This window comes from Cypionkella sp. TWP1-2-1b2 (genome assembly GCF_049896245.1).
In the GTDB taxonomy this organism is placed as follows: domain Bacteria; phylum Pseudomonadota; class Alphaproteobacteria; order Rhodobacterales; family Rhodobacteraceae; genus Cypionkella.
Genome location: NZ_JAFCTX010000028.1, coordinates 1 through 57,671, shown reverse-complemented (window position 1 = coordinate 57,671; position 57,671 = coordinate 1). Strand labels below are relative to the sequence as shown.

At 60.7% G+C, this 57,671-nt stretch carries 47 protein-coding genes (1 of these 47 running past the window's edge); 29 read left to right on the top strand and 18 right to left on the bottom strand.

Translation table 11 applies throughout. From position 1 onward, the window contains the following. Nucleotides 1–1,849 carry the end of a glutamate synthase large subunit gene (gene gltB, locus ACP7AP_RS17030; protein WP_426035944.1) on the top strand. The gene continues 2,690 nt to the left of window position 1, outside the view, so only the last 1,849 of its 4,539 coding nucleotides appear in the window; its start codon lies off the left edge, out of view; its stop codon occupies nt 1,847–1,849. 60 nt (nt 1,850–1,909) lie between these two features. Here the strand turns inward: gltB and ACP7AP_RS17025 are convergent, their stop codons facing one another. The 4 genes from ACP7AP_RS17025 to ACP7AP_RS17010 form a co-directional block, all read right to left on the bottom strand. Beyond that, the gene (locus ACP7AP_RS17025; protein WP_426035942.1) at nt 1,910–2,398 is read right to left on the bottom strand and encodes a hypothetical protein; all 489 of its coding nucleotides are present in this window, start codon (nt 2,396–2,398) and stop codon (nt 1,910–1,912) included. A 112-nt stretch (nt 2,399–2,510) separates the two neighbouring features. Then, nucleotides 2,511–3,614 (bottom strand): aminomethyltransferase family protein, encoded by a 1,104-nt coding sequence (locus ACP7AP_RS17020; RefSeq protein ID WP_426035940.1) that lies wholly within the window; start codon nt 3,612–3,614, stop codon nt 2,511–2,513. A gap of 93 nt (nt 3,615–3,707) precedes the next feature. Further along, nucleotides 3,708–4,019, bottom strand: coding sequence for a type II toxin-antitoxin system RelE/ParE family toxin (locus tag ACP7AP_RS17015; protein ID WP_426035938.1), 312 nt, complete (start codon nt 4,017–4,019; stop codon nt 3,708–3,710). Next, nucleotides 4,016–4,270 carry a ribbon-helix-helix domain-containing protein gene (locus tag ACP7AP_RS17010; RefSeq protein ID WP_426035936.1) on the bottom strand — a complete coding sequence of 85 codons (255 nt, stop codon included), beginning with the start codon at nt 4,268–4,270 and terminating at the stop codon, nt 4,016–4,018. The genes ACP7AP_RS17015 and ACP7AP_RS17010 overlap by 4 nt, the downstream gene beginning before the upstream one ends. Nucleotides 4,271–4,474: 204 nt before the next feature. Here ACP7AP_RS17010 and mtgA point away from each other — a divergent pair, with 204 nt between their 5' ends. The 3 genes from mtgA (at nt 4,475) to queG (ending at nt 7,058) form a co-directional block, all read left to right on the top strand. Next, a complete protein-coding gene (gene mtgA / locus ACP7AP_RS17005) occupies nt 4,475–5,212 on the top strand; it encodes a monofunctional biosynthetic peptidoglycan transglycosylase (RefSeq protein ID WP_426035934.1) in 738 nt (245 codons plus the stop codon). Between the two features lie 80 nt (nt 5,213–5,292). Then, nucleotides 5,293–5,958: a glutathione S-transferase family protein gene (locus ACP7AP_RS17000; protein WP_426035932.1), complete on the top strand. Its 666-nt coding sequence runs from the start codon at nt 5,293–5,295 to the stop codon at nt 5,956–5,958. Between the two features lie 65 nt (nt 5,959–6,023). After that, nucleotides 6,024–7,058, top strand: coding sequence for a tRNA epoxyqueuosine(34) reductase QueG (gene queG, locus ACP7AP_RS16995; protein ID WP_426035930.1), 1,035 nt, complete (start codon nt 6,024–6,026; stop codon nt 7,056–7,058). On the opposite strand, the gene ACP7AP_RS16990 is transcribed toward queG, so the two are convergent. From ACP7AP_RS16990 to ACP7AP_RS16960, 7 genes are all read right to left on the bottom strand, one after another. Next, nucleotides 7,052–7,975 (bottom strand): Csu type fimbrial protein, encoded by a 924-nt coding sequence (locus tag ACP7AP_RS16990; RefSeq protein WP_426035928.1) that lies wholly within the window; start codon nt 7,973–7,975, stop codon nt 7,052–7,054. The genes queG and ACP7AP_RS16990 overlap by 7 nt on opposite strands. Then, nucleotides 7,972–10,368, bottom strand: a complete 2,397-nt coding sequence (locus ACP7AP_RS16985) for a fimbria/pilus outer membrane usher protein (protein ID WP_426035926.1) — start codon at nt 10,366–10,368, stop codon at nt 7,972–7,974. The genes ACP7AP_RS16990 and ACP7AP_RS16985 overlap by 4 nt, the downstream gene beginning before the upstream one ends. 82 nt (nt 10,369–10,450) lie before the next feature. Then, on the bottom strand, nt 10,451–10,822 hold the full coding sequence (locus ACP7AP_RS16980; RefSeq protein WP_426035924.1) for a fimbrial biogenesis chaperone: 372 nt from the start codon (nt 10,820–10,822) through the stop codon (nt 10,451–10,453). Between the two features lie 115 nt (nt 10,823–10,937). Continuing rightward, complete coding sequence (locus ACP7AP_RS16975; protein ID WP_426035922.1) at nt 10,938–11,438, bottom strand: Csu type fimbrial protein; 501 nt, start codon at nt 11,436–11,438, stop codon at nt 10,938–10,940. A 594-nt stretch (nt 11,439–12,032) separates the two neighbouring features. Next, nucleotides 12,033–13,925, bottom strand: coding sequence for a serine/threonine-protein kinase (locus ACP7AP_RS16970; RefSeq protein WP_426035920.1), 1,893 nt, complete (start codon nt 13,923–13,925; stop codon nt 12,033–12,035). Then, nucleotides 13,926–14,636, bottom strand: a complete 711-nt coding sequence (locus tag ACP7AP_RS16965; protein WP_426035918.1) for a hypothetical protein — start codon at nt 14,634–14,636, stop codon at nt 13,926–13,928. It abuts the gene before it with no gap. A 16-nt stretch (nt 14,637–14,652) separates the two neighbouring features. Beyond that, nucleotides 14,653–15,801 carry an OmpA family protein gene (locus tag ACP7AP_RS16960; protein ID WP_426035916.1) on the bottom strand — a complete coding sequence of 383 codons (1,149 nt, stop codon included), beginning with the start codon at nt 15,799–15,801 and terminating at the stop codon, nt 14,653–14,655. Between the two features lie 395 nt (nt 15,802–16,196). Here ACP7AP_RS16960 and ACP7AP_RS16955 point away from each other — a divergent pair, with 395 nt between their 5' ends. The 15 genes from ACP7AP_RS16955 (at nt 16,197) to pcaF (ending at nt 37,118) form a co-directional block, all read left to right on the top strand. Then, nucleotides 16,197–18,272 carry a hypothetical protein gene (locus ACP7AP_RS16955; protein WP_426035914.1) on the top strand — a complete coding sequence of 692 codons (2,076 nt, stop codon included), beginning with the start codon at nt 16,197–16,199 and terminating at the stop codon, nt 18,270–18,272. A 368-nt stretch (nt 18,273–18,640) separates the two neighbouring features. Next, nucleotides 18,641–19,324, top strand: a complete 684-nt coding sequence (locus ACP7AP_RS16950; protein WP_426035912.1) for a response regulator transcription factor — start codon at nt 18,641–18,643, stop codon at nt 19,322–19,324. A 263-nt stretch (nt 19,325–19,587) separates the two neighbouring features. Beyond that, complete coding sequence (locus tag ACP7AP_RS16945; protein WP_426035910.1) at nt 19,588–20,901, top strand: nucleotide sugar dehydrogenase; 1,314 nt, start codon at nt 19,588–19,590, stop codon at nt 20,899–20,901. A 5-nt stretch (nt 20,902–20,906) separates the two neighbouring features. Then, nucleotides 20,907–22,379 (top strand): glycosyltransferase, encoded by a 1,473-nt coding sequence (locus ACP7AP_RS16940; RefSeq protein ID WP_426035908.1) that lies wholly within the window; start codon nt 20,907–20,909, stop codon nt 22,377–22,379. Nucleotides 22,380–22,399: 20 nt separating this feature from the next. Then, nucleotides 22,400–23,434, top strand: a complete 1,035-nt coding sequence (locus ACP7AP_RS16935) for a hypothetical protein (RefSeq protein ID WP_426035906.1) — start codon at nt 22,400–22,402, stop codon at nt 23,432–23,434. Nucleotides 23,435–23,503: 69 nt separating this feature from the next. Beyond that, nucleotides 23,504–24,976 carry a mannose-1-phosphate guanylyltransferase gene (locus ACP7AP_RS16930; protein WP_426035904.1) on the top strand — a complete coding sequence of 491 codons (1,473 nt, stop codon included), beginning with the start codon at nt 23,504–23,506 and terminating at the stop codon, nt 24,974–24,976. A 1-nt stretch (nt 24,977) separates the two neighbouring features. Next, nucleotides 24,978–26,483: a right-handed parallel beta-helix repeat-containing protein gene (locus ACP7AP_RS16925; RefSeq protein WP_426035902.1), complete on the top strand. Its 1,506-nt coding sequence runs from the start codon at nt 24,978–24,980 to the stop codon at nt 26,481–26,483. Nucleotides 26,484–26,487: 4 nt separating this feature from the next. After that, nucleotides 26,488–27,930, top strand: a complete 1,443-nt coding sequence (locus ACP7AP_RS16920) for an MBOAT family O-acyltransferase (protein ID WP_426035900.1) — start codon at nt 26,488–26,490, stop codon at nt 27,928–27,930. A gap of 11 nt (nt 27,931–27,941) precedes the next feature. Further along, entirely contained in the window at nt 27,942–29,024 is a 1,083-nt protein-coding gene (locus ACP7AP_RS16915) for an alginate O-acetyltransferase AlgX-related protein (protein ID WP_426035898.1), read from the top strand. Continuing rightward, nucleotides 29,014–29,826, top strand: coding sequence for a hypothetical protein (locus ACP7AP_RS16910; RefSeq protein WP_426035896.1), 813 nt, complete (start codon nt 29,014–29,016; stop codon nt 29,824–29,826). The genes ACP7AP_RS16915 and ACP7AP_RS16910 overlap by 11 nt, the downstream gene beginning before the upstream one ends. Continuing rightward, nucleotides 29,823–31,154, top strand: a complete 1,332-nt coding sequence (locus ACP7AP_RS16905; protein ID WP_426035894.1) for an alginate O-acetyltransferase AlgX-related protein — start codon at nt 29,823–29,825, stop codon at nt 31,152–31,154. The genes ACP7AP_RS16910 and ACP7AP_RS16905 overlap by 4 nt, the downstream gene beginning before the upstream one ends. Further along, on the top strand, nt 31,151–31,789 hold the full coding sequence (locus ACP7AP_RS16900) for an alginate O-acetyltransferase AlgF (RefSeq protein WP_426035892.1): 639 nt from the start codon (nt 31,151–31,153) through the stop codon (nt 31,787–31,789). Before ACP7AP_RS16905 ends, ACP7AP_RS16900 begins: the two co-directional genes overlap by 4 nt. 64 nt (nt 31,790–31,853) lie before the next feature. Next, on the top strand, nt 31,854–34,622 hold the full coding sequence (locus ACP7AP_RS16895) for a tetratricopeptide repeat protein (RefSeq protein WP_426035890.1): 2,769 nt from the start codon (nt 31,854–31,856) through the stop codon (nt 34,620–34,622). Further along, the gene (locus ACP7AP_RS16890; protein WP_426035888.1) at nt 34,619–35,791 is read left to right on the top strand and encodes an alginate lyase family protein; all 1,173 of its coding nucleotides are present in this window, start codon (nt 34,619–34,621) and stop codon (nt 35,789–35,791) included. The genes ACP7AP_RS16895 and ACP7AP_RS16890 overlap by 4 nt, the downstream gene beginning before the upstream one ends. Nucleotides 35,792–35,921: 130 nt before the next feature. Beyond that, nucleotides 35,922–37,118 carry a 3-oxoadipyl-CoA thiolase gene (gene pcaF, locus ACP7AP_RS16885; RefSeq protein ID WP_426035886.1) on the top strand — a complete coding sequence of 399 codons (1,197 nt, stop codon included), beginning with the start codon at nt 35,922–35,924 and terminating at the stop codon, nt 37,116–37,118. A 123-nt stretch (nt 37,119–37,241) separates the two neighbouring features. Here the strand turns inward: pcaF and ACP7AP_RS16880 are convergent, their stop codons facing one another. The 3 genes from ACP7AP_RS16880 to hpaR all read right to left on the bottom strand — a co-directional run bounded on the left by ACP7AP_RS16880 (nt 37,242) and on the right by hpaR (nt 42,102). Beyond that, nucleotides 37,242–40,346: an efflux RND transporter permease subunit gene (locus ACP7AP_RS16880; protein WP_426035884.1), complete on the bottom strand. Its 3,105-nt coding sequence runs from the start codon at nt 40,344–40,346 to the stop codon at nt 37,242–37,244. Beyond that, entirely contained in the window at nt 40,343–41,491 is a 1,149-nt protein-coding gene (locus tag ACP7AP_RS16875; protein ID WP_426035882.1) for an efflux RND transporter periplasmic adaptor subunit, read from the bottom strand. Before ACP7AP_RS16875 ends, ACP7AP_RS16880 begins: the two co-directional genes overlap by 4 nt. A 155-nt stretch (nt 41,492–41,646) precedes the next feature. Then, nucleotides 41,647–42,102 carry a homoprotocatechuate degradation operon regulator HpaR gene (gene hpaR / locus ACP7AP_RS16870; protein ID WP_426035880.1) on the bottom strand — a complete coding sequence of 152 codons (456 nt, stop codon included), beginning with the start codon at nt 42,100–42,102 and terminating at the stop codon, nt 41,647–41,649. 129 nt (nt 42,103–42,231) lie between these two features. On the opposite strand from hpaR, the gene ACP7AP_RS16865 reads away from it, so the two are divergent. Beyond that, entirely contained in the window at nt 42,232–42,996 is a 765-nt protein-coding gene (locus ACP7AP_RS16865) for an HpcH/HpaI aldolase family protein (protein WP_426035878.1), read from the top strand. A 3-nt stretch (nt 42,997–42,999) separates the two neighbouring features. Here ACP7AP_RS16865 and ACP7AP_RS16860 read toward each other — a convergent pair whose 3' ends face one another. Beyond that, nucleotides 43,000–43,626 carry a TetR/AcrR family transcriptional regulator gene (locus tag ACP7AP_RS16860; protein WP_426035876.1) on the bottom strand — a complete coding sequence of 209 codons (627 nt, stop codon included), beginning with the start codon at nt 43,624–43,626 and terminating at the stop codon, nt 43,000–43,002. 125 nt (nt 43,627–43,751) lie between these two features. On the opposite strand from ACP7AP_RS16860, the gene ACP7AP_RS16855 reads away from it, so the two are divergent. Then, nucleotides 43,752–45,785, top strand: a complete 2,034-nt coding sequence (locus ACP7AP_RS16855) for an FAD-dependent oxidoreductase (RefSeq protein WP_426035874.1) — start codon at nt 43,752–43,754, stop codon at nt 45,783–45,785. A 36-nt stretch (nt 45,786–45,821) separates the two neighbouring features. Here the strand turns inward: ACP7AP_RS16855 and ACP7AP_RS16850 are convergent, their stop codons facing one another. Together ACP7AP_RS16850 and menC are read right to left on the bottom strand one after the other, a co-directional pair. After that, nucleotides 45,822–46,529, bottom strand: coding sequence for a GNAT family N-acetyltransferase (locus tag ACP7AP_RS16850; RefSeq protein WP_426035872.1), 708 nt, complete (start codon nt 46,527–46,529; stop codon nt 45,822–45,824). Further along, complete coding sequence (gene menC / locus ACP7AP_RS16845) at nt 46,526–47,650, bottom strand: o-succinylbenzoate synthase (protein WP_426035870.1); 1,125 nt, start codon at nt 47,648–47,650, stop codon at nt 46,526–46,528. The genes ACP7AP_RS16850 and menC overlap by 4 nt, the downstream gene beginning before the upstream one ends. 116 nt (nt 47,651–47,766) lie before the next feature. Here menC and ACP7AP_RS16840 point away from each other — a divergent pair, with 116 nt between their 5' ends. The 7 genes from ACP7AP_RS16840 to ACP7AP_RS16810 are packed head-to-tail and all read left to right on the top strand — an operon-like array spanning nt 47,767 to nt 55,522. Further along, a complete protein-coding gene (locus ACP7AP_RS16840) occupies nt 47,767–48,696 on the top strand; it encodes a MurR/RpiR family transcriptional regulator (protein WP_426035868.1) in 930 nt (309 codons plus the stop codon). 33 nt (nt 48,697–48,729) lie between these two features. Beyond that, nucleotides 48,730–50,307 (top strand): ABC transporter substrate-binding protein, encoded by a 1,578-nt coding sequence (locus ACP7AP_RS16835; RefSeq protein WP_426035866.1) that lies wholly within the window; start codon nt 48,730–48,732, stop codon nt 50,305–50,307. 24 nt (nt 50,308–50,331) lie between these two features. Beyond that, nucleotides 50,332–51,258 (top strand): ABC transporter permease, encoded by a 927-nt coding sequence (locus ACP7AP_RS16830; RefSeq protein WP_426035864.1) that lies wholly within the window; start codon nt 50,332–50,334, stop codon nt 51,256–51,258. Continuing rightward, nucleotides 51,255–52,100 carry an ABC transporter permease gene (locus ACP7AP_RS16825; protein ID WP_426035862.1) on the top strand — a complete coding sequence of 282 codons (846 nt, stop codon included), beginning with the start codon at nt 51,255–51,257 and terminating at the stop codon, nt 52,098–52,100. The genes ACP7AP_RS16830 and ACP7AP_RS16825 overlap by 4 nt, the downstream gene beginning before the upstream one ends. Beyond that, nucleotides 52,097–53,059, top strand: a complete 963-nt coding sequence (locus tag ACP7AP_RS16820) for an ABC transporter ATP-binding protein (RefSeq protein WP_426035860.1) — start codon at nt 52,097–52,099, stop codon at nt 53,057–53,059. The genes ACP7AP_RS16825 and ACP7AP_RS16820 overlap by 4 nt, the downstream gene beginning before the upstream one ends. Next, a complete protein-coding gene (locus tag ACP7AP_RS16815) occupies nt 53,056–54,000 on the top strand; it encodes an ABC transporter ATP-binding protein (protein ID WP_426035858.1) in 945 nt (314 codons plus the stop codon). The genes ACP7AP_RS16820 and ACP7AP_RS16815 overlap by 4 nt, the downstream gene beginning before the upstream one ends. Nucleotides 54,001–54,010: 10 nt before the next feature. After that, complete coding sequence (locus ACP7AP_RS16810) at nt 54,011–55,522, top strand: M81 family metallopeptidase (RefSeq protein WP_426035856.1); 1,512 nt, start codon at nt 54,011–54,013, stop codon at nt 55,520–55,522. Nucleotides 55,523–55,552: 30 nt separating this feature from the next. On the opposite strand, the gene ACP7AP_RS16805 is transcribed toward ACP7AP_RS16810, so the two are convergent. Next, on the bottom strand, nt 55,553–56,236 hold the full coding sequence (locus ACP7AP_RS16805) for a type 1 glutamine amidotransferase (protein ID WP_426035854.1): 684 nt from the start codon (nt 56,234–56,236) through the stop codon (nt 55,553–55,555). A gap of 72 nt (nt 56,237–56,308) precedes the next feature. Here ACP7AP_RS16805 and ACP7AP_RS16800 point away from each other — a divergent pair, with 72 nt between their 5' ends. Next, nucleotides 56,309–57,577: a cytochrome P450 gene (locus ACP7AP_RS16800; RefSeq protein WP_426035852.1), complete on the top strand. Its 1,269-nt coding sequence runs from the start codon at nt 56,309–56,311 to the stop codon at nt 57,575–57,577. The last annotated feature ends 94 nt before the right edge of the window (nt 57,578–57,671 follow it).

Sequence of the window (57,671 nt, the reverse complement as noted above, 5' to 3'; positions counted from 1 at the left end):
GGCGCATAAGACCCTCAACGTCGCAATGAATCGCATCGGCGCTAAGTCTGATAGCGGTGAAGGCGGTGAAGACCCCGCCCACTTCCTGCCCGAACCGAACGGCGACAACCCGTCGGCCAAGATCAAGCAGGTCGCGTCGGGCCGTTTCGGGGTCACCGCCGAATACCTGAACGCCTGCGAAGAGTTGGAAATCAAAGTTGCGCAGGGGGCCAAACCCGGCGAAGGCGGCCAGCTGCCCGGCATGAAAGTGACAGAACTGATCGCCCGCCTGCGCCATTCCACCAAAGGCGTGACGCTGATCTCGCCACCGCCGCACCACGACATCTATTCCATCGAAGACCTCGCCCAGCTGATCTACGACCTGAAACAGATCAATCCGCGCGCCAAAGTCACGGTGAAACTAGTTAGTGCCTCCGGCGTCGGCACCATCGCCGCAGGTGTCGCCAAAGCGAAGGCCGACATCATCCTGATCTCCGGCCACAACGGCGGCACTGGGGCATCTCCCGGCACCTCGATCAAATACGCCGGCCTGCCGTGGGAAATGGGCCTGACCGAAGCGCATCAGGTCCTGAGCATGAATAACCTGCGCGAACGCGTCACCCTGCGCACCGACGGCGGCCTGCGCACGGGCCGCGATGTGGTGATGGCCGCGATGCTCGGGGCCGAGGAATACGGCATCGGCACCGCCGCCCTGATCGCGATGGGCTGCATCATGGTGCGGCAGTGCCAATCCAACACCTGCCCGGTCGGCGTCTGCACCCAAGACACCGCCTTGCGGGCCAAATTCACCGGCACGGCGGATAAGGTTGTCAACCTGATCACCTTCTACGCGCAGGAAGTCCGTGAAATCCTTGCTCAGATCGGCGCGCGCAGCATGGATGAAATCATCGGGCGCGCTGACCTTCTGTCACAGGTCAGCCGTGGCTCTGCCCACCTCGACGATCTTGACCTCAACCCGTTGTTGATCACCGTCGATGGCGCGCAGAAAATCACCTATGACCGCTCGAAACCCCGCAACCACGTTCCCGATACTTTGGACGCCGAAATCGTCAAAGACGGCGCGCGGTTCTTTGAAGACGGCGAGAAGATGCAGCTGTCCTATGCCGTGCGCAACACCCTGCGCACCATCGGCACGCGGGCCTCGTCGCATATCGTCAAGAAATTCGGCATGCGCAACAACCTGCAACCCGATCATCTGACGGTGAAACTGCACGGCTCTTGTGGGCAATCGCTAGGTGCCTTCGCAGTCAACGGCCTGAAACTGGAAGTCCAAGGCGACGCCAACGACTACGTCGGCAAGGGCTTGTCGGGTGGCACCATCGTGGTGCGCCCGCAGATGTCGTCACCGCTGAAAGCCGAAGATAACACCATCATCGGCAACACCGTGCTTTACGGAGCAACGGCGGGCTATCTGTTCGCCTCCGGTCGCGCGGGCGAGCGGTTTGCCGTCCGCAACTCCGGTGCGTCAGTGGTGGTCGAAGGCTGCGGCTCCAACGGTTGTGAATACATGACCGGCGGCACAGCCGTGATCCTTGGCCGCATCGGTGCCAACTTCGGCGCGGGCATGACTGGCGGCATGGCCTATGTCTACGATCCGCACGCCATCGCGGAAGATTTCGTCAACGACGAAACCGTGTTGACCTGCGCCGTCGCCCATTCGCATTGGGAGGCGCAACTGCGCCACCTGATCGAGCGTCATGCCAAAGAAACCGGATCGCGCCTCGCCACCCGCATCCTCGCCGATTGGGAAACAGAGCGGGTGAATTTCCTGCAAATCTGCCCGAAAGAAATGCTACCCCATTTGGCGCATCCGCTGTCGGATGAAGTGCAGAAAGTCCCGGCCGAATAATTCACCTCTCAAAGCAAAAGGCCCCCGCAAGGGGGCCTTTTCCACACGAAACCGCCAAACTTACTTCAGGCGGGTCACTACACCGTCGGCGAAAGCGTTAACCATCGCGTTATAATACACCTTGGTATCCGCGTCCGCCGCATTAAAGTCATAGCCCTGCGGCAGCAGCGGCTTGGCCGCATTCACATCCACCGTCAGGTCATAGGCGTCGTCCCCAACGTGGTTCTTGTCGTCCTGCACCAGTACGTTGCCGGTCAAAGTGGTGTCGCCCAGCCCCAGCTTTTCCTGAAATCCATTGGCCAGCGCCACGTCATCAATACGGATCTTGATCACATAGGCCGCTTCGTCTTCAGAAGGCGCCACTTTGGTCAGGATCGCGGCTTTCAGATCGTCTTGCAGCGTGCCCCAATAGGCAGCGGCTTGTGCGTTGGCGATGCCTGCGGTGTCAACTTTGACCTCAACCTCACGGATAGGTTTCAGGTCTTGCGCGAAGGACGGGAATGCCACGGCAGTGGCCATCAGGAAGGCTGCGATAGAAGTGCGAAACATGATGATCTCCATTGTTACACAGCGGCCCGGTTCCCCAGGCCCTATGCACCAATAACCCCGAACATCGGATTTCGTTCCCGCGACCCGCTGCGATTTCCGCCGTGATGCCGCGTCAGGCCCGCAGCCGCAGCCCCTCGGGATCAATGAACGCCCGCCGAGAAACCCGCGCCGTAACGCCGCTCACCGTCACCTCTGCGCCCTCCACCGCATAAGCGGTGTCGATATGCGCTGAAGCTAAAACCGCACCCACCGAGTAACCATGATCGCTATAGGTCACATGGCCAATCTGTAGCCCCTCCGCCATCACTGCCGCCCCCTCAGCCGCCGGAACCTCACTCTGCATCAGCAACCCGACCCAAGCCGTAGGCACGCCCACATCGCGCAGCCGCAACAAAGCCTCGCGCCCGATGAAGTCGCCTTTGTCAAATTTGATGAACGCATCGGTGCCGACATGAAACGGCGTCAGCGTCTCGTCCATATCAATGCCATGCGCCGGATACAGTTTCTCTAACCCCAGCGTAAACATCGCCTGCACGCCGTAGGGGCGCAGCCCAAACGCCCCGCCCACCGCCATCAGACCGTTCCAAACCCCCGCCGCCTCATCCGAAGGCACGAACAGCTCAAACCCCAACTCACCTGTTACCCCGGTGCGCGAAATCATCACCCGCGTCTCGCCGAAATGTCCCCAAGTGAACTGCCACCGCTTCAACGCGCTCAAATCCACATCTGGGATCAGCCCCGCCAGCAACTCCCGTGCGCGTGGCCCCTGCACGGTCGGAAACGCAATCGCTGCCGTAATATCCGTCACATAAGCCCGCCGCCCCTGCGCGTGCGCCATCGCCCAATCGCGGATTTTCAGCCGATTGCGCGAACCAGACACGATCAGAAAATGCTCATCCCCCAGCCGGAACACCGTCAGATCATCCATAATCCCGCCATCAGCCGTACAGACCGAGGCATAGCGCGCAGCACCCACCCGCATCGCCGCCGCATCATTGACGATCAGATGATTGACCAAGGCTTCCGCCTCCGGCCCCTTCACATCAATCTTGCCCATGGTGGACAGATCCTGCACCCCCACATTCGCCCGCGTGTTCAGATGCTCCGCCTGCACATCCCCATAATGATGCGCGTTGATGAAGCCGCCGCCCACCGGCCCCATCTGCGCACCATAGGCCGACACAAGGGCATAAAACGGCGTGCGGCGTAGCGGCATGTGAGGCTCCGGGCTGAGGGCTCTGCGAAACCTAGCAAGCCAAGCCGCCTGCGCAGCAACGCCCGCGACATTATCTGTCGTGATCAGCTGGTTTCAGTCGCGCAGCGCAAACGGCAGATCACGCGCAGAATGCAGTACCCGCTGGATGGTGATGCCCAGCGGCGTCTCGAGATAAAGCGCAAGTTGCGGAAATCCCTTGATCGGCCAGACTCGCAGCCCGCCAATCGCCAGCTTTTCCGCCAGTCTCAGCGATCTGCTAGCGGGAAAGCCGCTCAGATGTTCCATGCAGCGGTCCCATGCCGTCAAAAAGGCCGATGCGATCTCGATGCCAGCCTCTGCCAGATAGAAATCGGTGATGGTAGCCAGATCGCCCTCAGCCACCGGACTGACAATGATGGCCGTCATTCAGCGGCTTTCACCCGATCACGCGCGGCCTCGATCCTTTCCCGAAGCCGGCCCATCACCTCATCCGCAGGCTGTCCGGGGCCCGATTCCATGCCCTCGATCACCAAGCCCCGCAGCCGCTCAATCGCGTCTTTCCGCTCGCGGATCAGCGCGCGCATATATTCGCTGGTGGTGGCAAAGCCATGGATGCGGACCTGTTCGTCCACAAAGGCTTTCATGTCGTCGGGCAAAGAGATGTTCATCGTACTCATAGCCATCGCAATAGCGCATTGACAAGATTTGGCAAGATTTGCCATCGGACAGTAGAGACCTGCGGCAATGTTTAACAAATTCTGAACAGACCCCTGCTAACCCATTGAAATCATATAAACGGCAAGCCTGTCCACGCGTGGACACAGCCAAAAGCCCCGCCAAACCCTTGACCAGACCGCAAGCTTGATGCCTAAGCTTGGGAAATGGTCGATACCCCGAAAAAACCGCGCAAAAAGGCCGAACCCGAGCCTGATCCGATCGCCCCCGAAACCAAGGGGCGGCGGATCAAACGCTGGCTTTTGCGGGGTCTGGCGGGCATCGCAGGATTCTACGGCGTCCTGATCCTGCTGTTCAGCTTCCTGCCCCCCCCGATCAACCTGTATCAGCTCTCCGAAAGCTGGCGATTGGGCGGCATCAGCAAAGATTGGGTCAACTGGGATGATATAGCCCCGGTGATGGCGCGTTCTGTCGTCGCCGCCGAGGATGCCAATTTCTGTCTGCACTGGGGCTTTGATATGGCGGCCATCCGCGCCGCAGCCGAGCAAGGCGGCAATCGCGGGGCCTCGACCCTGACCCAACAGGTCGCCAAGAACGTCTTCCTCTGGCAAGGCCGCAGCTGGCTGCGCAAGGCCATCGAGGCGGGCCTGACCCCGGTGGTCGAGCTGGTCTGGTCCAAGCAGCGCATCCTTGAAGTCTACCTCAACGTCGCCGAATTCGACGAGGGCGTGTTTGGCGTGCAAGCCGCCGCCCAGCACTATTTCGGCGTCGATGCCCGCGATCTGTCCGCCCTGCAAGCCGCCCGCCTCGCCGCCGTGCTGCCCGACCCAAAGGGTCGCTCTGCCAGCAAACCCAGCAGTTTCGTCCGCAAACGCACAGGTGGTATCATGTCCGGTGCCGAGACCATTCTGGCGGATGGCCGCGCGGATTGCTTTCAGGACTGAAAACCGCCGGGATTGTGGTTGAATTCCGCGCCCCTTCGCGGCATTGAAGATCAAAACCCGCATACAAAGATCCATCCCGCATGATCCGCCTCTATCACTTCCCGCTCTCGCCATTCTGCCGCAAGGTGCGCCTGACTTTGGCCGAAAAGCGGCTGGAGGTAGAGCTGATCGAAGAACGCTATTGGGAGCCCTCGCCCGATTTCCTGCGCCGTAATCCGGCGGGCAAAGTCCCGGTGTTGCGGATTGAGAACAAGGTGCTGTCGGAAAGCCAAGCCATCTGCGAATATCTGGAGGAAGCCTTCCCCAGCCCGGCGCTGATGCCGCGCGACATTGACATGCGCTTTGAAGTCCGCCGCCTTTGCGCGTGGTTTGATGACAAATTCCACGCCGAAGTCACCTCGAAACTGCTGTATGAGCGGGTCAATAAAAAGATCATGGCGCATGGCTACCCGGATTCCAAAGCGGTGAAATCCGGGGCGGGGCGGATCAAATACCACATCGACTATCTCGGCTGGCTGCTCGATCAACGCCGCTGGCTCGCGGGCGATGTGATGACTTTGGCCGATCTGACGGCGGCCGCGCATATCTCTTGCCTCGACTACATCTCGGATGTTGACTGGAACCGCTCGGCCACGGTGAAAGACTGGTATGCCAAGATCAAATCGCGACCCTCGTTCCGCACTTTGCTGGCGGATCAGGTGTCGGGCTTTCCGCCCCCCGCGCATTACGCCGATCTGGATTTCTAGCTGAAACCGCCGGGGACGCTTCGCCCCCCGGACCCCCAGAGGATATTTGAGCAGAGAGGATGACCATGCAATCTCTCAAGGATGCTCTGATCCTGCGGGCGACCGAGGAAGGTTTTTCCAAGCTTGGCATCTGCGCGCCCGATGCGGTGCCGGAAACGGCGGGGCGGCTTCAGCAATTTCTGCAAGCGGATCGCCACGGCCAGATGACATGGATGGCCGAGCGCGAACATTGGCGCGGCAATGCCGCAGCGCTGTGGCCCGAGGCGCGCTCGGTGATCATGCTGGCCGAGGTTTACACGCCAGAGGTTGACCCTATGGCTGTGCTGTCTCAACCCGACCGCGCGGCGGTGTCGGTCTATGCGCAGGGCAAGGATTACCATGATCTGGTGAAGCGGCGGTTGAAGCGCTTGGGTGGTTGGTTTGCAACTGCTGCGAAGGCCGAGATCAAGGTGTTCGTCGATACCGCCCCGGTGATGGAAAAACCGCTCGCCGAAGCGGCGGGTCTGGGCTGGCAGGGCAAGCACACCAACCTGCTATCGCGCGATCTGGGCAACTGGTTTTTCCTCGGCGCGATTTTCACCACCGCCGATCTGCCAAAGGATGCGCCCGAGGTCAGCCATTGTGGCACTTGCACCGCTTGCCTTGAGGCCTGCCCGACAAACGCTTTCCCTGCGCCTTATCAACTCGATGCGCGGCGCTGCATTTCCTATCTGACCATCGAGCATAAGGGCCCGGTCGCCCCCGATCTGCGCGCACTGATGGGCAACCGGATTTATGGCTGCGATGATTGCCTTGCCGCCTGCCCATGGAACAAATTCGCCCAAGCCGCCAAGGACATCGGCTATCAGCCGAAGGTTGGCGCGCCGGAATTGGCCGATCTGGTCAGCCTTGATGACGCTGGCTTCCGCGCGCGCTTTGCGGGCAGCCCGATCAAGCGCATCGGGCGGGATCGCTTCGTGCGCAACGTGCTTTATGCCATCGGCAACTCTGGCCTGCCAACTCTGGCTCGCCATGCTGAACCCCTGCGCGCCGATCCTGATCCAACCGTAGCCGAGGCGGCGTCTTGGGCCGTGGCCCGGCTACAGGGCACCACTCAGTAAGCGATGGTGACGACGACACTGTCGGTATAGGTGCCGATTGTCGGGATTTGGTTGCCGAAGATACGCCCATAAATCGTATAGACCTGCGCCGATCCAGCCCCCGTACCCGCGACATTAGTGGCAAGCGTATCGCCCCAAGGTTGGCTGCGCGCCAGGTCTTGAAACAGCCCATAGGTGAGCGTCGCCAACAGGTTTTTCATCTTACGCGCCGCTGGATTGCTGACCCCCGGCCCTTGCCCCAGACCCAGCGAAACCCGGTACGGCGTGCCTCCGGTACAGCTGACCGTGACCGTCGCGGTTTTATCGACCGCCTGCACCAGTTGCGCCGGAACATTGCCGAAATCCAGCGCCGTGGTCGAGACATTGCAGCTAGAGGCCGCCACCCCGCGCACCGAAAAGCCGCCCGCCGCCAGTTCTTGCCCAAGAAGATTGCAGGCCAACACGCCGACGCGCAGCTTCACACCGTTTGCCCCACCACTGCTATAGCTGGCGTTATAGGGTCCGGTCGGCAGTTGCACGGACGGCGACAGGATATCGGCAAAAATCGGCACCGTGGCGCTGCCACTGCCAAGGAACATCACCACTTCGACGAACAGTTGCGACAAAGCAGCGCCGCCGCTGGTTTGCCGCAGTTGATACTCCAACAGCGCGCCGCTGGGACCCACCATATAGCGGCGCGGCGGGGTGCCGCCGTCATTGGCGCTGCCGCCGCCATAAGTCAGGCAAACGCCGACAAGCCCGACCAGTCCACCATTACAGGTGACCTTCACGTTGCCCGAGGTTTGATTAACCGCACCAGCGCGCAGGCTGACGCTGCCAAAATCGAAATCGGTGGTGATCGCCGCGCAGGTTTGCGCCGCCGCCGCACCTGTCTGCAGCAGAAAGGCGAACGTCAGGACCAGCATGTAACGCATCATTTGCAACGCACTCCTTCAATCTTTTGCAGGGCACCGGGTTGGGCGGCAAATTCAAAGCTTGCCGTGCAGGTGCCGGTGTCAGATTGCACGGTCAGATGGTTGGTTTGCCTTAAACCCTGCACCAAAGTCTCGCCGTCAAAGCCGACAACAAATTCCTCACCACCACCGTTCAGCAGCGCAATCATCCCGGCCTCCAATGGCGCACCATCCGCGCCCAGCAGCACGATCACCGCACTGCCCTCGGTATCACCGCGAAACTTCACCTTTACCCCCGAGCCGATCCCCGGCACCACATCCATCCCCGAGGCGTCCAGCGCCAGATCGACGGGCAGATCGGCCAGATCGACCGACACCCGGTTGCGATGATAGGATTGCAATCCGGTCACCAAAGCCTTGCCGCCCCGCCCGGTGCGCGCCACCGCCCGGTTGTGCACCGATACCGGCACCCCCGGCGCCCCCACATCGACAATCGCAAAGCCGTCGTTCACCCGGCTGCCAAACGCCAACGCCCCGCCCGCAATCGCCACCGCGCCATCCACCTGCGCCCGCAGTCCGGTCGCGCCATTCTCGGTCCGCAGTTCCAACCCCAACTGGCCATAGCGCCCCAGATAATCGCCGCGCCCGCTGAACCGGATTTCCCCCGCCCCGTCGCGCTGTATCTCCGCCGCATAACCATAATCGCCCTGCCGATCCGAAATCTGCCGCGAAATATACACCCCAGCCAGCGCATTGCCCTCCGGGTCCATCGAACTGGTCGCCCGCAGCGAGCGGCGCGTGCCCAATGGCAACGACACCGCCACCGCCGCCCGCGTCTCACCGGTTTGCAGATCATGCGAGCCGTAGATCGACAGCGCCCCATCCCACCGCTCCAGATCGCGGCCATAAGACACCGTCAGCAATTCATCGCGCGAACTGCTGCGGATCGAATTGACATAGCCCAGCCCAAAACTGCCATTCCCAGCCAGCGGCATCGAAATATTCAGCGCCGTCTGCAACCGCGGCACTTCCAACAACGAGTCGCTGTCTTCAATCTCGGTCTGCCCCAGATAATCCACCCCGGTCGCATAGGCCAAATCGGCAAATCCTTGCTGCGCCCACCGCACCGAGCCGCTGATCTCGACCGGACCGATCTCGGTTTGCAGCGCGCCATAGGCAAAACTTGCGGTCTTGCCCGCATAGTCGCTGACCCCACCCGCAAGGCTGACCTCGGCCAGATTGAACGGCACCGTGGTAAAACCGAAGCCCAGCAGCCGCAGATCGGATTTCGACTGCACCTGCGCCTCCAGCGTGATCCGCTCGGTCAGACCATAGCGCAGACTGCCCGAGAAAACGCCATCCGCGCCATAGTCATTGCTTTCCAGCCCATAGCCCTCGCGCGCCCGCCCGGCTTCAATCGAGAAATCCAGCAAACCTTTCTTCAGCAGGTTATGCGCGACATAGAACGACACCGACTTCGTCACCCGCCGGCCATTGGCATCGGTCACCACGATCAGCGCTTCGCCCGCCCCCGCCCGCACCGGCAAATCCTCCAACCGGAACGGCCCGGCATCGCGGCCGGTGCTATAGGCGCGGTTGTTGTCGATGAACACATCGACGCTGGACGGCACCGCCGCCGCGCCATCAAACGACAACAGCTGCTGGGTGATCAGATCGCTGCGCAGCCCGAAATCCCGGCGCAACTGCACCCCGCCCATGCGGATCGAGCGTGACCATGCCAGCGATGCGCTTTGCACATCGCCCACCGCCAGCGTCAGCCGCCGCTTCGGGCTGGACAGCTGATAGGTTGTCTCCAACCGCAACGCAGCGCTGCCCGCCGTATCATAGGGCAGATCGCGCACCACCCCGGACGAGCGCAGCATGCCAAAGGGAGAGAAAATCCAGCCGTCAAAACTCGCAGCCCGGCTGACAATATCCGAGGCCTGCGCCTGCGTCTGCACCCCGGCATCAAGGCTGTAGTTCAGCACCGCGCCATAGCTGCGCTCGGGCTCCAACATCTCGGCCTCGGGCATCGCGGACACGACGTCTGTCCGCATCGCCGCGATAGGCACCTGCAAATCAATCTTCTGCCCAGATTCGTCATAGACAAAGCGCAGGCCCGCAATGCTTTGCAAATCCACCATACCCTCGGGCAAGGGCCTGCCATTCAGCCCGACCTGCTCCAACTCGGATTTCGGCGAAAACATCCGGCCACTGCCGGGCTCCAGCGCGAATTCCGCCACCAGATTGGTCGGCTTGCCGTTCAGCGTGACTTCCAGATACAACGGCACCCGGTTCGTATCAGCAGGGTCGGCGGAAACGCTGGGCGAGGTCGCATCGGTCTCTTGCGCAAACGCGGGGGCATAGCCTGCCAAACACAGCGCCGTCGCCGCGAAAGCCAAACTCACCCGGTGCATACGGCCTCCCGCTCCTTGCAGGGGTGTGCGCGCTGGCCCCGCCAGAGTGCCACCGTTTTGGGTTGTGCTGTGCCTCAGATGCTCAAGATTCAAAGCACAGCGGAACCGACTGGCGGATCTGCAATCTTACCGCCTGCGGGTCTTTGGTTTTGCCGGGCAGACGGTCGATCAGCACGCGGTAACATTCGCTGCCCCGCACCGCCTTGTTCGAGGTCCGCAAGATGCGCAGCGTCAATTCCTGCCGATTGCCCAGTTTGGCCGCAGGAGGGCTGACTTGCACCAATTTCGTCGCTTTCAAATTGCTCGGGTCGCTGCCCTTTTTCCACGCCATCACCCGAATTTGCAACACAGCTGGGCCTTTGCCTTCGGCTTTGAGCGTCAAAGTGGTGGTCTGCGCTGGGGCTGGCACCGTCAGCCGGGTCGGGGAAACCGCCAGACTGTCGGCGAAAGCCATGCTTGGCACCGCCAAAGACAGCGCTGCGATCAGGGAACGAAAAGATGGAAAGCTCGACATTTTTTACCTCGCTATGTTCCTAGCTTTGGGTTGTCAGAACGCTGCTGTTGCGGCTTCAGTAGTTCAGCGTCACTCGCACGGTGTCGGTGTCGGTGTAGATGCCTGCCGGATAAGTGCCCGCAGGAATTTGGCCGTAAACCGAGAAGATGTTCGGCGTCACAGCGGTCAGCGCGCCCGCAAACAGGTTGCCGCTAATCGCAACGGCGGTGGCATGTCCGACATCCGTGGTGATGATATAGGGCAACAGATCGTTTGCGACGTTTTTCATGTTGCGTTGGCCGGCTGCAGCATTGTCACCGCCCTCCAACTTCACGGTGACACTGGGTTTGGCCGCCGTGCAGACCACAGTCACTGTGCCTTGACTCGTTTGATTTGTCACCGCACCGGTGTTGACCGAGGCAAACACCAACCCCGCCGGAGCGGTCAGAGTGCAGCTGTCCAGAACCGTCGCGGTCACAGAAAGTGTGGTGCTGGCCACTTCAGCCGCCTGTAGCGCAAGCGGGGCACCGATCGTCAGGCCTAAGCCAAGCAAAGCAAGGCAAAACTTTGATTTCATTTTATTCCATCCTGTCTCAAGCAGAGCGATAGGGCTAGGGTCGGGCGGCTGCCTTCGTGAGCCACTGCATAACGCAACCTATAGTGGTATAACGGATGTTACAACATGTGCCGGTGTTTTGGCGGCATTGCCGCAATAATTTTCAGGCGATCTTCCCCGAAATCAGATAAAAGTGTAATGAATGTAAATGGTTATAAAAGACTTGTTGCAATTATAAATCAATCGCATCCTGATCCTTTCGCGAAATGGCCCAGCTGATGCAAGTTATTGCCTGTTGGGAAAACGCAAACTTTTGCATGGCGAATGTGACTCGAATCTATCTTAAGCTGTATTTGCAACTCAGCTGCCGTCCTCGGGGGCATTGAGCCCCCTCCTACGGCGTGTCCACGGTAGGATGATGCGTACAGCGCAGCCTGGATATGGCAATGCCGTTCAAAGCGGCTCGATGCCGCTGCGGACGGCCCCTGTTGGCAGGTCAGAAAAGCGCGTGAATTCAGGTGCAAACGTTAAGAAAGTGTAAAAACAGCTACCTTATGGTATTGAATCAAAAAGAAATTTTTTGGTCCCGAGTTGGGACCACCCGTCAATGCACCCTCAAGGTGCCGTCAAATTCAGCATCCGCTGATTCATTGCGATCAGTTTCGCCCGCTTCAATCGCGCCACAAACGCCTCCACAGGTTCAATCACCGGCCCCGCGTCCAGCGCCGCCTCCGAGCGCAGCACCAAGATCAACGCCAGCCCCAGCCCCGCCGGATTGACCACAAGCGCGGGCCGCCCCAAGCCAGCCTCTGCCACCGGAAACGCCACCCGCAGCTTGTCCGGATCGGACTGCGAAACGCCCGACAAAAGCTGCAGCACCTGCCCCGATCCATCTATGATCGCGACCGAAACATACCCCGCGCCCTGCGGCACGGTCAGATCAATCACCGGGTTCTGCCCGGTCACATACCGCCCCTCCGCGTTCGGATCGGGGCTGTCGCCATAGCCCAGCGCCACCGCCATTCCCCCCGAATCCAGCGGCGGCAGAACATTCAGCACGGCGCAGATCGCGGGGTTCAGCGGCTCCAACGTCAGCTCCAGCGGGCGCTTTCCGGTCAGGGCGGTGAGGCTGGTTTTCAACGCGGCTGCGGCGGCAACAGAGGCAGTACGGCCGCTGATTTGCACCTGATCGGCCGCGGCATAGCCCGCAGAAGGTGGGTTACTAAGGCTCAGCGGGCCACAGTCTTGCGATTGGACCAACAGCTCTGTCAGGGCAGCGACGGCCAGTGGTGCGGGGGCAGCCGGGGTGGCTTCGACCAGCGCGGGTTGCGCGACGGGCTCCGGTTTTGCGGTGGGTGCCACATTGGGCGCAGGCGCTTCTGTGATCTGCACGGGTTTCTGGGCGAAGACCCCCAAGAAATAGGCCACGGCGCCGGTGGCCAGCATCAGCGCAATCGCGATTGGCAGGATCAGCGATGTCTTCGCCGGTACAGTTGCCACGAGAACAGGCGGCGCGGCGGAGGCTGCAGCGCCGAACGGGCTGGCGTCTTGCGTTTCCAATGCAGTGATCGCGACGACATGCGGCAGTAGAGAGCCAATTTGGGTCGTGTTCGGGGCCGAAGGTGCTGGGATCAGCGCGGGATTGTCCAACGCCGCGATCACCTGCGCCATCGTCTCGGGCCGCGCGGCGGGGTCGGGCGACAGCATCCATCCCAGCAGTGGCACCAATCCGGCATCCACCCCGGTCAAATCCGGCACAGCCGCACGCTTGCCGACGGCATCAACGATGGAATCCCCCATCGGCAGCACGGCACCCTTGCTGGCCGCCGCCGCCACCAAGGCCAGCGAATAGATGTCTGACCGCCCATCGACGTGGCCGCCAAAGGCACCAAGCTGTTCCGGCGCGACCCAGTTGAACTTGCCTGCGAACTGGCCTTGCAACAGCGTACCCGCCCCAAGCGCCGAGGATTTCGCGATGCCAAAGTCGATCAGCTTGGCATGTTCGACCAAGCCATCCTCCAGGATGATATTGTCGGGCGACATATCGCGGTGCACCACGCCTGCACGATGGGCCTTTTCCAGCCCCGAGGCGACGCGACGCAGCATCACTTTGACCTCATCCAGTGGCATCGGTCCGGCCTCAATGCGTTCAGACACCGGGGTCCCTGAGACGAACTCCATCACCAGACAGGGCCGCCCGATCACCGGATCATTGGTAAAGACGTGATAGCGCACGATAGCTTCATGGCTAAGCCGCGACAGCGTGGTGCTTTCCTTTTGAAACAAAGCCACGATCTTCGGGTCATGCGCGAGCGAAGGCAGCACGATCTTGATCGCCACAGGCTCGCCATTATGGATGTTGTGGCCGCGATAGACCTCGCCCATGCCACCCGCGCTGATCAGCTTGTCTATTTCATAGGTGCCGATGATTCTGGTTCCGCCCGAGACGGTGGTGGCGCGCTCTGGCGCACGCGGGGTGGTGCCGAGATCGGTGGGGGTCTGTGCCATCTACTTACACCCGCCCAAAGCCCATTCTTTCAGGCCGATTCTGAAAGGCACACCCAACGGATGCGGCTTGGTCAATGCCTCTGCCGCTTCGGGTTTGGTGTAGGTTTTGGCTTGGTCGCACAGGCTGGCTTCGGTCCAAGCATGGCAGTTGGCACAGGATTTACCGCGCCAGACTTCTTCTGGTAAGCCGTCAATCGGGGCGAATTGCGGGGTAGCGGCGGCAATCAGTTGGGCAATCGACTGACCTTTAATGTACTCACCCCTCGGAAACGGCGTGGTGAAGGTCAACCCTGTCAGGTCGGCAATCGGATCAGGAGCGGGCGTAGGATCTGCTCGGGGATTCAGCGCCAACAATGCCAATTCACTTTGAGCGAGGGTGGCGAACAAGCCCTGCGGATAGGCGGCAAGATAAGCCTGATAATCGGCAGCGGATTTCGAGGTTTGCGCGGCGGTGATCAGATCGCGCTGCGCAACATAGCCTTCAACCGCTTCAACCGGCATCAGGCCCAGTCCGCGCGCGGCCGTGATGTTTTTTGCCAGCAGGGCGTTCGCCTCGGCCAGATGCGGGCTTTGCGGGTGATCTTTCACGAAAGCTTCCAGCAGGCCGATGTCTTGTGACACGAGGGCCGTTTGCCACGCCACAGCCTCATCGGTTTGGGACTGCATCGGCGCGCCAAGCAAAGCCAGCGCCACGGTCAGCGCGTATATCACCGCTCTCTGCTGCATATTACGGTTGCACCAAGGCAAATTCGATCCGACGGTTGCGGGATTTATGCTCTGGCGTATCGTTGTCGAAGATCGGCTTGTCTTCGCCATAGCCCGTTGCGGTAAAGCGATCAGCCGCAAGGCCCTTGTTCACCAGATAGCGCACCACGGCTTTGGCGCGCTGCTGCGACAGATATTGGTTGGCGCTGGGCGCGCCATCGGCATCGGTGTGGCCGGACACCTCAATCTTGAGGCCGGGGCAGCGTGAGATGATGTCGGCCACGCTATCCAACAAAGGCGCGCTGTCGGCTTGCAGCCGGGCGGAGCCGGAATGGAAATTGATATTGCCGCTGCGCGACAGGATGTCAAAGCGACCCTTGCAGGCCTCAAGATCGAGATCGCCAGTGGGTTCTTGGGCAACAACCGCAGGCGCGGCAGGTTCTGGCGCGACCACTTCTGCGGCAGACACATCCGGTGTAACAGCCACGATGGGCGCATCCGCCACGGGAGCAGCTTCTGCCGGGGCAGGGGCAGCAGGCGTCACCGCGCCGCCGTTGCGTTTCAAGGTCAGATCAAAGCTGATCGTTCCCGAGGGGATGATCACCACATTCGCCGCCTCTTGCAGCTTTTGCACGCCGTCGGCCAGACCAAAATCATCGGTGGCGATCACCACCGGCACGGTCGAGGACACCACGACAGTATCATCCTGCACCATGGTCACGGCCACATCCGTCTCAAGTTCTTTCTTCACGCCGTGCAGATCAAGCGTGTAGGTCAGGTGAATGGTTTTGCGCCGCAGGGTCGGCAGATCAGCCAGATCAGCGGCATTGATCTTGGCGGTGATCACCGCCTCGGGGAAGCGGAAGGTTTCAAACAGCAGGAACCGCATCCGCACATTGCGCAGGTCAATCTTGGTGTCAACCGAATCCAGAAACACATGCAGCGACAAGGTGCCATCCGCCGCCAGTCCACCAGAAAACGCCGCAAAGGTGCTGGATTCAACCTTGGTGACGTTCTTGACCGACTGAAACCGTAACTGCGAGCTTTGCGCGTCAATCTGCCAGCCGGGCGCAAAGCTGGCGTCCTGCGCCGCCAGCGGCAGCGGAGCCAGCAGCGCGATCAGCGCCAGATGCAGCCGTATGCGGGTCCAAGCGTCAAACAAGCCGATCATCGAAAATGCTCCTGAAACGCGATGGGTAGGGGGCAGTCTGGTGCTGATTAAGGCGGCAACGGGTTAAAAAATTCTATTCGTTAAGCGTATCGGAAGCCCACCCACCACGCAAGGCCGGCGGCATCGCTCGCTCGGCAACGAATCAGCCTGTTGCGTGGAGGAAATCTGCGGGCTGCTTCGCGGTAACTCTGCTGAATATATGGATTTTTAGAAACAATCCGCAAATACTGTTGCTAATTTTGGGATAGTCCGAGGGGTAAAAATTGACAGGTTCTGTCAGGCAAATCCCCCATCGCCCGGTGCGGCGCAGAGCTGCCACACCTCAAACACATTACTGCCTGGTTTCAATCGCAGTCCATTAGAGGTAACGTGCCAAAACAACCTAAGGATGAGTCATGTCTGCTGTCCTCTCCAGCGCTTCTACTACAGCGCCTTCTGCACCGGCTTCGGTGATCACCATTGCTGCCGGAAGCTCGGCTGCCACGATTCAAGCCGCAATCAACTCCGCCGCTGCAGGCACGCATATTGTGCTGCAGCAAGGCACCTACACTTTCAACAAAACCGTGGTGCTGAACAAGGATGGCATCACGCTGGAAGGTCAGGGGAACGTCACCATCATCGCCGACAAGGCGCTGGCCGGGGCGCCTGCGTTGCAAATCGGCTCGGCCTTGTTTCGCGAGACGGAAACCAACGCCACCCACTTGACAGAGGGTGTCAATCTTGGCGCAACCTACCTGCATCTGACCAGCAGCACCGGCCTGAAAGTCGGCGACGTGCTGTGGATCGAGCGGCCAAATGATGCAGCGCTGTTCGCCGAGATCGGCGATACCAAATGGCGCGAGGACAAGCCTTTGCGCACCGCAATGGTGGTCGTCACCGAAGTGAACGGCAACACCGTGTTGCTGGACCGCCCGTTGCCGTTTGCATTCGATGCCAAGACAACGACGGTGGCTGTGGCGGATACTGTCGAGGATGTGACTGTGCGCAACCTGACCTTCCAAGGCGACTATGGCACGGCGAACCCGAGCAATTTTAACAACATCAACAGGGCCGAAGATGGCGGCATGATGGTACTGGTCAACAGCTCGGTGCACACCGTGATCGAGCATGTCGACATCGTCAATCCGGGCTCGAACGGCTTGGTGCTCGGCCGTTCGATTGATGCTGTGGTAAATGATGTGACGGTGACCGGAGCGCAGAACAAAGGCGACGGCGGCAACGGCTATGGCTTTTGGATCCGCGATGTCTACGACAGCAGCTTCACCCATCTACGAGCGGTGGATACCCGCCATGCCGTGCTGTTCGCCAGCTATACCTCGGCGGCGAACAACACCATCGAAGTGGATTTTACCAACCGCGACATCAACTTTCACGGCGGGTTGGACCATGGCAATACGGTGATCGTACACAACTCGATCCGCACAACCGCCGAGCAAAGCTACATGGCGTCGGTCAGCTTTTTCAATCCCGGCACCAGCTATGGCGCGCCGACCGATCCCGATGCCAATGTGATCAAGTTTGAGAATGTCGTGGCAACCGTGCGGGCTGATATGATAGTGGCGGTCGATACTGGGGCGCATATCAGCACATTGTCGGGCAACGATAGTGTGGCGGGCGGCGCGGGCAACGATTGGATTGATCTGGGCACAGGCTCGGATCTGGTGTTGGCCTCGGCTGGAGAAGACACCATCAACGGCGGCCAAGGCGTTGATCGGCTGGTGTTCGGGCTGCACAGCTCGCAGGTGCTGGTGACCACAATCGGCGGGCAAAGCGTCGTGCTCAGCGCGCTGGGCAGCACCTTTATCTCGGGGATCGAGCAGTTTCAGTTCATCGACGGGGTCCAATCCGTCACCAGTAAGCAGTTGACGGTGGTTTCGGCACCTGTAGCAGCAGCGGGGTCGAGTTCGGTCAATGTTGACGTGGCCAGCGACGGCATGGCTGACACCTCTGTTCAGAACGTTCGGATGACCGGGCGCTCCGATCTCGATTTTATCGGCAACGCCAACGGCAATCGGATCATCGGCAACGCCGGCAGCAACATCATCTTTGGTGAAGCGGGCAACGACCGCTTGCACGGTTATGGCGGCAACGACCTTTTGAACGGTGGCGCGGGTAACGATGGGCTTGCCGGTGGGTTGGGCAGCGATACACTGGACGGGGGCACGGGCAAGAACACATTGATCGGCGGCGCTGGATCGGATGTGTTCATTGCCAGCGACGGCATCAACACGGTGCGCGATTTCAGCATCGCCGAGCATGACACGCTGGTGTTCTTCGGCTTTGCACAGGCCGATCTTGCAGACTCGCTGACGCATTGGCTGGATGGCTCGGCGTCGCGTGCCGATGATTTCGCGATTTCCACCCAGATGCGCAGTGGCGTGAGCTATCTGACCATGACATCCGACCTTGGCGATTCCCTGATCGTCGCCAATGTCGATGCGACAGACCTGCGAGATTATCTTTTGCAGTAATTTTGCGGCTTTTACCCGCAAAAAGGTCGAAAATCGTTGGGGGTAACCGTCAGATCCTGCAAGATCATCCCCGCAAAAATGTAGGGAAATTCCTTTCAACACAGATTCCGGGTGGCTGCCGAACTAGGCATCCACCCGACTCTTTGCCAAATTTGACGTCAGCTTCGGCGAAATTGCGCTTGATGCGACCGCCATATTGCTTGGCGTTATTGTGCCGTTACGAAGCTTCGGCATATTGTACAACTGTGGTTTGAAGTGGTGACATTGTTTCAATCGGGGGGAGCCGGTTAACGTTTACTGTTTTCGCAGCAACCAAACGACTGACTGTGCGTTGTTCTGCGTAAGCCTACCCCGAAGGATCGTCTAGAATGCCCGTTGCAGACCAAGCGATTTCGATGATGGTCATCGACAAAGATCCTATGTTTGCAATGGGCCTCTGCGCATTGCTAGAAAAAAAGTCCGAGATTCAAGCTGTTGCACGCGCCCCCTCCGATGTGCTTGAGACGTTTCAGGATCATAACGCCAAAGATCAGACCGGGCCGCAGGTCGATATTGTTTTGCTGGACCCGGCGCAACTTGACCTCATTCCTTCAAAACTAGTGCAGCGCTTGCAAGAGCGGTTCGGTACACGCAGCTTGATCAGTTACACCAATGATCTGTCGATGACCTTGGCAAGATCATGCCTTGCCGCAGGGTTTCGCGGCTTGCTGCCGCGCTCGATCGGGCTGGAGCAGCTTGAGCAAGCCATCTCGGCGGTTCATGGCGGGGCGACCTGTATCGACCCGATCTTCGCGAATCTGTTTGAATCGGCGCAATCCACCACGTCAGTGTCCCGCCCGCGTGAACTGACCGAACGGGAGACCTATGTTCTGAAATCGGTGGCCTTCGGCAAAAGCCTGAAAGAGATTGGGCTGGAGCTGGAGCTGTCATCGAAAACTATCGAGACCTACAAGGCGCGCGGCAGCAGCAAACTGAACCTGCAAGGCCGCCGCGCCATCGTTGAATATGCGATTCGCAATGGTTGGGTTCAATCGGAAGAACGCTTCGGCTGATAATTCAAAAACAGTGAAAAACGCGCATAGCAGCGCATCCGAAAGGGTGCGCAGTTCGCATGTCTACTGTTTCTGCATTGCAGCATAAACTTTTCGGCTTTTCCCTACGTTAGACCTAAAGATGTAAGGCGTTTGGTAAAAATTACTTACACAATAAGGGTTTAGCCTGACTTTCCAAATCTCTTTCGCCGTCCTTAATGTGCCGTTAATGCTGCACTGCCGCATTTTCGCCGCAGAAAAGGCGCTTCAGAAGGACGATTGAGATGGCCAAAATTGTCGTATTCGGGATCGGATATGTGGGCGTGGTATCGGCAGCTTGTCTGGCGAAAGACGGCCACGAAGTGATCGCGGTGGATGTTGATCCGGGCAAAGTTGCCTCAATCAATGCGGGCTTGTCGCCCATCGTCGAACACGGTCTGCCCGAGTTGATCGCCGAGGTTTTCGCGGCTGGCAAACTGACCGCCACCATGGACGCCGCCGCCGCTGTGCGTGCCGCTGATGCGTCATTTGTATGCGTTGGCACGCCTTCGGCCGAAGACGGATCAATCGGGTTGAAATATGTCGAAAGCTGCTGCCGCGCGATTGCCGCAGCACTTCCGGGTAAAGACGGTTTCCATTCTGTGATCGTGCGTTCGACCATCGTTCCCGGCACGATGGAGAAGGTCTGCATCCCGATCCTTGAGGAATACTCGGGCATGGAGGCGGGCGTTGGTTTCGGTGTCGGCTATTATCCCGAGTTCCTGCGCGAAAGCACCGCCATTCAGGATTACTACGATCCCGGCCTAATCGTGTTCGGCGCGCTTGAGAAAAAGACCGCCGACTTCCTGACCATGCTGAACAAAGACCTGCCCTGCGACGTGAACGTCGTCGATGTGCGCTCGGCCGAGATGATCAAATACACCTCGAACGCTTGGCGTGCGGTGAAGGTCACGTTTGCCAATGAGATCGGCAATATCGCCAAGGCCTGCGGGCTGGATGGTCAGGCTGTGATGAAAATCCTGTGCTCGGACCACAAAGTGTCGATGAGCCCGTATTTCATGCGCCCCGGCTTTGCTTTTGGCGGCTCGTGCCTGCCGAAAGACGTGCGGGCTTTGCGCTCGATTGCTGCCGATATTCAGGTCGCCTCGCCGCTGCTCGATGCGGTGCTGGTCGCCAACGCCGAACAGATCAACCGTGCCGAAGCGATGGTGATGGCGTCGGGTTCCACCTCGGTCGGCTTGGTCGGCATCAGCTTCAAACCCGGAACCGATGACATGCGCGAAAGCCCCCTCGCTGAACTCGCCGCGCGCCTGATCGACCAAGGCATGACCCTGAACGTCTACGACCCCTTCGTGCATGAAGCCTACGCCAATGACATGAGTGCCGCTGGCCGTGGCAACGATTACAACATTGATCTGAAGGACCGTCTGGTGCCGACGATCAAGGAACTGCTGGCGAAGTCTGACATCGTGCTGGTCGGCAACAAATACGACGACACGCTGGAGGAGTTGAACGCAGCCACCCATCCGGTGATCGACCTGACGCGCATCAAAGCGGGCAAACGCTCGGGCGGCACCTATCAGGGCATTTGCTGGTAATGATGATGCTGGGACATATCGCCTTTATTGCTGTGATGGTGGGGCTTGGCCTGAGCCTGCCGTTGCATGCGATTGGCGATCTGGGCAGCGCTTTGGTGGTGGTTGGGGTGATCGGCCTCTGGCGCTACACTTGGGCCGCGATCAACTTCTCGCGGGCGGCGCTGTTCCTGAAATGGGTTTACCCACGTCGCAAGGCGCGGGCGATGGCGGCTTATGCTGCCTTGCCCACGCCCGCCCACGCGTATTTTCTGGTGACCAGCTACAAGATCGAACCTGAAGTCACCACGCGGGTCTATCAATCGCTGTTCCGTGCGGCGGCTGCTTCGGCTGGTGGCGCGACGGTGGTGTGTTCGGTGGTCGATACCGCCGATGCCCGCCTGATCCGCAATATCTTTGACCGGATGGCGGTAGACACATCGACCATCCGCCTGATGGTCGACCAAATCGCAGGCACTGGTAAGCGCGATGCTTTGGCGCGTTCGCTGCGCCTGATCGCAGGTGAAGCCCCGACCCGCCGCGATATCGTGCTGTTTGTGGATGGCGACAGCTGCGTGCCCGAAGACATTGTGGCCGCCACAGCGCCGTTCTTCACCAACCCTGATATGGGCGCCGTGACGACGGATGAAGAAGTTGAAATCCGTGCCACCGACATGCCGTTGTTCCGAGATTGGTTCATGATGCGTTTCAATCAGCGGCAAGTGATGATGTCGTCGATGGGGCTGTCGGACCGCGTGCTCACCTTGACCGGGCGGATGAGCGTGGTGCGTGCCGATCTTGCCACCAACGCGGGCTTCATCAATCAGGTGCAAAGCGACTTCATCGACCATTGGCGTTTGGGCCGGGTGAATTTCCTGACTGGCGACGACAAGTCCACGTGGTTCTGGCTTCTGAAGAACGGCTACAAGATGGGCTACCTGCCCGATGTGGCCTCGCTGTCGATGGAAAGCCAACCGCGCCCCGGTTTTGTCGATTCTGCCCTGACGCTGATGGTGCGCTGGTTTGGCAACATGCTGCGCACCAATGGCCGGGCTTTGTCTTTGTCGCCAAACAGCATCGGCTGGTTCACATGGTGGTCGATTCTTGATCAGCGCGTCGGCATCTGGACCACGCTTGCGGGCCCAATCTCTGTCCTGTTCGGGGCGGTGTTTATCGAGCCGCTCGCGCTCCCCATCTACATCGCCTGGATCATGTTCACCCGCTACACCTACTGCTGGATCTTGGCGACGGTGCGGATGCACCCCTTCCCGATCAGCTATCCGTTCTTGCTGTACTTCAGCCAGATCACTGGGGCGGCCGTGAAAAGCTTCGTGCTGTTCCGCTTGGATCGCCAGCGCTGGACGCGGCAATCGGCGCGCAAAGCCCGTGCCGTGGCGCTTCCCTTTGGCCAACGCCTGCAAGGCTGGTCTTCGACTTTCTCCCACTCCCTCGCCCTTGGATGGCTGACTTTGGGTGTGGTTCTTCTGTCTGGCATTGTCTGAATTCGCGAAGGAATACGAAAATGGACACCAACACCGCTGAAGGTCAGACCATCGGCCACCTGCCCAACCTGCCCGTACAGGGAGAGCATCCTTTGCTTGATATTCCCTTTGTTGTCGGCATCGACGGGCGGCAGTTCATGGGCGAACGGCTGTCGCTGGTCGCCGCCGAAATCATCGGGCTGATGGACCCTGCCTTGGATGGGGCAACCCGCCTGATGCGCTTCATGTTCCCGTTCAAGGGCTTCAGCGTTACGCTGGAAGTGCTGGGAAAAGTGCAATCCTTGGATCGCGGCAACGGTCACGCCACCGTCAATTTCGTCGATCCGGCGGGCGAGCATCTGCCCCAGCTGCGCCATTTGATCAATTCCTACATCGCGGGCGATCTGGTCGCCTTGGGTGAGGTGATCGGCGTTGCGCCGTCGATTCCGTCGCCCGTTAATCGCGCGGCGACCATGACCGCAAAGCGCTTGACGTTCAGCCGGGTCTTGGGCAGCGCCGGGTTGGCACTCGCCACTCTGGCTTTGGTCGCAGCCGTTGGCACCTTGGCCTATAACCGCATCTTCACTCTGCCGCTCGCCGCCCCCGGTCTGGCTGTGCAAGACGGCATGACCCTGACAGCAACCGCAGGCGGGCAGGTCGATTACGTCAACCTTGCCGCCGCCAAGGGCGAAGTCGCTTTCACCATCCGCGCCACCTCGGGCGAGATGCTGTCGATTGCGATGCCTTGCGATTGTACCGCGACCGCCTTGGCCGCAACTGTCGGGGCCACCGTCAGCGCGGGCGAGCCGATGCTGAACGTCCACACCGCTGATGCGCCCGCAGTGCTGACGGCAACCGTGCCCGCCTCGGATGTGCTGACCCTCGCCTTTGCCGATCACGTCAAGGTGCAGTTCGGCGACGGCAGCACGATCAACGCCGCTGTCGATCCCGCCAGCCTGCGCGCTGAGGCAACCGATGCAGGTCTGCCCGTTCGGTTGATCCCGACCACCCCTTTGCAAGCCGAGCAGTTGGGCCAACTGGCCAAGCTGACAATCATCAAGAAGCCTTGGTTCTAAGTCGAGCAGTTCCCCCGTTACCACCCCTTTCAGATTTTTCCTTCGGGCAATGACCCAGCGGAGCGCGCAATGAAAACGTCGATTTACCCCTTGGTTCTGTGCGGTGGCATGGGATCGCGGCTCTGGCCGATGTCCCGAGTCGAGCAGCCGAAGCAGTTTCAACCGGTGCAAGGCAAGGGCAGTCTGAGTTACTTTCAGACCACCCTGCAGCGCCATCGCGGCGGCGTGTATAAGGCGCCGATCATCGTGACCAGCGCGGGCCAAACCCAGTTGGTCGCGCGTCAGATGCGCGATTTGCAACTGACGGGCACGGTGATCGCTGAACCGATGGGCCGCAACACCGGCCCGGCTGTTTTGGCTGCCGCCCTGTCGGTCATTGCCGAGGACCCCGAAGCGCAGCTTCTGGTGCTGCCGTCCGATCACATCATCACCGGGGATCTCAACGCCACCGTGGTCGCCATGCAGCAAGCGGCCGACAATGGCCGTATCGTGCTGTTCGGCGTCCCACCCGCCTACCCGGAAATCGGCTACGGTTATATCGTCGATGGTGGCGGCTATACCAACTATCCCGGCCTGCACCGGGTTGAGACCTTCATCGAAAAGCCGCCATACGAGCGGGCGCAAGCGCTGATCTCCGGCGGCTATTCCTATTGGGCCTCGGGCATCAGTCTGTTCCGCGCCGATGTGCTGATCGAAGAATTCCATCGGTTCGAGCCTGAAACCTTCTACGCCGTCTCCGCCGCTGTCAGCGCGGGCAAGGTGATCAACGGCGCGCTGCATCTGGAAGAAACCTCTTTCGTCAAAGCCAAGTCAGAGCCGACCGAGCGGCTGGTGTTTGAACGCTCCACCGCCGTCGCCTTGGCCCCGGCGCGTGACATTCAGTGGGATGATGTTGGGGCGTGGAATGCGGTGCAGAAAATCTCCAGCCGCAACGAGCATGGCAATGTGATCAACGGCGATGTGTTTGCCTTGGATACTGAAAACTCCCTGATCCAAAGCGACTCGCGCTTGGTGGCGGTGATCGGCCTGCGCGATATGATCGTGGTCGATACCCCGGATGCGCTGCTGGTGATGAATCGCGACCATGCCCAAAGCGTCAAGCAAGTGGTCGAGCATTTGAAGGGCATGAACCGCCCCGAAGTCTCCAGCCATCTTTTGCGTGACACCAACTGGGGTCAGGTCGAACTGCTGGCGAAAGACGATGGTTATGACATGCGTATGTTGGTCATCGCTCCCGGCGCTTCGCTGAAGGTCAATGGCACGGGCCACGGACCTAGCCTGCTGACCTTCCTCAACGGCGGTGGCGTGTATGAACGTGAAGGCAAAATGGTGGCAGTCGCGCGCGGTGATTCTGTCACCATTCCCGCCGATGTCACCCTGCCTTTGACCAACACCGGATCAAAAGAACTGCGGGCGATGCAGCTTTTGATGACCTATGACGCCGAGAACGTCGCCGAAACTGTGGCCTCTGCCGTGAAGGCGGTGGCATCTTTGTTCACCAAGCCCGAGCCTTTGCAGCCTGTAACCGGGGCGGTGCAATAGGATGACCCGCGTCTTGGCATATCTGGCGAGTGCTGTTTTGATCAGCGCAAGCATGGCGCAAGCCGCCCCCAAACTTGCCGACAGCGCCGACCTGCACGCAGGCATCGCCGGATTGCAGCAAGACGCCAGCGGGATAAGCGCGCAGGGCTTCGCCTATGATGCGGTGGCGCAGATCGCCGGGCTGTATGGTGTGAAACCTGCGCCCCGCCCGCAAGCGCTGGCCGAGGTGACGCTGCCTTCGGGCGATGTCGCCAAGGTTGCGGCGGGCGATACCCAGATCGCGCTGACCCAGCTGTCGATCTCGGAAGGTACCAACAACCAGCTCCGCGTGCAGCAGGCCCAGCACAACAGCAAGGCCGGGATTTTCATCAGCGCGGGCGTGATCAGCTTGCAAGATTTGGCGACAGAGGCAGAGCAGCAGGGCATCGCGGGCATTGCGATGGCGAATGGCGTTGTCACTCTGTCGCGCCCGCTGGTGATCTGGCAGGGCGCGACCTTGCTGATCCACCCCGGTGACGTGTTGCAGATGCAAGCGGCTGAGGGTGCTTTCCTTCTGAACTTCGGCAAGCTTGATCTGCGCGGCGCGACGTTGCGCAGCGATGTCGCCGCCGACGCGCCCGAAACCCAATATCGCCCTTTCGTGCTGACCTCAGGCTCTGGCCAAGTCTATGCCGAAGCCAATACGTTTCAAGCTTTGGGCATGGCCGGGCTTGGCCCCTTCGCGGGCTTTGTGATCTCGACCCAAGGCTTGTTCGCCTCGACAACGCCATCGGTGCTGCGCGACAATCGTTTTGAGGATATCGGCGGCGTCGCCCTGATCGGCACCAAAGCCGCACAGGTGACGCAGAACGCGTTTCTGGCCTCGCGCGGCGGTGCGTTGATCTTGGCGCAGGTCGGCAGCGGTGCGACGCTGGGCAATACGATTTACAACACCAAAGCCGGGGCTGGCCTGCGCGTAACCGCGCGCTCGAAAGACATGCTGATCGCGGGCAATCTGGTGCTGGGCGGGCAGGGCAACGGCGTGCAAGTCGATGGTGGCAGCTTTGGCATCACCCTGCGCGGCAACGCTGTGCTGGACAATGCGCAAAGCGGCCTTGCCGCCAAAACCGCTTCGTGCCTTTCGGTGCAAGACAACGTCATCGCCGCCAATGGCGCGGTCGGCCTGCGGCTGACCAAAACCGGATATGTCCAGATCGCGGGCAATGTGCTGGTTGGCAACGCAGGCTCGGCCATCGCCGTTGGCGCGCAACTGACCAAGGCGCGGCTGGAGCTGAACAGCAACTTGATGGCGCAAAACCAGATCGGGCTGACCGGTGCGGCTTTGCACCTTGTCACACTGCGCGACAACGATCTCAGCGCACAACTGCCCCGCATTTTCGACGGTGAATTCGCCCAACATCAGGCGGCGTTCCTCACCTCAGACCGCACCGACCACGCGGCCGTTTTCCAGATTTCGAGCGCTGCGGCAGATGATGCCGAATTCGCCTCGATCTGTAGTCAGGAGTAACACCATGGTCTTTTCATCGGAAACCTTCCTATTCCTGTTTCTGCCCTTGTTCCTGATCATCTACTATCTGACGCCCGCCAAGGGCCGCTCGATGGTGATCTTGCTTGCGTCGTATCTGTTCTACGGCTGGTGGCGGTTTGACTTCCTGCTGTTGCTGTTCGGCACCACGGTTTGGACGTTCTGCATCGGCCTGATGATTGCGAAAAACCTCGACACCCCGCGCGCGAAAATGTGGTGCGGAATTGGGGTTGCGGGCTGTCTAATCGTGCTGGGCGTGTTCAAATACCTCAACTTCTTCATCGACAGCCTCGCGCAACTGTTTGGCACCGATGCCGCTGGGCTTGGTGTGCATTGGCGCTTGATCCTGCCGATTGGCGTGTCGTTCTATGTGTTCCACTCGATCAGCTATCTGGTCGATGTCACCCGCAAAGACGCCGACGCCACGCTGAAATTCTTCGACTTCGCGGCCTTCATCGCGCTGTTCCCGCAGTTGGTGGCAGGCCCGATCCTGCGCTTTAAGGACTTGGCCGATCAGTTCAAACACCGCACCCATTCGCTGGTTTTGTTTGCCGATGGCCTCGCCCTCTTCATCGTCGGCCTTGGCAAAAAGGTGCTGCTCGCTGACACCATCGCGCCCTTGGCTGACATCGCCTTCAACACGCCCGACCCAAGTGCAGCTCTGTCTTGGCTCGGCTCGCTCGCCTACATGATGCAGCTTTACTTCGACTTCTCAGGCTATTCCGATATGGCCGTGGGCTTGGGCCTGATGATGGGCTTCAGGTTCCGCAAGAACTTCGACATGCCCTATATCAGCCGCTCGATCACCGAGTTCTGGCGCCGCTGGCATATCTCGCTGTCGGTCTGGCTGCGCGACTACCTCTATATCCCGCTGGGTGGCAACCGCGTCGGGCCGGGCCGCACCTATGTCAACCTGATGATCGTGATGGTGTTGGGCGGGCTGTGGCACGGCGCGAACGGCACTTTCCTCGCGTGGGGCATCTGGCACGGCGCGTGGCTTGCGATTGAACGCGCAACCGGCTGGGCCAACCGCTCGTCCTTCATCGGCTTGGTGCAAACCCTGCTGCTAGTGCTGATCGGCTGGGTCGCCTTCCGCGCCGTCGATATGCGCCAAGCGATGGATGTGTATGCTGGCATGATCGGTCTGCACGGTTTCGCCATCCCGATGGACATCGCCTTCCAGATCAGCGGCGAAAGCATGGTGATGCTGGTGATCGCGATGATCTATTGCGCCGCCGAACCACAGATCAACCGCATCGGCAAAGAGATGTATTTCGCGCCGCAAGGTGGCATCGGTGTCAGCGGTAATGGCACGCTGACCGCCGCCACATCCTTGCTGCCGGTCGCCGTTGTCTCGCTGATCGCCATGCTTGCGATCATGAAACTGGCCGAGGCAAGCTTCTCGCCCTTCCTCTACTTCCAGTTCTGAAGGAGCCCATCATGCAAAGCCTTTACAAGATGTCGCGCTACTTCCTGCCCGTGGTGTTCTTCGGTTACGTCCCGTTCGCCAATCTGGCGGTCTATGAAGAACCCGGCGGCAAGCTGGCGGCGTTCGACATGGCCGCCCTGCGCGGCACCGTCACCCACAGCTTTGACACGCTCTACAAAACCGCGATGCCGCACCGTGAGCCTTCGATTGGCGTCATGGGCGCTGCCCGTTACCTGCTCATCGGCGAAGGCCGCAAAGGCGTGGTCGTGGGCCGCGACGGCTGGCTGTTCACCACGGAAGAAACCCGACCCTTGCCTGCGAGCCTATCGCCTTCGGTCGCCAAAATCGCCGAGGTGCGCGATACGCTCGCCGCCCAAGGCACCAAGCTTATCGTCGTGGCGCTGCCTGCCAAGGTTGATGTGCAATCAGCCGAGGCCGCAGCACCTGAACTTTCGGCTGAAATGGCAGGCTTCTACGCCGATCTTCTGGCCAAACTGAACGCCGCGCAGATTGAAACCGTCGATGCCCGCACGCCATTGGTCGAACTGGTGAAAACCAAACCCGCCTTCTTCGCCACCGATACCCACTGGACGCTCAACGGTGCCGCCGCAGTGGCTGCCGCTGTCGCAAAATCCGGCCTGATCCCGCTTGGCACGGCCCAGATGACCCGCACCGAAGAACCCAAAGCCGAATTCGCAGGCGATCTGGTGTCCTATGTCACCACCGAAGGCATAGCCCCCATGCTGGGCTTGGACCGCGAAGACGCCAATCCCTATGTCGTCGCAGCCCCCGCTGACACCAGCGATATCTTCGCCGCTGCTCAAGTCGATGTGGCGCTGATCGGCACATCCTACAGCGCCAACCCGCATTGGAGCTTTGCCGAGGCTCTGAAACTCGACTTGCACCAAGACGTGCTGAACGCGGCTGAACAGGGCCTTGGCCCAATCAAACCGATGGACAAATACCTCGCCTCGGACAGCTTCCGCGACACGCCACCGAAAGTCGTGATCTGGGAGATTCCGCTGCGCTACCTGACCGACCCCAAGCTGTGGGACGACCATAAAATCGGGCAGGAGCTGGCAAGTGCAGATTAAATCTCTGATCATCGCCAGCATGTTGCTGACCAGCTTTATAGCGACCCCATTGCGGGTGCAGGCAGAAGACCGCGTGGTGCCGCCGACCGTGGTGTCGAAGGTCTATCTTAGCAAAGAAGAGAAAGCCGCGAAGTTGGCCGAAAGGTTGGCGCTGCAGAAAGCCGCACGTTTGGCCGCCAAACCTCCGGTTGATCCTGTGGTGTCGCGCCTGAAAACCCTGCATAAACGTATGGTTGCAAAGCAAGAGCTGACCGCCAACGAAATGCAGGAACTGGCGGATTCCGGGGATGGCCTTGCCGCGTTCTATTACGCCCGCAAGCTGGAAGACTCCGGCAGACCCAGCGTGCTGCCGACTGCGGTGCATTACTATGCCATGGCGTCTTATCTGGGCCGCGAATTCGCGATGAACCGCATGATCGCACTGATGAAATCGCCTGAAGTCACGCTGTCTGACAGACAGATCAAGAACGGCAAAGATGCTCTGGTCAAGCTGGCGCAGTCTGGCACACCCGCCGCAGCCCTTGGCCTTGCCGATATGTACGCCATTGGCCAACCCTTTGCCAAAGACGCGGCCCAGTCGCGCAAATGGCTGATGCAGGCCGCCAAGGCGGGCGACGCCAATGCCGCGCAAAAACTGGCGCAAGCCGCGATCATGCCGCAAGACGGCAGCGCCCCCGATGTGCCTGCCGCCCGCGCGGCGCTGGCACTGATGATCGCTTCGAATGAACCCGGCAAAGTTGCGATGGCGCAGACCCTGCTCGCCCGACTTGACGCCACTGACCCCACGGAGGTTTCCCAATGAACGCAGCTTTCCGGCTTGCGGCGGCGCTTGGCTTGGCCCTGACTGCCGCGCCCGCCCATGCGCAAACCGCCTCAAACTTCGATTGCTCGGCCTATGAGTTCAACACCATCCTGCCCGCGATTGAAGGCAAAGACGGCGTGTTCTTCCGCACCTTCGCCGATCTGCGGATGCAGCATCCGCTGGACGAACGCACCGTGCATATGATGGGCCAACTGGCGAAAGTGCTGAAAGAGAACGGCACCACGCTGATCTATGTCACCATCCCGACAAAGTCGCAGGTGATGCCGCAATATCTGCCCGCCCATGCCGCCGACTATGGCTTTCAGCCCGAAGTGGCGAATGCGATCTACACCGATTTCATCACCCGGCTGAACGCCGCTGGTGTCGAAGCGCCGGACATGATGACCGCCCTGCGCAACAACAAAGGCAGCGAGCGCGCCTTGTTCGGCGATGACTTCCACTGGACCTCGCAAGGCGCGCGGCTGGGCGCACAAGCGATTGCCGAACATATCAAGGCTGATCCCGCCTATGGCGATCTGCCGAAGCAAACCTTCGTTTCCACCGCGATTGCGCCTGAAGTTGCCTTCTCGGGGATGCGCCGCACCCTGCAAGGATATTGCGCGAAATCGCTGCCACCAACCGAGACGATGGCCTATAAAACCGAAGCCGTTGCCAGCACCGATGCGGCAGCCAGCGGCCTGGATATCTTCGCCACCCCCAGCGAGGTGCAGCCTGCGGTTCTGGTCGGCACCTCGTATTCCGACAGTCCGATCAACAATTTCGCGGGCTTTCTGGCAGAATATTCGCAGTTGGAGATCGTCAACTACGCGATCACCGGCGGCAATCAGTTCGGCTCGATGACCTCTTACATGACCTCGGATGAATTCAAGGCACAGCGCCCGCGCTTCCTGATCTGGGAAAACCCGATCTACAACAACCTCGCGCAATACGGTGCCGCGCCGATGGAAGAATTGATCGCCGCTGCGGGCAATACCTGCACCACTGTTTTGCCCGTCACCAAGCTGGATGCCAACACGGTGGAGGCCTCGCTCGAAGGTCTCAAAGTCGGTGCTGATGATGCGATCTATGCCAATTTTGGCGGTGAAGGTCCACGCATCGCCAATTTTAGCATCGAAGGTGCTGACGGATTAATCCGGCACTCAAAAGTTGAACGCAGCCAAAGGTTGCGCTCAACTGGAAACTTCTACCTTGGCTTGTCGGCTTTCACGATGCCGAATATCAAGAAGGTGACGGTGCATTTCGATCGCCCCGTCAGTGAATCGACAACCTTGAATTTCTGCGCGAATACCAAAGGAGACGCGTCATGACGAAGAATAGCAGCTGGTTGATTGCCCTATGTACAGGGCTTTGCGGCATGTATGCCACGACGGGGCTGGCTCAGGATGGCGGGCTTTATGAAGACGTGCCCGACCCCAGCGCCAGCTTTGTGCGCGTGGTTGCAGCCGTCCCCACCAATGCGGTGATCGACACCAAAACCTTCGATCAACTGGATGGCGGGATTTCGGGCTACGTCGTCGTCGCCAAACCCGGCGAGATCAAACTGGTGACCGGGGTGGATGACACCACGGTCAAAGTAGAAGCGGGCAAGTATTACTCCTATGTCGTCGGCGCTGATGGCACCAAGACCTTGGTGCCGGAAGACATCACCTCAAACCCCGCCCAGGCCGTGATCAGTTTCTTCAACCTCAGCGATCTGCCGAAGGTTGATTTGTATGTGCCCGCCGCCAAAGCGGTGGCCCTGCCGGGTGTGCCGATGAATGGCGCGGCCAATGTGGCCCTGAAAGCCCCGCTGACCTTGGACTTTGAGGTTCGGGATGGCGACAAGGTTCTCGCCACCCTGCCTGCGGTTGATCTCCAACGGCGCGGCGGTGTGGCGATCGTGCTGCGCGGCACCGCAGGCAACTACACCGTGGCGGGTTCAAACTCGACGCTTGCCAACTAAGCTTAATCGCCCAGCCGCCGCGCGGATCAGTCTGCGCGGCGGTACATCGGCAAAAGGATACACCATGACACGCGCCGCAGCCCTGCTTTCCCGCCCGTTCTTGCCGCTTTGCGTGGCTGCTCTGGCTGGCCTTCCCGCATTTGCGCAGACCGAAGTGCTGCAAACCGTCGCGGTAAACTTCGAGCCGCCCCGGATCGAGGTGGAAAAGATCTGCGCGCCCAGCACGCCCGACGAACAACTTGCCGCGCAATGGGCCGCTTGGGATGGCAAGGCGCTGCCCGAGATGGCCCCCGATCTCATTCAACGTGATTTGCGCCGCCTGATGGACGCTGATGCGATCCGTTGGTTTGACACCATCGAAAAAGCCCATGCCCTGATGCCCGCGGTCGATCCGCAATTCGACGCGAACAAGGCCCTGCTGGCGCGGGTGGAACTGCTGATCGCCGCTGGCCGTCTGAAAGAACTGACCAACCAACGCCTTGCTGATCAGTTGATGGCGACTGAAAACGGTGGATCGCCGCGCTTGCAAAACATCCTTGCCGACTATCTGATGAACGGCACGGGCATCGCAGTTGATAAAGAAAAAGGTCTGAAACTTCTGGTCGCGGCAGGCTATGGCGGCAACGCCGATGCTTTGCTGAAGATCGTCGCTTTGCAGGAAAAAGGCACGCAAATTCCCGGCTGGGACGTGCCGCCCGATATCGCCGTCACCATGGCCTTCGGTGCCTTGGTCGGCAAGATGGACCCGTTGATCTGTGACCGTGTCGCCCGCATTGCGCGCGAGTACATGAACGGTGACACCGTCACCCGCGATGTCGGTCTGGCCGAGAAATGGTTCCGCTTTGCCGCCGATATGGGCGATGGCGTCTCGGCTTGGAAAGTCGCCGAGATGCACTTGCGGTCTGAAGATCTGGTGAAATCCAACGATACCCTGATCGCCTATATGATCAAAGCCGCAGATGCGGGCCTGCCCTATGCGCAGGTGGCACTGGGCCGTCTCTATGAACAGGGCGCTTTGGTCGGCAAAAAAGACATCGAACACGCCCGCGCACTTTACGAGAAAGCCGCCAAATTCGGTGACCGCGCGGGCCTGTTGCGCAACGCGTTGTTCCTGCAATCCGAAGCGAAAGTGGATGGCGCCTATCAGCCCGCCTATCGTGCGGCCCTGGAACAATTCGCCAAACGCGCCGATGCTCCGGCTTGGATTTTCATCGCTCTGGGTGATTTTGAAATTGCTGAGAAAGGCCGTTGGGGCGGTGAATCCGCCGCCGTCGCCTATTATGAAAAGGCCGAGGCGATGGGCGATGCAGGTGCCACCAAACGCCTCACACCGATCCGATTCCGCTATGCCGACACGCCGAAGCAATTCTATCAAGTCATCGACGCGGTGATCGACACCGTCCACACTGGCGGCGAGATTGACCCGATGAACGGGTTGAAAGATGCCTTCAGTTGCCGTGCGCCGCAGGCGCCGCAGCGCACAGAGGCGTTGTATTGGGAAGGCATCAGTGCCGCCACTGGCACCAAAACCGCCGAATTCACCCCAGCTGAGTTGTTGGCCCTGATCGCAAACCCCAACCCGCAAGACATTGCCCGCCTGCAATCGCAGGCGCTGTACGGTCGTCCGACGGCCATCGCGCAATATATGGAAGTGCTGACGCGCAGCAACGCAGCACCTGAGGTGCTCGCCTTCTGGGAGTCTTATGCCAAACGTTTTGAAGGCGTCACCGCCGCACGCGGACGCTTGGAGAACAAATTCGCCGAAATCGGCCAGAATCTGAGCGATCCCACAATCATGCTGCGTGCCGCGATTGCTGAAGGCGACAGTTCTGCCGAAGTTGATCTGGCCGAAATCCTGCTCAAGCAAGACCCGGCAAAGAACGCAGCCGAAGCGCTTGCGGCAGTGGAGCCGATGGCCGAGATGGGCGATGGTGCCGCATTGCGGTTGCTGCCGCAGCTTGACCCTAAACGCTTTCCCGATCTGAAAACCGTCTACACCACCTACGCCGATGTCATCGAAACCCGCGGCGACTTTGACGCCCTTGTGCTCGCATTGCCGTTCCAGCCCGACCTCGGGCGCCGCGACGATTACCTGCACCGCGCCACCACCGCCACCGATTGCAGCTTTGACGAAATCAAAACCCTCGCCGATGCGATGGGTCAGGTGGGCGATCAGGCGGCCTTTACGAAATGGGTGGATGTGGCCGAGTTCCTTAGCGAGAATGACAGCTGGCGGCTGGTGCAACTGGGCGATCTGCTGCGCCATTACGGCGGCGAGTCGATGGCAACCGCCCAGCTCGCCTATTATCAGCGCGGCTATGATGGCGGCAACACCACTGCCATTCACCGTCTGCTGGATGTCTACGCCACCGCTGGTGCGCCGCAATTCAACGCCGAGAAGGCCGCCGATCTTTACGTCGCTTTGGTCGAACGCAGCCAACCCAAGGACATTCCCCGCGCGCTGTCCCGACTGGCCGTCGCTTCGCGCCCGATCCAGGACAACGCCTATGCACGGCTTGACGTGCCAAAACTCTACCGCACCGCTGCCGAAGCTGGCAATCCGGCAGGGATGCGCGAATATGGCAAGCTGTTGCAGGTTAGCGCAAAATCGACGGTCGAGTTGGAGGCCTCAACTCAATGGATCTCCAAGGCCGCCGCGGCTGGCGATGTCCCCGCGATGCTGACCTATGCCGATGCATTGGCCTTTGGTCTGGGTGTGCCGGCTTCGCGAGAGCAAGCTTTGGTCTGGCTGCAAAAAGCCGCTGACGCGGGCAACACCGATGCTACCACAAAAGTCCGTAGCCTGACGCTACAACCGGAGGTTAGCCAATGAGCGCCCACATCACCCGCCTGATTTTAGCCATCAGCCTTGGCCTTGGCACGCAATCCGCCATCGCCGAGACCAAGCCCAAGGCCGAACCAGAGCCTTTCGCCTGCTTTGATCCGGTCCTGCCAGTGACCGAACTTGCTATCCCCAGCCGCTACAAGGATGACAGCAAAAACCGCTCTGATTTCGACACCGAAGCCAATGCCGCTGTCGAAGCTGCGCTGAATCCGGTCGATGATTTCATCAACGATCTGGTCAAAAACGCCAATGCAGCGCTGCAGATCACCGCCGCACCCGAGGTTGACCCCAAGGCTCCGGTTGATCCCGCAGCCGAAGCCAAGCCCGAAACCCCGCCCGATCTGGCCCAGCAAACCCTGATCGCCGATTGCGTAGTGGACCGCATCCACGACTGGGCCGCCGTCGATGCTTTGGCCGATATGAAGACCCAAGGCGCACAACTCTCGGTGCCCAGCCGCATTGGTGGCATCGCCATGGCCTATGCCCAAGTGCGTGGCCTTGCCACTCAAGACAGCCGCCAGCCTGCGATTGAAGCTTGGCTGACGGCCAGGATGCAGGCCAGCATGGTGTTCTTCGACACCGAAGCCCCGCCGAAGTCGCGCGAAAACAACCTGCGCGCTTGGGCTGCTTTGGCGGCGGCGCAGGTCGGCTTGCTGCAAAACAACGCGGCGATGACGACTTGGGCCGCAGACTCGGTCAAACTGGTGCTCTGCACCGCCACCCCGGAAGGCGCTTTGCCGAATGAAATGTGGCGCGGCAAACTGGCGCTGCACTACCAAATCCACGCCGTTGGCCCGTTGGTCGTGACCACGGCTTTGCTGCAACCGACGCATCCCGATCTGCTGGCCACCTGCGACAATGCCCTGCTGCGCGTCGTCCGCTTCACCCTGAAAGCCGTCGAAGACCCCAAACTGGTCGAGGCGATCACCGACAAGCCGCAAAAATTCGACCCCGCCGCCGAGATGAAGCGCGCCTTCCAGTTCGCCTGGCTGGCTCCGCTGGAAACCTTGGTGCAAGAGCCCGACTTCACCACTTTTGCTGCGAAGTTTGATCTGCTCAGCAATTCCAAAATCGGCGGCAAGCAAAGCCTGCTCTGGCCCGCACTGGATGTAAAAGATCCTGCCGCTGCGGAAGAAGGACCTGCCGCGACGCCGTAACGGAACGCGTGGCTTTAGGAAGTGAAGAATGGGGCAGGGGGCAATCCTCTGCCCCTTCGCTATGTTCCACTCGACATTCACATCAGTTATTTTATACTTAAAGTAATCCCTGATACCGCTGGAGCCCGCCATGACCGAGGCCTACATTTGCGACTATATCCGCACCCCGATCGGGCGCTTCGGTGGCAGCCTGTCGCAGGTCCGCACCGATGATCTTGCCGCCATCCCGCTGCGCGCCCTGATCGCCCGCAATCCGGGCGTCGATTGGGCTGCCGTCGATGATGTGGTGATGGGCTGCGCCAACCAAGCGGGCGAGGACAACCGCAACGTCGCCCGCATGGCCAGCCTTCTCGCCGGTCTGCCGCAAACCGTCAGCGGCACCACCATCAACCGCCTCTGTGGCTCTGGCATGGACGCCATCCTGCTCGCCGCCCGCCAGATTAAAGCGGGTGAGGCCGATCTGATCATCGCAGGTGGAGTCGAGTCGATGTCGCGCGCGCCCTTCGTGATGCCGAAAGCCGAAACCGCCTTCTCCCGCGCCGCTGAAATCTTCGACACAACGATTGGCTGGCGCTTCATCAATCCGGTGATGCAGGCGCAATACGGCACAGATTCCATGCCTGAAACCGCCGAGAACGTCGCCGAGGATTGCAACATTTCGCGCGCTGACCAAGACGCCTTCGCTTTGCGCTCTCAGGCCAAAGCCAGCGCCGCACAGGCCAATGGCCGCCTGGGCCGCGAAATCACCCCGGTCAGCATCCCGCAGCGCAAGGGTGATCCCGTGCTGATCACCCAAGACGAACACCCCCGCGCCACCACGCTGGAAGCCCTCGGCAAACTCGGCACGTTGTTCCGCAAAGGTGGCAGCGTCACCGCAGGCAACGCCAGCGGCGTCAATGATGGAGCCACCGCCCTGATCATCGCCACTGCCGCTGCCGCGCATAAACACGGGCTGACGCCCATCGCCCGCATCTTGGGCGGCGCAACCGCAGGAGTCTCCCCCCGCATCATGGGGCTTGGCCCGATCCCGGCCAGCCAGAAACTGATGGCCCGCCTGAACCTTACGCCATCCGACTTTGCGGTGATTGAGCTGAATGAGGCCTTCGCCAGCCAAGGTCTTGCCACCCTGCGCGCGCTTGGCATTGCCGACGACGACCCCCGCGTCAATCCCAATGGCGGGGCTATCGCGCTGGGGCATCCTTTGGGCATGACAGGCGCACGCATCACCGGGACGGCGGCTTTGCAACTGCAACCCGGTCAGCGCGGTTTGGCGACCATGTGCATCGGTGTGGGCCAAGGCATCGCTATTGCGATTGAGCGGGACTGACTTTTGACTCTGAGCTGATGATGACGCTGAATCGTCTTCCCCGCTGGGAACGACTTGTGGAAACTGGCAATTTTTGCACAGGTTGCCACAATATGTTGTGGCAACCTGCTGATTTCAAGAAAATCACTTCTTCCAGAACCAGCGCCGGCCTTCCCGCAAAGACCGATTAGACCGGCTGACCAGCATCAGCAGCGATGGCGTCACGATCAGGGTCAGGATCGTCGCAAACGCCAACCCGTAGACAATCGCCGACGACAGCGAGATCCACCATTGGGTTGACGGCGCGCCAATCGTCGTCTCGTGGCTGAGCAGTTCAAGGTTCAGCCCGAAGGCAATCGGGAACACCCCGAAAATCGCCGTCAGTGCGGTCAGCACCACCGGACGGGCGCGTTCGCGACAGGTTTCCAGCACCGCCTCGATCTTGTCCATGCCGTCGTCGCGCAACTGGTCATAGGTCGCGATCAACACGATGTTGTTGTTCACCACCACGCCTGCCAGCGCGATCACCCCGATCCCCGTCATCACCACGCCAAATGGCTGCCCCATGATCATCAGCCCCAAGAACACCCCTATGGTTGACATCAAAACCGCCGACAACACCAAACCCACCGAGATGAACTTGTTGAACTGCGCCAGCAGCACCACAAAAATCAGGAAGATCGCAGCGCCAAACGCCTTGGCCAAGAACGCCCCAGCCTCGGCCTGTTCCTGATCTTCCCCGGCCATGATCCAGCGCATCCCGGCCTTGGTATAGCCGTCTTCGGCAAAGGTTTTCTCGACCATCGCCTGCACCTCGCCGCGCACCAGATCGGGCTGCACGCCAGCCGCCGCCGCAATACCGGCCTGCACCGTGATCGTGCGCGCGCCACCCAGCCGGGTCAGCGTGCCGGTGGTTGCCGCCGCAGAGCGTGTCACGAAGTTGGAGATCGGCACAGGACCATCGGGCGTCTCAATCCGCAACTGATCCAGCGCGGAAATCGTCCGCTGTTCGGGCGGCAAGCGCAGCACGATATCCACCGGGTCATCCGACCCTGCCGGGCGATATTCCGACAGCTTCAGCCCGGATGTCACCATTTGCACCACAGCCCCGACAGCCGCAGGTGAAGCGCCATAACGCGCGGCCTCGCCGCGATCAACCTGCAATTCCCAATCCACGCCCGGCAAAGGCAGACCGTTCGACACGTCAATCACATTCGGGATCGCCGCTAGTTTCAGCGCAATCGCCCGGGCCGCATCGTTCAGCCCTGCCGGATCATCGGCAGACAGTTGCAACTGAACGGCCTTGCCTGTGGGCGGGCCAGCGGCGGGCACCGAGACTTCGATATCCACCCCCGGAATACCCTGCATCGCCACGCGCAGATCGGCCAGAATGTCATTGGCGGGCTTGCGCTCGCGCCAATCGACAAATTCGTATTGAATGGTGCCAATGGTATCAGCGGGGGCTTCACCGCCGCCTTGCGCAGTGCCGCCCACCCGCGTGTAAACCGTCTTCACACCCGGCCAGCCCAGCATCCGAGACTCGGCCTGCCGCACCAACACGTCCTTTTCGTCAATCGACAGGTTGCCGCGCGCCTTGACATACAAAAGGCCATAATCAGGCTCGACATTCGGGAAGAACTCTACGCCGTTGCCGAACTTGGTATAGCTGTAGGGCACCGCAACCAGCGTGCTGACCGCCAGAAACAGCACGATAAACGGATGCCGAATGGCTTTGCCGACCACCCACATGTACGCGCCATCCTTATGCACAGGCGGATGCGCGAACGGCTTGGCGATGATCGCGCCCAAAGTCGGCACAAAGATCAGCGCATAAAGCATCGACGCCGACAAAGTCGCAATCAGCGTGATAGGCATGTATTTCATGAACTCGCCGACCACCCCCGGCCAGAACAGCAAGGGCGAGAACGCCGCAATCCGCGTCAGGGTCGAGGCGATCACCGGCCCCGCCATTTTATGGCTGGCCTCGGCAAACGCATCGCGCTTGTCCATGCCCTCGCCCATCCGGCGCTCGGCATATTCCACCACGATGATGGCATCATCCACCAGCATCCCCACCGCGAGGATCAGGCTGAACAGCACCACAAGGTTCACCGTCAGCCCGGCCATTTGCAGCCCCAAAATCCCCATCAGGAACGATGAAGGAATAGCCAGCCCGATCAAAATCGAAGACCGCACCGACAGCGCATACAGGATCACGATGAACACCAAGACCACCGCCGTCAGCACCGAGTTTTGCAAATCGCTCAGCATTTGCCGGATGGTCGTGGATTTATCTTGGCTAAACGACACCACCACCCCCGGCGGCATCTGCTTTTGCAACGCGGCAGTCACGGCTTTCACCTTGTCCACCGTATCAATCAGGTTCGAGCCGATGCGTTTAGACACCTCAATCGCCACGGCGGATTTGCCATCCAGCCGGGTGATGGTTTCAGGGTCTTTCAGCGCAGGCCGGATTTCTGCCAGATCGCTGACCCGCACAATCGCATTGCCCTCGGCCACCACCGGCAGCCCGGCCAAATCCTGCACCGTCTCAATCAGCGATGGCACTTTGATCGCATAGCGACCCTCAGCGCCCTCCAACGAGCCCGCCGCGATCAAGCGGTTGTTGGCGTTGAACCCGGCGATCATCGTATCGGGCCGCAAGCCGTAGGACGACAGCTTGGCCGGATCAATCACGATCTCAACCACATCCTCGCGCACGCCCCGCAAGGCGGCATCCAGAACGCCCGGAACATCCTCAATCCGATCCCGCAATGCCCGCGCCGTGGCGTTCAAGGTGCGCTCGGGCACATCGCCCGACAAGGTGACGACCAGCACCGGGAATTCCGACAGGTTGACCTCGTTCACCGTCGGCTCATCGACTTCCGCTGGCAGATCGGGGCGGGCATCATCGACGCCGTCCTTCACATCCGACTTCGCCTTGGCCAAATTCGCCCCGGCCTGAAACTCCAGCAACACGTTGCCGCCACCTTGATAGGCGGTGGCAGTCATTTTCTTGATGCCTTGGATAGATTTCAGCGCGGTTTCCATCGGCCGCAGCAACAGCCGCTCGGCATCCTCGGGCGAAATGCCGTCCAAGGTCATCGAGACATAGATGATCGGAATCTGAACATCCGGCTCGGCTTCCTTCGGAATGGTGTAATAGGCCATCCCACCCGAAAAAATCAGGAAGATCAGCACCGAAAGCGTCAGCCGCGCGTTGCGGATTGCAAGCTCTACCAGCTTCATTTCAGCGCCTCTTCTGCTTGCGCCGGGGTCAGTTCCGACACCGTCACCACATCGCCGTCCGACACCAGATCCTGCCCCGCCACGATCACGCGCAGGTCCGTCGGAACCCCGGTCACCACCATGCCTGCTTCGCCATCATCAATCACCGTCACCGGCGCAAACGCCGCCTTGTTGTCCGGCCCCACCACCCGCAACCCGATCACGCCATCTTCGTTGATCGTTATGATGGATCGAGGCACCACCACCGCAGGCACCGCTGCCGTGTACAACCGCACCTCTGCCGTCATGCCCGCAGGGATCGCATGATCGGCGTTCGGCAAAGCCACCTCAACCCCAAAGGTCCGCGTCTTTTCCGAGGCTTGGCGCATCACATGCCGCACCACCCCCTCCATCTCAACGCCGTCCACCAGCCGCACCTTGGCTTTTGATCCGATCGCCACAAACGCCACATCGCGCTCGCTGACTTCGGCTTTCACCACGATCGGGTCCAGCGCCAGAATGGTGGCAATCGCCGCCCCGGTCTGCACCCATTCGCCCAATTCGACATCCACCGTATCAACCGTGCCCGCAAACGGCGCTTTCAGCAGCAGCCGATCCTGCGCCGCATTGGCCTGCGACAACCCGGCCTCTGCCGCCGCCTTCGCAGCCCTGCGGGTGATCAACTCCAACTCGGGCAGGCTGCCCTTATCATACAGGGCCTGCCCCACCCGCAACGTTTCCGTCGCCTGCTCCAAAGCCGCCTGCGCCGTATCGACCCCGGCGATGACTTCCGAGCCTTCCAACTCCACCACCAAGGCGTCCGCCGCAATCTCACCGCCCTGCGCGACGCCCAGTTTATGCACGATGCCAGAGGCTCGCGCCGCCAGCACCGCCTGCTTATCTGCCTCGGTCGCCCCCGAAATCCGGATCTCGCGCGCGTAGTCGATAAACATCGGTGCCACCGCCGCCACCGTGCGCTGCGCTGCCGCCGCTTCGGTTCCCGCCGCCACAGCAGCCTCGGTCGCCGCCGTTTCCGCAGTCTCCGCAGCCTCGTCCTTTTTCAACTCCTCGCTGCCCACAGCCGAGAATTCCCCGGTGGCCACCCAAGCGGCGGCGGCGACAAACACCACAATCGCAGTGACGCGGTGGGCGGTAAAAAATGACATGAGTGCAACCCTGACTGATTCCGAAAACCCGCAGCAACGCGCAGGCTTCTACTTTATCTGTTTCTATCCCCAAGAGTTTATGTCTTTGCCGCAAAGGTCAATGCAGCGCATCGCTTTGATCGCGCTATTTGAACGGCGCAGTTCGATTTAACCGCTCAATCGGCCTTGGGTTGATCCAAATCTGCCAGCGCAACCAGCATCTCAACCAGTTGCGCCATGCGCGTGGGGCCATAGTCTGCCTCCAACTGTCGATAGATCGCCGTCGAATCCGGCGCCACCAGCCCCAATAGCGCGCGCCCCTCGGGTGCAATCGACAGCATCACCCGCCGCCCATCGCTGGCATCGCGTGACCTTTGGATCAACCCGCGCTCGGTCATCGCCTTGATCATCCGGGTCAATGACGGCGCCAGGATATTCGCCCGCACCGCCACTTCGGTCGCATCCAAGGCCTCAACGTCGCCCAAAACCCGTATCACCCGCCATTGCTGCTCATTGATATCATGCGCCGCCAGCATCGGGCGAAACCGCGTCATCACCGCCTCGCGCGCCCGCAACAGCGCCATCGGCAAAGCATGGCGTGTGTCGCGCGGCGGGGGGGTATCCTGGCTCATCCGCCAACTATCGCCATTGTGCCGATTGGCGCAAGTCGCCAAAGCTAAGGTTCATCCGCCCCTGTCCACCGCCGCCATCCGTGCTATGAATCCCTCAAACGCTGACAGCCCCAGCCGCAAGGACCAGCCATGCCCGCGCCGAAAAACCACCTGAAAGCCGCGTTGGCGGCAAAGCTGCCGCAATTTGGCATCTGGCTGAACCTCGCCAGCCCCTATTCCGCCGAACTTCTGTCGGGCTGCGGTTTTGATTGGCTGCTGATTGATGGCGAGCACGGTCCGAACTCGATCCCCACCATGCTGGCGCAGGCGCAAACCATTGGCACCCGCACCAGCACCGTCGTGCGAATCCCGGTGGGTGAAGTGCATCTGGTCAAACAAGTGCTCGACCTCGGCATCCAGACCGTGATGGTGCCGATGATCGAAAGCGTCGCCCATGCACAGCAAATGGTGCAGGCCATGAAATACCCACCCGAAGGCGTGCGTGGCTTGGGGGCTGCGGTGGCACGGGCTGCCGATTTTGGCCGTATTAGTGACTATCTGGCGACCGCCAACGCAGAAACCTGCCTGATCCTGCAAGTGGAAAGCCGCGCGGGTCTGGCTGCCTTGCCCGAGATTCTGAGCCTTCCTGGTATCGACTGCATTTTCATCGGCCCGTCTGATCTGGCCGCCGATATGGGCTTCCCCGGCAACACCGCCGCCCCCGAAGTGCAAACCGCCATCGACACGGCGATGCGTCAGATCGTCGCCAGCGGCAAAGCGGCAGGGATTTTGACCTTTGATTTGAAACTCGCCAAGCATTACCGCGAGATGGGCGTGACCTTCCTCGGTATCGGTGGCGATATTCCCCTGCTGCTGAACGCCGCCAACGTTTTGGCCGCCGCTGCACGCGAATAGGCTCTAACCCGCCTGATTGCGTGCCCGAAACGCTGCCAGCTCTGCTGCGGTTGGGGCCTTGCCGGTGAAGATCAGCACATAATCCGGGATATTGTGCAGCCTGAACTCCAACGATTCCTGGGTCCGCATCGAGATATAGCCCACCTGTGTCAGATACACCGTCTGCGCCCGTACCCGCGCCTCATGCTGCGGGTAGGAAAACGTCTCAAACATGGCGGTTAGAGCCTGAACACGCATCAGATCCGCTGCCTGCAACACCTCGGCCAAAGCGCTGTCCGTCAGCGCCCAAGTGCGGATCGCAAACTCCATCCGGCTGTCAAACAGTCCGGGCGTGATCCAGCAATCGTTGACGTTCAGCATGGCTTCCGCAATCGTCAGGGCAGGGGCCTTGGTGCGGGCGATCAGATTTGCGGTGTTCCGGCTTTGCCAGCGCGCGATCAGCCCGGCCAAAAGCGCCTCACGGTCAGCAAAATGCCAATAGAAACTGGTGCGCGACAGCCCCAGCTTTGCGGCCAAAGGCATCACCTTCACCGCTTCAACACCGCCTTCAACCAGCAGCGCATAGGCCGCGTCCAGCCAGATTTCCGGCGTGCCGCGCCAGCCACGTTCTGATGTTTGCCCCGTATCCATCGCACCAACCTAAAGCCGCAGCCGCCGTATATCAACCTCAAGACAGAAAACTTGACACATATGTCGATTCCTGTTTTCCTGCGCAAAACCCCAGCCGTAACACCCCAGCCCTCTGCGAGGCCCGAATGTCCACCGATCCGCTGCTGCAACCCTACCAGCTTAAGCACCTGACCCTGCGCAACCGCATCATGACCACCAGCCATGAACCGGCCTACCCGGAAGACGGCATGCCGAAGGATCGCTACCGGCTTTACCATCTGGAACGCGCCAAAGCGGGTGTTGCGCTGACGATGACCGCAGGCTCGGCGGCGGTGTCGAAAGACAGCCCGCCGGTGTTCAACAACATCCTCGCCTACAAAGACGAGGTGGTGAAATGGATGAAGCAACTGACCGATGATTGCCACGAGGCTGGGGCTGCCGTGATGATCCAGCTTACTCATCTGGGCCGCCGCACCCGCTGGGACAAAGGCGATTGGCTGCCGGTCGTGGGCGCAAGTTCCGCCCGCGAACCCAGCCACCGTGCCTTCCCGAAGGTGATCGAAGATTGGGACATTGAACGCATCATCCAGGACTACGCCGACGCCGCCGAGCGGATGAAAGAAGCCGGCCTCGATGGCGTTGAATTCGAATGTTACGGCCATCTGATGGACCAATTCATGTCGCCGTTCACCAACTCCCTTGCCGCGCCCTATGGCGGCAGCCTGGAGAACCGCGCCCGGTTTGCGATGGATGTGCTGACGGCTTGCCGTAAACGTGTGGGGGAAAACTTCCTGCTCGGCGTCCGCTACACCGCGGATGAGGTCGAACAGGGCGGCATTTCCGCCGATGAAGGCATCGCCATCGGTAAAATGTTCCGCGACTCCGGTCTGGTCGATTTCCTGAATATCATCAAAGGCCGCATCTTCACCGATGCCGCGATGACCGATGTGATCCCGATTCACGGTATGAAATCCGCGCCGCATCTGGATTTCGCAGGCCGTATCCGCGCCGAAGTCGGCCTGCCCACTTTCCACGCCGCCCGCATTCCCGATGTCGCCACCGCCCGCCATGCCATCGCCTCGGGCCAGCTGGATATGGTCGGCATGACCCGCGCCCATATGGCCGATCCGCATTTCGTACAAAAGATCGTCGAGGGCCGCGAGGATGACATTCGCCCCTGCGTCGGTGCCACCTATTGCCTTGACCGGATTTACCAAGGCGGCATGGCTTTGTGCATCCACAACCCGTCCACTGGCCGCGAAGAAACCCAACCGCACGCCATCAAACCCGCCGCTACCAAGCGGCAGGTGGTGGTGGTCGGCGCAGGCCCCGCAGGTCTGGAAGCCGCCCGCGTCGCAGCCGAACGCGGCCATAAAGTCACTGTGTTTGAAGCCGCCCCGCAACCCGGCGGCCAAGTCCGCCTGACCGCGCAAACCAAACGTCGCGCCGAGATGATCGGCATCATCGACTGGCGCATGGCGCAATGCGCGGCGTTGGGGGTCGAGTTCCGCTTCAACACCTGGGCTGAAGCCGTTGAGATTCTGGCCGAAAACCCCGATGTGGTGATCATCGCCACGGGGGGGATGCCCGAGAAAGATATTCTAAAATTCGGCAATGATCTGACCGTTTCAGCGTGGGATATCCTGTCAGGCGATGTGAAACCGGGCAGCAATGTGCTTCTCTACGACGATGCGGGCGACCACACCGCCCTGCAAGCCGCCCAAACCCTTGCTGAATCCGGTGCGAAGGTGGAAATCATGACCCCCGACCGCACCTTCGCGCCGGACGTTATGGCGATGAACCTTGTGCCCTATATGCGCGCGCTGCAAGACAAACCCGTCACCTTTACCGTGACGTATCGCCTGACCGGGGTGGAGAAAGACGGCAACCAGATCAAAGCCACGGTGGATTCCGACTACATGACTTTGGGCAAAACTGCGCATTACGATCAAATCGTGGTGAACCACGGCACCCAGCCGTTGGCTGACATCTACTTTGATCTCAAACCGAAATCCGTCAATTTGGGTGCGGTTGATTACGAGGCTTTCATCGCAGGCCAACCGCAAACTCATGGTGGCGGTCCGGCAGGTTTTCAACTGTTCCGTATCGGAGACGCGGTAGAGGCCCGCAACATCCACGCCGCGATCTATGACGCCTTGCGGTTGGTGCGGGAAATCTAATCCAACAACCGATGCGCTTCCATCGGCGCGACGGCCTCAGGCCAGACGGTAGCAGCGGCTTTGCTTGTCGTACCCGACAATGCGTTGCCCCTGCGCCATCCGCTCTTGCAACGCCATCCGCAACTGCATCCTCAGGGCCGAGGCCGCCGCCATATCCTGTGCCAACAATGCGTCGAGATCTTGCGGCAAGGCCAGCGGCAACACTTCACCCGCAACCGTCAAACCCGTCTTACCCAAAGCCCGCGCCGCGACCGCCTCGGTATCAAGCGCCCAATCCACCAACACCCGATCCGAGGCGATGCCGCGATTGATCCCCTCCATCGCACCATAATAATCCACCAGATAGCGGCCCGATTGCGCGCCCAGATGGTGAATGTTCAGTGCGGCGTTGATAGGACGCAGCGGATCATAGGTCCACTGCACCGTGCTTATCCCCCGCGCCAAGCACCAGTCACGCTGATAGAATTTCAGCCTTGCGCCCAGCCCCAGCCCGCGCGCTTCCGGCAGCACCGCCAGCCGATGCGAGTGCTGCACCGCAGGGTCGCATGAGGGCAGGCCAAAGACATAGCCCATCAGCACATCGCCCGCAAAAGCCCCGCCAACCAGCCCGCCCAAGCCCTGCACCACCATCATCAGATCGGCAGGGTCAGGCTGATCCCCAGCGCCCCAAACGCTGCGCTGCAAATCCTCGGCGGCGCGAAACTCGGCCATGCCCGACAGGTCGTGGAACGTAATCTCGCTCATGCGGCAAAACTTTCATGGCTCAGAGTCGCGGTCTTCAGATAGTCCAGATCAAGGCTCACCCCAATCCCAGCCCCCTGCGGCACCGGCATCCGCCCCGCCGTGGTTTCCAGCTTTTGCTCGATAATATCCCGCGTGAAGTAACGGCTGGCAGATGAGGTATCGCCCGGTTTGGTAAAGTTCGGCAGTGTGGACAGATGAATATTATGCGCCCGGCCTACGCCTGATTCCAGCATCCCGCCGCACCAGACTGGCACCGCAAACGCCTCGCACAGATCATGGATGCGCAAAGCGTTGGCATAGCCGCCAACGCGGCCAACCTTGATATTGATCACCCGCGCCGCATCCATTTGCAGTGCCTTGCGGGTATGCTCGACGGTGCGGATACATTCATCCAGACAGATCGGCGTGCGCAGCCGGGTTTGCAGCGTGGCATGGTCGTGAATATCATCCCACGCCAGCGGTTGCTCGATATAATCCAGATCGAAATCATCCATCCGCTGCAACAGCGCCGTGTCGGCCAAAGTATAGCAGGAATTGGCATCCACCGTCAGATGCGCCCCCGGAAACTCCGCCCGCGCCGCCCGCAACAAGGCCAGATCATGCCCCGGTTTCACCTTCAGCTTGATGCGTTTGTAACCCTGCTCCAGATGGCTGGCGATCCGCTGCATCGTGGTCGCAATCGGTCCGATCCCCAATGAGACCCCGACATCAATCGCATCGCCCGCCCCGCCCAGCACGCTTTGCAGTGGCAGGTTTAGCGATTTCGCCCACAGATCCCAGAACGCCATTTCCACCGTGGCCTTCGCCATATGATTGGCCCGCCACGGCAGCAGCTTGCGCGCCAATTCCTGTGGATGCGCAAAGCTTTGCCCGATCAGCTGCGGCAGCAACACATCGCGCAGCAGGCCCATCGCCCCCGCCACGGTTTCCTCCAGATAATCCGGCAGCGGGTCCATCACGCCTTCAGCGTAGCCTTCAATCCCACCCGATTTCAGCACCAGCAGCGGGAAGATTTTCTCGGTCATCGTGCCAGTGGCAATGGTGAACGGCGTCACCAGCGGCAGGCGCACCAGCCGCAGATGGGCGGCGTCAATGCGCAACGGCGCGCGGGTCTGGGTCATGGCTGGTCTCCTGTCAGCGGTGCGGGTCACGCTAGATTTATTTCAGTTTACTTGCAAGCTTGACCGAATGACAGAATCCTGACAGTCTTTCCTGACACCCAAAAGGAACCCCGGATTTGCCGCAAGACGACCCGCCCTTTTCGCAAGACCCCACCGCCGCTTCGGGCGATCTGCGGCAGCGCCTGACACTTGCCAACACCGAGGGCACCCCGTCAGACCGTGCGATTGCCGGGTTTCTGCTGGCCAATCTGCAATCGCTGCCATTTGAAACCGCCGCTTCGGTGGCCGCTAAAGTCGGCGTGTCCGAGGCCACTGTGGGCCGCTTCTGCCGCACCTTGGGCTACCGCCATCTGAAAGACCTCAAAGGCAGTCTTCAACTTGATCTGGGCGATACCGTCTGGCTGATCGGCGACCGGTTGCAAGATTTCCACCGCCGCAGCCAAAGTGGCAATGCCGAGCTTTCCCGTGCGCTGGAACGTGAGATGGCCGCCTTAGTAGCCGTCTATGAAATGGCCGCCAGCGCCGCCTTTGATGCCACCGTCAATCGCCTGTCGCACCGCCGCTCTGTCTGGGTGGCGGGCTTTCAGACCGAACGCGGTCGCGCCGCCGAACTCGCCCACAACCTGCAATACCTGCGCGCGGGTGTGCAGCTCTGCGATGTTGCCGCTGGCCACTTTGCCGAGGTTTTGCTGGACGATCCTACAGAGACCACCCTCGTTCTGATCGACGCCCGCCGCTATTCCCGCCTGACCCGCGATCTGGCTTTGGCTGCGCGCGACGCAAACATCCCGGTGACGCTGATCACCGATCCCTATTGCTCGTGGGCGCATGACACCGTCACCGAAGTCTTCGCCGTGCCCACCGATCTCAATCATTTCTGGGACGCCACTTCGGCGATGTCATCACTGGTCGGCCTGATGATCAACGGGGTTTTCCGCGAACTCGGCGCGACAGTTGAGGCCCGCATGGCCCGTGTTTCGGCTCTACACGGCAGTTTTATCGGCCATATCGGCTCGGCTCGTGGCCCCAGCAAGCCCACCACATAACAAACAAAAAAACCAACAAAGGAGGATCTGTCCATGACCCTAAGCATCCGCAAAACGCTTCTCTCCGCCAGCGTCAGCCTGTTCGCGCTGTTCGCCGCCCAAGCCGCCGTCGCCCAAGAAGCCGTGTTCGTGCTGAACACCAGCGAGGTCGGCGCGCCCACCTACAACCCGATCAAAGCCAACAACCTGAACAAGGCCACCACGCTGATCTTCGACCGCATGGTCAGCCAGGCCGCCGATCTGTCGTTCCACCCATGGCTGGCTGAATCATGGGAAGAAGCCCCTGATGGCATGTCCTGGACCTTCCACCTGAAACTGGGTGTGAAATTCCACAACGGCGAACTCTTCAACGCCGCCACCATCGGCCCGTGGCTGGAAGCCTTCAAAGGCAGCGAAAACGCCTATATGACCGAAGCCATCGCAAAGGTCGAAGTGGTCGATGATCTGACCGTCAAATTCGTCATGGCGCGGCCCGAGCCGAACATGCTCTATAACCTGTCCTCCAGTTTCATGTCGGTGATCGAGCCGAAATCCTACGCCGCTTTGGGTGACAATTACGGCGTGACCGAGGTTTACGGCACCGGTCCGTTCAGGCTGGAAAGCTTCACCGTCGGCCAAGAAACCGTGCTGGTGCGCAATGACGACTACACTTGGGGCTCGCCCTTGGCGAAAAACACCGGCCCTGCCCATATCGCCAAAATCACCTTCCGCGAAATCGCCGAAGATTCCACCGCGTTTCTGGAGCTGAAAACCGGCGGCGTCGATATGCTGCTGGGCGTGCCCGCTGACCTTTTGTCAGAGGTCAAAAAAGAGCTTAACCTTGCCGTTATGACGCTTCCGGGCCAAGACGTATATTACATGCCGATCAATGTCACCAAAGCCCCCTTCAATGACATCAAGGTGCGTGAAGCTGTCGCCAAAGCGATCAACCAAGAAGAAATCCTCGCCTCGGTGTTCGGCGGCGTAGGCTCCATCGCCGACACCTTCCTGATCTCCGCCCTGCCAGAAGGCCATGTCGCGGACAGCGCCAAAATCCATTACGACCCCGCCCGCGCCAATGCCTTGCTCGATGAGGCTGGCTGGGTGATGGGTGAGGGTGGCGTCCGCGCCAAAGACGGTGTGCCGCTGAAAGTCAGCCTGTGGACCCAAAGCGACAGCATCTTCCGCCGCCTGACCGAAGTGGTTCAGGCGCAGTTGAAAGCGGTTGGGGTCGAGGCCGAAATCACCACCTTCGACAGTTCGATGATCCGCGATCAATACAAGACCGGCACCCAGCAACTCGCCGTGCGTTCTTATGACTGGGACAATGCCGATATCGTCGATTGGTTCTTTGGTGCAGACCGTCTGGGCTATCCGAACATCTCGATGTTCAATGATCCCAAAGCCGAAGAATTGCGCAAAGCTGCCATGACAGGCTCGAAAAACATGGCAGAGCGGGTCGCCAACTTCACAGCCTACCATGAATACGTGCTGACCCAGTTCCCGATGGCGCCGATCTATCAACCCGTCGAAAGCGTCGCCTATAACGCCGACCGTCTGGTGATGCCCGCCACCCTGAACGCGCCCGTCGTAGGCTCGGTTGCGGTGATGGATATGGAAGTAAAGGAATAACGGCGCAGGGCAGGGGGCACGGCCATGTATACCTATCTGATCCGTCGGATCGTGATGCTTGTGCCGATGTTCCTTGCCGTGTCCTTGGTGATATTCCTGATCCTGCATTTCATCCCCGGCGATCCAGTGGATAACCTGCTGAAAGTCGGATCGTCCCCCACCGCGCGCGCCGAGATGGAGGCCCGCTATGGCCTTGATCAGCCCCTGCCCGTGCAATATGGCATCTGGCTGTCGAAAGTGATGCAGGGCGATCTTGGCACCGCCATCGTCGCCCGCCGCCCGGTGTCAGATCTGATCCTGCAAGCCCTGCCACATTCGCTGCGGCTGGGCGGGCTGGCATTGCTGTTTTCGTCGGTGGTCGGCATCGGTTTCGGTGTTTTGGCCGCGCTAAATCGAGACAAATGGCCGGATAGAGCCATAATGGGCGGCGTCCTCCTAGGCTCCACCATGCCAAGCTTCTGGCTTGGTCTGATCCTGATGCTGATCTTTTCGGTCTGGCTGGGCTGGTTTCCGGTATCCGGTGCGCGCAGTGCCAGCGCCTTGGTTTTGCCCGTTCTGACCATTGGCCTAGGCGCCACCGCCCTCGTCGCCCGTATTACCCGCGTCGCGATGATCGAAGCCTCTGGCCGTGATTTCGTCACCCTTCTCCACGCTAAGGGATTGTCGCCTTTGCGCATCCAACTCCGCCATGTCCTGCGCCATGCTTTGATCCCGGTGGTGACGATTCTGGCACTAAGAATCGGCTGGATTCTCGGCGGTGCGGTCACGGTAGAGGTGGTCTTCGCCCGTCCCGGTCTTGGCACCCTGCTGATCAAATCGCTCAGCCAACACGATTACCCCGTGGTGCAAGCTTGCCTGTTGATGCTGGCGATGGCCGTCATGCTTGGCACTCTGCTGGGTGACATCCTGCAAGCCGCGATGGACCCCCGCGTGCGGGCGGCTCTCGCATGACCCTGCCCGCCCAAATCCGCGCCCTCCGCCGCCCCGCAGGCGCCCCGGCTGGCCTTTGGCTGATCCTTGTTATTCTCGCCGCCATCGCCGCCCCGCTGCTGACCCCCTATGCCTATGATACCCAAGCACTTAAATCCGCGTATCAATCGCCCTCCGCCAGCCACTGGCTTGGCACCGACGAATTTGGCCGCGACCTGCTCACCCGCCTGATCTACGGCGCGCGCACCTCGCTGTCGGTCAGCAGCATCGCCATCACTATCTCAGTCCTGTGTGGCATGACCTTGGGTGCCGCCGCCGCATGGTTCGGCGGCTGGTTCGACCGCGCCGTCACCACCGTGGTGGACCTGACATGGAGCTTCCCCGAAATCCTGATCGCGCTGATCCTCGTGGCGATCATCGGCTCCGGCACCACTGGCACCATGGTCGCCATATCCGTCGCCTATCTCGCGCAATTCACCCGCCTGACCCGCGCCCAGATCATGACCCTAAAGGGCGAAACCTTCATCGAAGCCGCTGCCAGCCTGGGTGCTGGCAACGCCCACATCCTGTTCCGCCACCTGCTGCCCAACGCCCTCGCCCCGGTGCTGGTCAGCGCCATGCTCGCCACCGGAGACGCCATCATCCTGGAAGCCACCCTCGGCTTCTTCGGCCTTGGCGCACAACCCCCGGTGCCATCTTGGGGCGGCATGATGTCGGCAGGCTCGGCTCTGGTGTTCAAAGCGCCATGGATCATCATCTTTCCCGGCCTCGCCGTCGCCATAACCGTCGTCGCCATCAACCTCTACGGCGATGCGCTGATCGCCGAACTCGACATCCGCGCCCGGATGCGGAGGGCGGTATGAGCGCGCTGTTGGAGCTGCAAAACGTCAGCGTTGCCATCGGCTCGGCGCAACTGCTGGATGGTGTGAGTCTGCGGTTGGAACGAGGCCAAACCCTTGGCCTTGTCGGCGAATCCGGCTCTGGAAAATCCCTCACCGCCATGGCCGCGATGGGTCTGCTGCCGCTGATTGGCGGCCATGTTAGTGCCGGTTCGGTGCGGTTTGATGGCCAAGACCTTGCCACCCTTACCGACCCCCAACGCCGCGCCCTCAGGGGCCGCCGCATCGGCTTTGTCACTCAAAACCCGATGACCGCCCTCGACCCCGTGCAGCGGATCGGCGCGCAGATCGACGTGGTTTCCCGTCTGCACCTCGGCCTGACCAAACCAGCCGCCCGCGCCCGTACGCTCGATCTGCTGACCCAACTCCGCATCCCTGAGGCGCAGGCGGTGGCCGAGGCTTGGCCGCATCAGCTTTCCGGCGGCATGAAGCAACGCATCGTCATCGCCATGGCGCTCGCAGGCGATCCCGAACTGATGATCGCTGATGAGCCGACCACGGCGCTAGACGTCACTGTGCAGGCCCAAATCATCCAAATCCTCGCGGGCTTGGTGCGTGAAAAGAGCGTCGCCCTGCTGTTGATCACGCATGACATGGGCGTCGTGGCGCAAATCTGCGACCGGGTGGCGGTGCTCTATGCGGGCCGTCTGGCGGAAGAAGGCGCCGTCGCCCCGATCTTCGCCGCCCCCCAGCACCCCTATACCAAAGCCCTGATCACCTGCATCCCGCAGGAAGGCATGGCGCGCGGCACCCTGCGCGGCATCCCCGGCGCAGTCCCCTCCGCCCGCCAATACCCCACAGGCTGCCGCTTCCACCCCCGTTGCGTCAAAGCCACCGCCGCATGTGCCAAGCAAACCCCACCCCTGATAACCCGAGGCGATGGCCAAGCCGCCTGCCTGCACCTGCCAGAGTCCGCGTTATGACCGCCCCGATGATCCAGATCGAATCCCTCACCAAACGCTTCCAAACCGGCGGCAGCTTCCTCAAGCGCCCCCGCGCCATGCTGGCCGTCCGCGATGTCTCGCTGACCATTGCCAAAGGCGAGGTCGTCGGCGTCGTCGGCGAAAGCGGTTGCGGCAAATCCACCCTCGCAAGGCTGGTTTTACGCTTGTTAGAGCCTAGTTCTGGCTGCGTCACCCTAGACGGCACCAACCTCACCAGCCTTGGCCCCAGCGCCTTACGCGCCGCGCGCAAGCGCATGGCGATGGTGTTCCAAGACCCCTATTCCTCGCTCGACCCGCGCTTTTCCGTCGCCGATGTGCTGACCGAACCCTTCACCGTGCAGCGCCGCCCGCTGCCCCCCGGCCAGATCGCCGAGATGCTAGACGCGGTCGGCCTGCCCACCCACATGGCCACCAGCCACCCGCACCAACTTTCCGGCGGCCAGCGTCAACGCGTCGGCATCGCCCGCGCCCTTGCCCTGCGCCCGGAATTTGTGGTGCTGGATGAACCCACGGCCTCACTGGATGTCTCTATTCAGGCCCAAATCATTGATCTGCTGGCGGGCCTGCGCGATCAGATGGGCCTGACCTACCTGTTCATCAGCCACGACCTTGGCCTTGTGCGCTACTTCTGTGACCGCATCGTGGTGATGTATCTGGGTGCCGTGGTCGAAATCTTGCCCACCGCCGATGCTAAACCACGCCACCCCTACACCCGCGCCCTGATCGACAGCGGTTTCGCCCCCGATCCAGCCCGCCGCCGCGCCATAGCGCCGCTCAGCGGTGAAATCCCCAGCCCGTTCGATCTGCCACCCGGCTGCGCCTTTGCCGGGCGCTGCCCGCAGGCCACAGACCGCTGCCGCGCTGAGCGCCCCACGCTGGATGCCACAAATCACCCGACCGCCTGCTTCCACCCGCTTTGAAAGCCCGCCCATGCCCTTCCACATCCTGACCGCCGCCTTCGTCCACGAAAGCAACACCTTCAAACGCGGCGAAACCACGCTGCAAGATTTCCGCAACGATGTGCTGGACAAGGGCCAAACCGCCATCGACCGCTTCGGCGACGTCAACGAAGAACTCGCCGGATTCCTTGACATTGGCAGCAAGGCAGGCTGGCAGATCACCCACATAGTCTCCGCCCATGCCACCCCCGGCGCGCGCGTGTCCCGCGAGGCGTTCGAGCATATCGCGGGCCTGATCTGCGACGGCGCGCGGCAGCATCGCGCCAGCCTCGATGGTATCCTGCTCAGCCTGCACGGCTCGATGGTGCCGACGTTCTGCGAGGATGGCGAGGGCGAACTCCTCCACCGCCTGCGCACCATTGTCGGCCCGGCTATGCCCATCGCCGTCACGCTGGATCTGCACGCGATGGTGACGCCCGCAATGGTCGCGCAGGCGCAGATCATGGTCAGCTACAAGACCTATCCCCATATCGACATGCGCGAAACCGGCCGCCACGCCGCCCGCCTGCTGGATGCGATGCTGCGCGGTAACACAAACCCCATTACGCTACGCGCCCATCGCCCGATGCTTGATGAAGCCAACGCGGGCCGCAGCGACGTGCCGCAAACCGCCGCCCTCTACACCCGCGCCACACAGTGCGAATCCGAACCCGGCATCCTTGCCGTCTCGATCAACGCGGGCTTCGCCGAAGCCGATATTCTGGAAGCAGGCCCGACCGTTCTGGTCAGCTACGACCAAAACATCCCCACCGCCGCCGCCCGCGCCCAAGCGATTGCCGAGGCCCTGGCCGACACAATCTGGGCGCAACGCGAGTCGGTGTCGAACGATTTCCTGACCCCCGCCGCCGCAGCCCTGCAAGCCCGCGATTTCGATGCCAGCAAAGGCCCGTTGATCATCGCCGACTACGCCGACAATCCAGGTGCAGGCGCTTACGGCGACGCCACCGCGCTGTTGCAAGCCCTGCTTGACGCTGGTGCAACTGGCGGAGCCTTCGCCCCAATGATCGACGCCCAAGCTGCAAACATCCTGCACCGTCACAAAATCGGCGATCAAGTCACCCTCGCGCTGGGCGGCAAACAAGACCCCAGCTTTGGCGGTGGCCCGCTGAATGTGACAGGCGAGATCATCCACCTGTCGGATGGCAGCTACACCGGCAACGGCCCCATCCTTGGCGGCATCACCCACAGCTTCGGCCCCACCGTCGTTTTGCGTGTGCAAGGCATTGATATTCTGGTCGTCACGCAACCCGGCCAGATGCTCGACTTGATGCAGGTCCGCACCTTTGGCATAGAACCCAGCACACTGCGCTTTCTGGTCGTCAAATCCATGCAGCACTTCCGCGCCGCGTTTGAGCCGATTGCGGGCAAAGTCATCGTCTGCGACACAGGAGCCCTCGCTACCCCGCAAGCCCACCTCCGCCCCTACACCCGCGTCCGCCGCCCGGTCTGGCCGCTGGATCGCACCGGATTTGGTGTCACATAATAGGCGCTAAACCTCCCATATCTACGCCTTTTAACCGAGGGCGTCCTCAAAAAACCGCACGATCCGCGCCGCGATCACATCGCAATCCACAGGCACGTCCAAACTTGCCTTCGCCCGCGCAGCCACATCCGCAGGTAGCTTCCCCGCATATTCCGCCACCAGTGCCGCCATGAACCCCTGCGTCATCTCAGGATGATACTGCGTGGTCAGCACCCCGCGCCCCATAGCAAAACTTCCCACCGCACATTCCGCATTGCCGCCCAACACCACCGCCCCCTTCGGCACTACCAAAACTTGCTCTCTATGCGCCGCATAGAGCCGTATTTTCTCCCCCTCCATCTCCGTATCCACCGCGCCAAACACCCAACCGCCGGGATTGTCCCCGACCACCCCGCCCAACGCCATAGCAATCGCCTGATGCCCAAAGCACGCGCCAAACAGCGGCTCGCCCCGCGCCACAATCTCACGGATAAGCCCAAACAACCGCCCCACCCAAGCCGCAGAATCATGGACCGAGGCCGGGCTTCCGGTGATGATCCAACCATCAAACTGCTGCCTCTCCGCCGGAAACTCTGCGTCCTTCACCGAAAACGCACTGACCTGCCAATCGGGTCGCAACCCCTGCAACAGCGCCGCAAATTTCGCGCTATCCTTCGGATGTGCTTGCGCAAAGGCACTCTCGTCGGTGTTCGCCACCAGCACCGCAATATGCATGATCTTTCTCTTTACATATTTATGAACATGTATAGTATATTTATAAATCAGCCCCACGGCAAGCGAGGAAATATGACGCTTTGGACTCCCACCGATGATGGCCATGCCGATCTGTCCAGCCATGCCGCCTTCGCGCAGGGTGCCCCGCTGAACACCTTTGCCCGCCTGCGCCGCGACGATCCGATGCATTGGACCGCCTATGCCCAAGGCGAAAACTATTGGAGCGTCACGCGCCATGCCGACATTCTGGAACTCAACCGCCAGACCGACCTGTTGTCCTCCGCCCGTGGCATCCGCATCGAGGATCAGTCCTATGAGGAATATCTCGCCCGCCGCACCTTTCAGGAAACTGACGGCGCCGAACATATGGCCACCCGCATCCGCGTCGCCAAAGCCTTCTCGCGCCCGGTGATTGCGCAGTTTGAACAAGTGATCCGCGATATTTGTGTCGATATTCTCGACACTATCCTGCCGAAACTCACCTTTGATGCCACGACCGAGATCGCCCGCCAACTGCCGATGCGGATGCTTGGCCGGATCATGGGCACGCCCGACGCCGATCTGCCGTGGCTGGTCGCCAAAGGCGATGCTCTGATCGCCAACACCGATCCCGATTTCACCAGCCACGTCCTCGACAAGATGACCACCGACGAATTTCGCATGATGCCGTTCAACTCCCCCGCCGGAGCCGAGCTGTTCGTCTATGCCAAAGACCTGATGGCCCGCAAAGCCGCTTCGGGCGACCGCTCGGGTATCCTGCCCTTGATCATGCAGCCCGCCGCCGATGGCACCGTGATGCCCGAACACGAATTCCGTAATTTCTTCTGCCTCTTGGTCGCGGCGGGCAATGACACCACCCGCTATTCCATCGCAGCGGGCCTGCAAGCCCTCGCCCACCAGCCCGAACTTCTTGGTCTTCTGCAAACCGATACGGTCTGGGACACCGCCCCCGATGAAATCATCCGCTGGGCCACCCCGGCAATCTACTTCCGCCGCACCGCCACCCGCGATTTTGACTACTACGGCAAGCAGATCAAGGCCGGGCAAAAGGTGGTCTACTGGTGGCTCTCCGGCAACCGAGATGAGAGCGCCTTCGACACCCCGATGCGCGTCAACTTTGCGCGCCAGAACAATCGCCACATGGCCTTCGGTCAAGGCGGCCCGCATGTCTGCCTTGGCATGTGGCTGGCCCGTCTAGAGGTGCGCGTGCTTTTCGAAGAACTTGCCAAACGCATCCGCAAGATCGAACCTGCGGGTGATCACAAATACCTGCGTTCCAACTTCGTCGGCGGTCTGAAATCTTTGCCCGTCACCGTGGCTCTGTTGCACAAATCAGCCTGAGGTCGAGTTTTCCCTTCCGCTGGACAGAGTCATCCCACACGTTGAGTTTGCGGCGTTCCAAGTGCCGTAAATCGGTTCAGGATCGCCGCCCTGA

Excerpts from the sequence above, each read along its gene's own strand:
- ACP7AP_RS16990 (WP_426035928.1), bottom strand. The coding sequence starts at position 7,975 with ATGATGCGTTACATGCTGGTCCTGACGTTCGCCTTTCTGCTGCAGACA.
- ACP7AP_RS16830 (WP_426035864.1), top strand. The coding sequence starts at position 50,332 with ATGTATACCTATCTGATCCGTCGGATCGTGATGCTTGTGCCGATGTTC.
- ACP7AP_RS16930 (WP_426035904.1), top strand. The coding sequence starts at position 23,504 with ATGAAAACGTCGATTTACCCCTTGGTTCTGTGCGGTGGCATGGGATCG.
- ACP7AP_RS16855 (WP_426035874.1), top strand. The coding sequence starts at position 43,752 with ATGTCCACCGATCCGCTGCTGCAACCCTACCAGCTTAAGCACCTGACC.
- ACP7AP_RS16950 (WP_426035912.1), top strand. The coding sequence starts at position 18,641 with ATGCCCGTTGCAGACCAAGCGATTTCGATGATGGTCATCGACAAAGAT.
- ACP7AP_RS17025 (WP_426035942.1), bottom strand. The coding sequence starts at position 2,398 with ATGTTTCGCACTTCTATCGCAGCCTTCCTGATGGCCACTGCCGTGGCA.
- ACP7AP_RS16935 (WP_426035906.1), top strand. The coding sequence starts at position 22,400 with ATGGACACCAACACCGCTGAAGGTCAGACCATCGGCCACCTGCCCAAC.
- queG (WP_426035930.1), top strand. The coding sequence starts at position 6,024 with ATGCAATCTCTCAAGGATGCTCTGATCCTGCGGGCGACCGAGGAAGGT.
- hpaR (WP_426035880.1), bottom strand. The coding sequence starts at position 42,102 with ATGAGCCAGGATACCCCCCCGCCGCGCGACACACGCCATGCTTTGCCG.
- ACP7AP_RS16880 (WP_426035884.1), bottom strand. The coding sequence starts at position 40,346 with ATGAAGCTGGTAGAGCTTGCAATCCGCAACGCGCGGCTGACGCTTTCG.
- ACP7AP_RS17020 (WP_426035940.1), bottom strand. The coding sequence starts at position 3,614 with ATGCCGCTACGCCGCACGCCGTTTTATGCCCTTGTGTCGGCCTATGGT.
- pcaF (WP_426035886.1), top strand. The coding sequence starts at position 35,922 with ATGACCGAGGCCTACATTTGCGACTATATCCGCACCCCGATCGGGCGC.
- ACP7AP_RS17010 (WP_426035936.1), bottom strand. The coding sequence starts at position 4,270 with ATGAGTACGATGAACATCTCTTTGCCCGACGACATGAAAGCCTTTGTG.
- ACP7AP_RS16875 (WP_426035882.1), bottom strand. The coding sequence starts at position 41,491 with ATGTCATTTTTTACCGCCCACCGCGTCACTGCGATTGTGGTGTTTGTC.
- ACP7AP_RS16915 (WP_426035898.1), top strand. The coding sequence starts at position 27,942 with ATGCAAAGCCTTTACAAGATGTCGCGCTACTTCCTGCCCGTGGTGTTC.
- ACP7AP_RS17015 (WP_426035938.1), bottom strand. The coding sequence starts at position 4,019 with ATGACGGCCATCATTGTCAGTCCGGTGGCTGAGGGCGATCTGGCTACC.
- ACP7AP_RS16800 (WP_426035852.1), top strand. The coding sequence starts at position 56,309 with ATGACGCTTTGGACTCCCACCGATGATGGCCATGCCGATCTGTCCAGC.
- ACP7AP_RS16825 (WP_426035862.1), top strand. The coding sequence starts at position 51,255 with ATGACCCTGCCCGCCCAAATCCGCGCCCTCCGCCGCCCCGCAGGCGCC.
- ACP7AP_RS16890 (WP_426035888.1), top strand. The coding sequence starts at position 34,619 with ATGAGCGCCCACATCACCCGCCTGATTTTAGCCATCAGCCTTGGCCTT.
- ACP7AP_RS16945 (WP_426035910.1), top strand. The coding sequence starts at position 19,588 with ATGGCCAAAATTGTCGTATTCGGGATCGGATATGTGGGCGTGGTATCG.
- ACP7AP_RS16860 (WP_426035876.1), bottom strand. The coding sequence starts at position 43,626 with ATGGATACGGGGCAAACATCAGAACGTGGCTGGCGCGGCACGCCGGAA.
- ACP7AP_RS16815 (WP_426035858.1), top strand. The coding sequence starts at position 53,056 with ATGACCGCCCCGATGATCCAGATCGAATCCCTCACCAAACGCTTCCAA.
- menC (WP_426035870.1), bottom strand. The coding sequence starts at position 47,650 with ATGACCCAGACCCGCGCGCCGTTGCGCATTGACGCCGCCCATCTGCGG.
- ACP7AP_RS16850 (WP_426035872.1), bottom strand. The coding sequence starts at position 46,529 with ATGAGCGAGATTACGTTCCACGACCTGTCGGGCATGGCCGAGTTTCGC.
- ACP7AP_RS16895 (WP_426035890.1), top strand. The coding sequence starts at position 31,854 with ATGACACGCGCCGCAGCCCTGCTTTCCCGCCCGTTCTTGCCGCTTTGC.
- mtgA (WP_426035934.1), top strand. The coding sequence starts at position 4,475 with ATGGTCGATACCCCGAAAAAACCGCGCAAAAAGGCCGAACCCGAGCCT.
- ACP7AP_RS16835 (WP_426035866.1), top strand. The coding sequence starts at position 48,730 with ATGACCCTAAGCATCCGCAAAACGCTTCTCTCCGCCAGCGTCAGCCTG.
- ACP7AP_RS16805 (WP_426035854.1), bottom strand. The coding sequence starts at position 56,236 with ATGCATATTGCGGTGCTGGTGGCGAACACCGACGAGAGTGCCTTTGCG.
- ACP7AP_RS16920 (WP_426035900.1), top strand. The coding sequence starts at position 26,488 with ATGGTCTTTTCATCGGAAACCTTCCTATTCCTGTTTCTGCCCTTGTTC.
- ACP7AP_RS16900 (WP_426035892.1), top strand. The coding sequence starts at position 31,151 with ATGACGAAGAATAGCAGCTGGTTGATTGCCCTATGTACAGGGCTTTGC.
- ACP7AP_RS16970 (WP_426035920.1), bottom strand. The coding sequence starts at position 13,925 with ATGGCACAGACCCCCACCGATCTCGGCACCACCCCGCGTGCGCCAGAG.
- ACP7AP_RS16975 (WP_426035922.1), bottom strand. The coding sequence starts at position 11,438 with ATGAAATCAAAGTTTTGCCTTGCTTTGCTTGGCTTAGGCCTGACGATC.
- ACP7AP_RS16940 (WP_426035908.1), top strand. The coding sequence starts at position 20,907 with ATGCTGGGACATATCGCCTTTATTGCTGTGATGGTGGGGCTTGGCCTG.
- ACP7AP_RS16810 (WP_426035856.1), top strand. The coding sequence starts at position 54,011 with ATGCCCTTCCACATCCTGACCGCCGCCTTCGTCCACGAAAGCAACACC.
- ACP7AP_RS16980 (WP_426035924.1), bottom strand. The coding sequence starts at position 10,822 with ATGGCTTTCGCCGACAGTCTGGCGGTTTCCCCGACCCGGCTGACGGTG.
- ACP7AP_RS16960 (WP_426035916.1), bottom strand. The coding sequence starts at position 15,801 with ATGATCGGCTTGTTTGACGCTTGGACCCGCATACGGCTGCATCTGGCG.
- ACP7AP_RS16955 (WP_426035914.1), top strand. The coding sequence starts at position 16,197 with ATGTCTGCTGTCCTCTCCAGCGCTTCTACTACAGCGCCTTCTGCACCG.
- ACP7AP_RS16865 (WP_426035878.1), top strand. The coding sequence starts at position 42,232 with ATGCCCGCGCCGAAAAACCACCTGAAAGCCGCGTTGGCGGCAAAGCTG.
- ACP7AP_RS16925 (WP_426035902.1), top strand. The coding sequence starts at position 24,978 with ATGACCCGCGTCTTGGCATATCTGGCGAGTGCTGTTTTGATCAGCGCA.
- ACP7AP_RS16820 (WP_426035860.1), top strand. The coding sequence starts at position 52,097 with ATGAGCGCGCTGTTGGAGCTGCAAAACGTCAGCGTTGCCATCGGCTCG.
- ACP7AP_RS16985 (WP_426035926.1), bottom strand. The coding sequence starts at position 10,368 with ATGCACCGGGTGAGTTTGGCTTTCGCGGCGACGGCGCTGTGTTTGGCA.
- ACP7AP_RS16905 (WP_426035894.1), top strand. The coding sequence starts at position 29,823 with ATGAACGCAGCTTTCCGGCTTGCGGCGGCGCTTGGCTTGGCCCTGACT.
- ACP7AP_RS17000 (WP_426035932.1), top strand. The coding sequence starts at position 5,293 with ATGATCCGCCTCTATCACTTCCCGCTCTCGCCATTCTGCCGCAAGGTG.